At 72.4% G+C, this 56,095-nt stretch carries 50 protein-coding genes (2 of these 50 only partly in view); 28 read left to right on the forward strand and 22 right to left on the reverse strand.

Annotated elements, in window-relative coordinates; all coding sequences use genetic code 11:
- The 7 genes from ACFW9Z_RS28410 to ACFW9Z_RS28440 all read left to right on the forward strand — a co-directional run.
- Positions 1-481, forward strand: partial view of an ABC transporter substrate-binding protein gene (locus ACFW9Z_RS28410; RefSeq protein ID WP_384645435.1) — the end only. 1,175 nt of this gene lie to the left of the window's left edge; only the last 481 of its 1,656 coding nucleotides appear in the window; its start codon lies beyond the left edge, outside the window; the stop codon is at positions 479-481.
- Complete coding sequence (locus ACFW9Z_RS28415; RefSeq protein ID WP_384645436.1) at positions 466-1,467, forward strand: ABC transporter permease; 1,002 nt, start codon at positions 466-468, stop codon at positions 1,465-1,467. The genes ACFW9Z_RS28410 and ACFW9Z_RS28415 overlap by 16 nt, the downstream gene beginning before the upstream one ends.
- A gap of 66 nt (positions 1,468-1,533) precedes the next feature.
- Complete coding sequence (locus tag ACFW9Z_RS28420) at positions 1,534-2,343, forward strand: ABC transporter permease (RefSeq protein ID WP_384645437.1); 810 nt, start codon at positions 1,534-1,536, stop codon at positions 2,341-2,343.
- Complete coding sequence (locus ACFW9Z_RS28425) at positions 2,340-4,037, forward strand: dipeptide ABC transporter ATP-binding protein (protein ID WP_384645438.1); 1,698 nt, start codon at positions 2,340-2,342, stop codon at positions 4,035-4,037. The genes ACFW9Z_RS28420 and ACFW9Z_RS28425 overlap by 4 nt, the downstream gene beginning before the upstream one ends.
- Before the next feature lie 99 nt (positions 4,038-4,136).
- Positions 4,137-5,324, forward strand: a complete 1,188-nt coding sequence (locus ACFW9Z_RS28430) for a cytochrome P450 (RefSeq protein WP_384645439.1) — start codon at positions 4,137-4,139, stop codon at positions 5,322-5,324.
- Between the two features lie 7 nt (positions 5,325-5,331).
- Positions 5,332-5,538, forward strand: coding sequence for a ferredoxin (locus ACFW9Z_RS28435; protein ID WP_384645440.1), 207 nt, complete (start codon positions 5,332-5,334; stop codon positions 5,536-5,538).
- Between the two features lie 18 nt (positions 5,539-5,556).
- Positions 5,557-6,687: an acyltransferase family protein gene (locus ACFW9Z_RS28440; protein WP_384645441.1), complete on the forward strand. Its 1,131-nt coding sequence runs from the start codon at positions 5,557-5,559 to the stop codon at positions 6,685-6,687.
- Positions 6,688-6,818: 131 nt separating this feature from the next.
- Here ACFW9Z_RS28440 and ACFW9Z_RS28445 read toward each other — a convergent pair whose 3' ends face one another.
- From ACFW9Z_RS28445 to ACFW9Z_RS28455, 3 genes are all read right to left on the reverse strand, one after another.
- Positions 6,819-7,847, reverse strand: coding sequence for an aldo/keto reductase (locus ACFW9Z_RS28445; RefSeq protein WP_384645442.1), 1,029 nt, complete (start codon positions 7,845-7,847; stop codon positions 6,819-6,821).
- Positions 7,848-7,858: 11 nt separating this feature from the next.
- A complete protein-coding gene (locus tag ACFW9Z_RS28450) occupies positions 7,859-8,407 on the reverse strand; it encodes a hypothetical protein (protein ID WP_384645443.1) in 549 nt (182 codons plus the stop codon).
- Between the two features lie 156 nt (positions 8,408-8,563).
- A complete protein-coding gene (locus tag ACFW9Z_RS28455) occupies positions 8,564-9,160 on the reverse strand; it encodes a TetR/AcrR family transcriptional regulator (RefSeq protein WP_384645444.1) in 597 nt (198 codons plus the stop codon).
- A 108-nt stretch (positions 9,161-9,268) separates the two neighbouring features.
- Between ACFW9Z_RS28455 and ACFW9Z_RS28460 the strand changes: the two genes are divergently transcribed.
- Together ACFW9Z_RS28460 and ACFW9Z_RS28465 are read left to right on the forward strand one after the other, a co-directional pair.
- Positions 9,269-10,702 carry an MFS transporter gene (locus ACFW9Z_RS28460; RefSeq protein WP_384645445.1) on the forward strand — a complete coding sequence of 478 codons (1,434 nt, stop codon included), beginning with the start codon at positions 9,269-9,271 and terminating at the stop codon, positions 10,700-10,702.
- A gap of 231 nt (positions 10,703-10,933) precedes the next feature.
- Positions 10,934-13,711 carry an ATP-binding protein gene (locus ACFW9Z_RS28465; RefSeq protein ID WP_384645446.1) on the forward strand — a complete coding sequence of 926 codons (2,778 nt, stop codon included), beginning with the start codon at positions 10,934-10,936 and terminating at the stop codon, positions 13,709-13,711.
- Between the two features lie 210 nt (positions 13,712-13,921).
- On the opposite strand, the gene ACFW9Z_RS28470 is transcribed toward ACFW9Z_RS28465, so the two are convergent.
- Complete coding sequence (locus ACFW9Z_RS28470; RefSeq protein ID WP_384645447.1) at positions 13,922-14,695, reverse strand: BTAD domain-containing putative transcriptional regulator; 774 nt, start codon at positions 14,693-14,695, stop codon at positions 13,922-13,924.
- Positions 14,696-14,972: 277 nt separating this feature from the next.
- On the opposite strand from ACFW9Z_RS28470, the gene ACFW9Z_RS28475 reads away from it, so the two are divergent.
- Positions 14,973-15,254: a hypothetical protein gene (locus tag ACFW9Z_RS28475; protein ID WP_384645448.1), complete on the forward strand. Its 282-nt coding sequence runs from the start codon at positions 14,973-14,975 to the stop codon at positions 15,252-15,254.
- A gap of 64 nt (positions 15,255-15,318) precedes the next feature.
- Here the strand turns inward: ACFW9Z_RS28475 and ACFW9Z_RS28480 are convergent, their stop codons facing one another.
- The 3 genes from ACFW9Z_RS28480 to ACFW9Z_RS28490 form a co-directional block, all read right to left on the reverse strand.
- A complete protein-coding gene (locus tag ACFW9Z_RS28480) occupies positions 15,319-15,534 on the reverse strand; it encodes a hypothetical protein (protein WP_384645449.1) in 216 nt (71 codons plus the stop codon).
- A gap of 98 nt (positions 15,535-15,632) precedes the next feature.
- The gene (gene ddaH / locus ACFW9Z_RS28485; protein ID WP_384645450.1) at positions 15,633-16,445 is read right to left on the reverse strand and encodes a dimethylargininase; all 813 of its coding nucleotides are present in this window, start codon (positions 16,443-16,445) and stop codon (positions 15,633-15,635) included.
- Positions 16,446-16,463: 18 nt separating this feature from the next.
- The gene (locus ACFW9Z_RS28490; protein WP_384645451.1) at positions 16,464-17,408 is read right to left on the reverse strand and encodes a methionyl-tRNA formyltransferase; all 945 of its coding nucleotides are present in this window, start codon (positions 17,406-17,408) and stop codon (positions 16,464-16,466) included.
- A 215-nt stretch (positions 17,409-17,623) separates the two neighbouring features.
- Here ACFW9Z_RS28490 and ACFW9Z_RS28495 point away from each other — a divergent pair, with 215 nt between their 5' ends.
- The 3 genes from ACFW9Z_RS28495 to ACFW9Z_RS28505 all read left to right on the forward strand — a co-directional run bounded on the left by ACFW9Z_RS28495 (position 17,624) and on the right by ACFW9Z_RS28505 (position 21,148).
- A complete protein-coding gene (locus ACFW9Z_RS28495; protein WP_384645452.1) occupies positions 17,624-19,228 on the forward strand; it encodes an amidohydrolase in 1,605 nt (534 codons plus the stop codon).
- 191 nt (positions 19,229-19,419) lie between these two features.
- The gene (locus tag ACFW9Z_RS28500) at positions 19,420-19,638 is read left to right on the forward strand and encodes a hypothetical protein (RefSeq protein WP_384645453.1); all 219 of its coding nucleotides are present in this window, start codon (positions 19,420-19,422) and stop codon (positions 19,636-19,638) included.
- A 301-nt stretch (positions 19,639-19,939) separates the two neighbouring features.
- Positions 19,940-21,148, forward strand: coding sequence for an MraY family glycosyltransferase (locus ACFW9Z_RS28505; RefSeq protein ID WP_384645454.1), 1,209 nt, complete (start codon positions 19,940-19,942; stop codon positions 21,146-21,148).
- Positions 21,149-21,178: 30 nt separating this feature from the next.
- Here ACFW9Z_RS28505 and ACFW9Z_RS28510 read toward each other — a convergent pair whose 3' ends face one another.
- Entirely contained in the window at positions 21,179-22,066 is an 888-nt protein-coding gene (locus tag ACFW9Z_RS28510) for a glycosyltransferase family 2 protein (RefSeq protein WP_384645455.1), read from the reverse strand.
- An 84-nt stretch (positions 22,067-22,150) separates the two neighbouring features.
- Here ACFW9Z_RS28510 and ACFW9Z_RS28515 point away from each other — a divergent pair, with 84 nt between their 5' ends.
- The 3 genes from ACFW9Z_RS28515 (at position 22,151) to ACFW9Z_RS28525 (ending at position 26,242) form a co-directional block, all read left to right on the forward strand.
- Positions 22,151-24,352 carry a hypothetical protein gene (locus ACFW9Z_RS28515; protein WP_384645493.1) on the forward strand — a complete coding sequence of 734 codons (2,202 nt, stop codon included), beginning with the start codon at positions 22,151-22,153 and terminating at the stop codon, positions 24,350-24,352.
- Between the two features lie 253 nt (positions 24,353-24,605).
- Positions 24,606-25,556, forward strand: coding sequence for a metallophosphoesterase family protein (locus tag ACFW9Z_RS28520; RefSeq protein ID WP_384645456.1), 951 nt, complete (start codon positions 24,606-24,608; stop codon positions 25,554-25,556).
- Positions 25,553-26,242: a 4'-phosphopantetheinyl transferase gene (locus ACFW9Z_RS28525; protein ID WP_384645457.1), complete on the forward strand. Its 690-nt coding sequence runs from the start codon at positions 25,553-25,555 to the stop codon at positions 26,240-26,242. Before ACFW9Z_RS28520 ends, ACFW9Z_RS28525 begins: the two co-directional genes overlap by 4 nt.
- A 41-nt stretch (positions 26,243-26,283) precedes the next feature.
- Here ACFW9Z_RS28525 and ACFW9Z_RS28530 read toward each other — a convergent pair whose 3' ends face one another.
- Positions 26,284-26,883 (reverse strand): histidine phosphatase family protein, encoded by a 600-nt coding sequence (locus ACFW9Z_RS28530; protein ID WP_384645458.1) that lies wholly within the window; start codon positions 26,881-26,883, stop codon positions 26,284-26,286.
- A gap of 265 nt (positions 26,884-27,148) precedes the next feature.
- Here ACFW9Z_RS28530 and ACFW9Z_RS28535 point away from each other — a divergent pair, with 265 nt between their 5' ends.
- Together ACFW9Z_RS28535 and ACFW9Z_RS28540 are read left to right on the forward strand one after the other, a co-directional pair.
- A complete protein-coding gene (locus ACFW9Z_RS28535) occupies positions 27,149-27,364 on the forward strand; it encodes a CbtB-domain containing protein (protein WP_015612945.1) in 216 nt (71 codons plus the stop codon).
- Between the two features lie 124 nt (positions 27,365-27,488).
- Positions 27,489-28,214, forward strand: coding sequence for a CbtA family protein (locus ACFW9Z_RS28540; RefSeq protein WP_384645495.1), 726 nt, complete (start codon positions 27,489-27,491; stop codon positions 28,212-28,214).
- A gap of 120 nt (positions 28,215-28,334) precedes the next feature.
- Here the strand turns inward: ACFW9Z_RS28540 and ACFW9Z_RS28545 are convergent, their stop codons facing one another.
- Both ACFW9Z_RS28545 and ACFW9Z_RS28550 read right to left on the reverse strand, forming a co-directional pair.
- Positions 28,335-29,003 carry a hypothetical protein gene (locus tag ACFW9Z_RS28545; RefSeq protein ID WP_384645459.1) on the reverse strand — a complete coding sequence of 223 codons (669 nt, stop codon included), beginning with the start codon at positions 29,001-29,003 and terminating at the stop codon, positions 28,335-28,337.
- A gap of 204 nt (positions 29,004-29,207) precedes the next feature.
- Positions 29,208-29,567: a tetratricopeptide repeat protein gene (locus ACFW9Z_RS28550; RefSeq protein ID WP_384645460.1), complete on the reverse strand. Its 360-nt coding sequence runs from the start codon at positions 29,565-29,567 to the stop codon at positions 29,208-29,210.
- A 164-nt stretch (positions 29,568-29,731) separates the two neighbouring features.
- On the opposite strand from ACFW9Z_RS28550, the gene ACFW9Z_RS28555 reads away from it, so the two are divergent.
- The 4 genes from ACFW9Z_RS28555 to ACFW9Z_RS28570 all read left to right on the forward strand — a co-directional run bounded on the left by ACFW9Z_RS28555 (position 29,732) and on the right by ACFW9Z_RS28570 (position 35,626).
- Complete coding sequence (locus ACFW9Z_RS28555; RefSeq protein WP_384645461.1) at positions 29,732-30,697, forward strand: pirin family protein; 966 nt, start codon at positions 29,732-29,734, stop codon at positions 30,695-30,697.
- A 1,047-nt stretch (positions 30,698-31,744) separates the two neighbouring features.
- On the forward strand, positions 31,745-32,932 hold the full coding sequence (locus tag ACFW9Z_RS28560) for a hypothetical protein (RefSeq protein WP_384645462.1): 1,188 nt from the start codon (positions 31,745-31,747) through the stop codon (positions 32,930-32,932).
- A gap of 122 nt (positions 32,933-33,054) precedes the next feature.
- Entirely contained in the window at positions 33,055-34,440 is a 1,386-nt protein-coding gene (locus ACFW9Z_RS28565; protein ID WP_384645463.1) for a cytochrome P450, read from the forward strand.
- A 16-nt stretch (positions 34,441-34,456) separates the two neighbouring features.
- Positions 34,457-35,626, forward strand: a complete 1,170-nt coding sequence (locus ACFW9Z_RS28570; RefSeq protein WP_384645464.1) for a polyprenyl synthetase family protein — start codon at positions 34,457-34,459, stop codon at positions 35,624-35,626.
- Between the two features lie 156 nt (positions 35,627-35,782).
- Here ACFW9Z_RS28570 and ACFW9Z_RS28575 read toward each other — a convergent pair whose 3' ends face one another.
- The gene (locus ACFW9Z_RS28575) at positions 35,783-36,310 is read right to left on the reverse strand and encodes a hypothetical protein (protein WP_384645465.1); all 528 of its coding nucleotides are present in this window, start codon (positions 36,308-36,310) and stop codon (positions 35,783-35,785) included.
- A 137-nt stretch (positions 36,311-36,447) separates the two neighbouring features.
- Positions 36,448-39,801 carry an ATP-binding protein gene (locus ACFW9Z_RS28580; RefSeq protein ID WP_384645466.1) on the reverse strand — a complete coding sequence of 1,118 codons (3,354 nt, stop codon included), beginning with the start codon at positions 39,799-39,801 and terminating at the stop codon, positions 36,448-36,450.
- Positions 39,802-40,224: 423 nt separating this feature from the next.
- Here ACFW9Z_RS28580 and ACFW9Z_RS28585 point away from each other — a divergent pair, with 423 nt between their 5' ends.
- Together ACFW9Z_RS28585 and ACFW9Z_RS28590 are read left to right on the forward strand one after the other, a co-directional pair.
- Positions 40,225-41,850, forward strand: coding sequence for an MFS transporter (locus ACFW9Z_RS28585; protein ID WP_384645467.1), 1,626 nt, complete (start codon positions 40,225-40,227; stop codon positions 41,848-41,850).
- A gap of 167 nt (positions 41,851-42,017) precedes the next feature.
- The gene (locus ACFW9Z_RS28590; RefSeq protein WP_384645468.1) at positions 42,018-43,700 is read left to right on the forward strand and encodes an alpha/beta hydrolase; all 1,683 of its coding nucleotides are present in this window, start codon (positions 42,018-42,020) and stop codon (positions 43,698-43,700) included.
- A gap of 211 nt (positions 43,701-43,911) precedes the next feature.
- On the opposite strand, the gene ACFW9Z_RS28595 is transcribed toward ACFW9Z_RS28590, so the two are convergent.
- Positions 43,912-44,136: a hypothetical protein gene (locus tag ACFW9Z_RS28595; RefSeq protein WP_384645469.1), complete on the reverse strand. Its 225-nt coding sequence runs from the start codon at positions 44,134-44,136 to the stop codon at positions 43,912-43,914.
- Between the two features lie 730 nt (positions 44,137-44,866).
- Between ACFW9Z_RS28595 and ACFW9Z_RS28600 the strand changes: the two genes are divergently transcribed.
- Both ACFW9Z_RS28600 and ACFW9Z_RS28605 read left to right on the forward strand, forming a co-directional pair.
- Entirely contained in the window at positions 44,867-46,486 is a 1,620-nt protein-coding gene (locus tag ACFW9Z_RS28600; RefSeq protein ID WP_384645470.1) for an adenosine deaminase, read from the forward strand.
- A 100-nt stretch (positions 46,487-46,586) separates the two neighbouring features.
- Positions 46,587-47,030 carry a nuclear transport factor 2 family protein gene (locus ACFW9Z_RS28605; protein WP_384645471.1) on the forward strand — a complete coding sequence of 148 codons (444 nt, stop codon included), beginning with the start codon at positions 46,587-46,589 and terminating at the stop codon, positions 47,028-47,030.
- Positions 47,031-47,137: 107 nt separating this feature from the next.
- Here ACFW9Z_RS28605 and ACFW9Z_RS28610 read toward each other — a convergent pair whose 3' ends face one another.
- From ACFW9Z_RS28610 to ACFW9Z_RS28620, 3 genes are read right to left on the reverse strand one after another with little or no spacing between them, the layout of a single operon-like run.
- Positions 47,138-49,315 (reverse strand): iron ABC transporter permease, encoded by a 2,178-nt coding sequence (locus ACFW9Z_RS28610; protein WP_384645472.1) that lies wholly within the window; start codon positions 49,313-49,315, stop codon positions 47,138-47,140.
- A 2-nt stretch (positions 49,316-49,317) separates the two neighbouring features.
- On the reverse strand, positions 49,318-50,292 hold the full coding sequence (locus tag ACFW9Z_RS28615; RefSeq protein ID WP_384645496.1) for an iron-siderophore ABC transporter substrate-binding protein: 975 nt from the start codon (positions 50,290-50,292) through the stop codon (positions 49,318-49,320).
- Between the two features lie 17 nt (positions 50,293-50,309).
- Positions 50,310-51,314, reverse strand: a complete 1,005-nt coding sequence (locus ACFW9Z_RS28620; protein ID WP_384645473.1) for an ABC transporter ATP-binding protein — start codon at positions 51,312-51,314, stop codon at positions 50,310-50,312.
- Between the two features lie 401 nt (positions 51,315-51,715).
- Between ACFW9Z_RS28620 and ACFW9Z_RS28625 the strand changes: the two genes are divergently transcribed.
- Positions 51,716-52,159 carry a subtilase-type protease inhibitor gene (locus ACFW9Z_RS28625; protein WP_384645474.1) on the forward strand — a complete coding sequence of 148 codons (444 nt, stop codon included), beginning with the start codon at positions 51,716-51,718 and terminating at the stop codon, positions 52,157-52,159.
- On the opposite strand, the gene ACFW9Z_RS28630 is transcribed toward ACFW9Z_RS28625, so the two are convergent.
- The 5 genes from ACFW9Z_RS28630 to rpmG all read right to left on the reverse strand — a co-directional run bounded on the left by ACFW9Z_RS28630 (position 52,147) and on the right by rpmG (position 55,811).
- A complete protein-coding gene (locus ACFW9Z_RS28630; RefSeq protein ID WP_384645475.1) occupies positions 52,147-53,784 on the reverse strand; it encodes an MFS transporter in 1,638 nt (545 codons plus the stop codon). The two genes, ACFW9Z_RS28625 and ACFW9Z_RS28630, sit on opposite strands and share 13 nt — an antisense overlap.
- Before the next feature lie 78 nt (positions 53,785-53,862).
- Complete coding sequence (gene rpsR, locus ACFW9Z_RS28635; protein WP_384645476.1) at positions 53,863-54,141, reverse strand: 30S ribosomal protein S18; 279 nt, start codon at positions 54,139-54,141, stop codon at positions 53,863-53,865.
- Positions 54,142-54,189: 48 nt separating this feature from the next.
- Positions 54,190-55,344, reverse strand: coding sequence for a CobW family GTP-binding protein (locus tag ACFW9Z_RS28640; protein ID WP_384645477.1), 1,155 nt, complete (start codon positions 55,342-55,344; stop codon positions 54,190-54,192).
- Positions 55,341-55,595, reverse strand: coding sequence for a type B 50S ribosomal protein L31 (locus ACFW9Z_RS28645; protein WP_384645478.1), 255 nt, complete (start codon positions 55,593-55,595; stop codon positions 55,341-55,343). Before ACFW9Z_RS28645 ends, ACFW9Z_RS28640 begins: the two co-directional genes overlap by 4 nt.
- A 51-nt stretch (positions 55,596-55,646) precedes the next feature.
- A complete protein-coding gene (rpmG, locus tag ACFW9Z_RS28650) occupies positions 55,647-55,811 on the reverse strand; it encodes a 50S ribosomal protein L33 (RefSeq protein WP_003964410.1) in 165 nt (54 codons plus the stop codon).
- A 79-nt stretch (positions 55,812-55,890) separates the two neighbouring features.
- On the opposite strand from rpmG, the gene rpmB reads away from it, so the two are divergent.
- On the forward strand, positions 55,891-56,095 hold the 5' portion of the coding sequence (gene rpmB / locus ACFW9Z_RS28655) for a 50S ribosomal protein L28 (RefSeq protein ID WP_384645479.1). The gene runs 32 nt beyond the window's last position; only the first 205 of its 237 coding nucleotides appear in the window; it begins with the start codon at positions 55,891-55,893; the stop codon falls past the right edge of the window.

Here is a 56,095-nt window from a genome sequence, read left to right on the forward strand (position 1 = left end):
GGTGCGTCACCTGTGGTCCGACCCCTCCATCTCCAACCTCGCCGTGCAGATCCAGGCCGCGGCCAAGGAGCTGGGGATCGAGACGGTCGAGGAGAACGTCGACGGCGGCACCTTCGTCAAGAGACTGCTCGCCGGGGACTACGAACTCATCGACACCAGCTTCTCCGCACCCGGCCCCGACGTCCTGCGCGTCCTGTTCGGCAAGGAGAACATCCCCACCCCGGAACGCGGCATCAGCAACAACATGGCCCGCTACGACAACCCCGAGGCGGAGCGGCTGTTCGAGGCGGCCCAGCGGGCGAAGGACCGCGAGGAGGAGTTCGGGATCTACCAGGACGTACAGCGGCTGATCACCGAGGACGCCGCCGTACTGCCCGTCTACTCACCGCTCTCCTCCCTCGCGGCCCGTTCCGCGGTCCACGGTGTCGCGTTCAACGCCGACGGTTCCGCCGACCTGTACGGCGTATGGCTGACGTCCTGAACACCGAGCGGGCCCGGCCCGGCCCCCCTCAGGGCCGGGCCCGCTCGGGCCGGCTGCCCCGGCTCGTGCTCGTCCGCCTCGCCGGCTCGGCCGGAGTGCTCTGGGGCGCCGTCACCGCCACCTTCTTCCTCGTCCAGCTCATGCCGGGCAGCACCGCCGACGTACTGCTCGCCCGCTCCACCGTCACTCCGGAGATCCGTGCGGAGATCATCGCCCAGTACCGGCTCGACGACCCGCTGATCACGCAGTACGGCGCCTACCTCGGCCGGATCGTACGGGGCGACTTCGGCGACTCCTACGTACTGCGCCTCCCTGTCCGGGACGCCGTCGCCGCGCAGCTCCCCGACACCCTGCTGCTGATCCTGAGCACCCTGCTGGTGACCGCGGTCGCGGCGGTCGTCCTCGCGGTGATCAGCGCCAACCGGCGCACCTGGGTCCAGGCGCTGTTCGCGGCCGCCGAATCGCTGGTGGTGGCCCTGCCACCGTTCTGGCTCGGCCTGCTCCTGCTGACCGTCTTCTCCTTCAACCTCCACTGGTTCCCCACCGTCGGGGCCGACGGTGCGGCGGGACTCGTCCTGCCCACCGTGGCGCTGGCCGCCGCCCCTGCGGCCGTGGTCTCCCAGGTACTGCGCGAAGGACTGCTCAGAGCACTGGAGGAACCCTTCGTGACCACCGCCCGCGCCCGGGGCCTGGGCGAACTCGGCCTGCGGCTGCGCCATGTGCTGCGGCACGGTCTGCTCTCCGCGACCACACTGCTCGGCTGGATCGCCGGATCGTTGATCGGCGGTGCCGTCATCATCGAGATCGTCTTCTCCCGGCAGGGCGTCGGCCGGCTGGTGCTGTCCGCCGTGCAGAACAAGGACATGCCCGTGGTGATCGCCGTCGTCCTGCTCGCGGCGGTCGTGTTCGTCGTCGTCAACATCCTGGTCGACCTCCTCCAGTGGCTGATCGATCCACGGACCCGGGACACCGGGAGGGCCTCATGAGACACCGGACCCGGGACACCGGGAGGACGTCATGAGACACCGCACCCCGGACACCGGGAGGACGCCATGAGACGCCGTCCGTACGGCCTCTGGGCCGGGAGCGCGGTCCTTGCCGTCCTCGCGGTCATGGCCCTCGCCCCCGGCCTGTTCACCGCCACCGACCCCAACGCCGCCGACGTGGAGGCGATCCTGCGGGCCCCCGGCGGCTCCCACTGGCTCGGCACCGACCAGAACGGCCGCGACCTGTACGCCCGGATCGTCCACGGGGCCGGGCCCTCCCTGGCGATCGGCGCCGGGGCGACGGCGGCCGCACTGGTCGCGGGCACCCTGCTCGGCATCGCGGCGGCCCAGTCCGGCCGCGTCGTCGACCAGGTGCTCAGCCGACTGCTCGACGTACTGCTCTCGGTCCCCGGCCTGCTGCTCGTCTTCCTGGTGGTGGCGGTCCTCGGCCCCGGCAGCGGCACCGCCACCGTCGGACTCGCCGTGGTCTCGCTGCCCGGCTTCGCCCGGATGGCCCGCGCGGAGGTGATCGCGCTGCGCGGCCACCCCTACGTCGAGGCCGCGCACGGCTTCGGCTGGTCCCGCCCCCAGGTCGTCGCCCGGCACGTACTGCCCAACGCGCTGGGACCGGTACTGGCCCTGGCCACCGTCTCGCTGGGATCGATGATCGTGGCGAGCTCCAGCCTCAGCTTCGTCGGCCTCGGCCCCCAGCTGCCGACCGCCGAATGGGGCGCGATGCTGGCCGGCAGCCGGGAGTTCCTCGCGTTCGCCTGGTGGCCGGCCGCCTTCCCCGGCGCCGCCATCACCGCGGCCGTGCTCGCCGTCACCGTCGTCGGCCGGCATCTCCAGCGCAGCGTCGACCGGAGGCAGCGATGACCGGCCCCACCCCCCGTACCGGAAAGACCGCACACCCCGGCACCCCGGCGCCGACCGGCACCGGCCGGTCCGGCGAACCGCTCGTCCGGGTCGAAGGACTCACCGTCTCCTTCGGCACCGGCAGCCACCGCACCCGGCCCGTACGCGGTGTCTCGTTCACCGTGCCGCGCGGCCGGATCGTCGCCATCGTCGGGGAGTCCGGCTCGGGCAAGAGCCTCACCGCGCGCAGCCTCGTCGGCCTCGCGGGCGACGGCGCCGACGTGGCGGCCACCACCCTGCGCTTCGACGGAACCGACCTGGACCGGCTGCGCCCGAACGGCTGGCGGGCCCTGCGCGGACGGCGCATCGGGCTGGTCCTCCAGGACGCCCTGGGCTCCCTCGACCCGCTCCGCCGTATCGGGGACGAGGTCGCCGAACCCCTGCGCGAACACCGCACCGTGCCGCCCGCGCGACGGGAGGCCGAAGTGCTCCGGCTGCTCGCCGAATGCGGCGTACCCGAACCGTCCCTCCGGGCCAGGCAGTACGCGCACGAGCTGTCCGGCGGACTGCGGCAGCGGGCCCTCATCGCCTCCGCGCTCGCCGCCGGTCCCGACCTGCTGATCGCCGACGAACCGACGACCGCCCTCGACGCCACCGTGCAGCGTCAGGTCCTCGAACTCCTGCGGGAACGCGCGTCGGCGGGCACCGGAGTCCTGCTCATCAGCCACGACCTGGGCGCCGTGGCCGAGTTCGCCGACGACATCCATGTGATGCGCGACGGACGGTTCGTCGAGCAGGGCCCCGCGGCGGACGTCCTGGAGAACCCCACGCACCCCTACACCAAGACCCTCGTCGCCGCCGTCCCCGGCGGCGGCGGGCGCACCGGCGGGCCCGCCGACGACGCCCGTACGGTCCTGCGGGCCGAGCGGCTGGCCAAACGCTACCGGCTGCCGGGACGCGCCGTCCTGACCGCGGTGGAGAACGTCTCCCTCACGGTCCGGGCGGGCGAGACCCTGGGCATCGTCGGGGAGTCGGGCTCGGGCAAGACCACCGTGGGACGGATGCTCATGGGACTCGTGGCCCCCGACGAGGGACGGGTGGAGCTGGACGGGGCGAACTGGGCGGACCTGCGCGGCCCCGCGCGCCGCGCCGCCCGGCGCCGCGTCCAGATGGTCTACCAGCATCCGCTGGGATCGTTCGATCCGCGCTACACCGCACGGCAGTTGCTCGAAGAGCCCCTGCGAGCGGTCCGCGTCCCGCGCGGGGAACGCGAACAACGCCTCACCGCCCTCCTGGGCCACGTGGGCCTCTCCACCGAGGTGCTCGCGCGGCGCGCCCGCGACCTCTCGGGCGGCCAGCGCCAGCGTCTGGCCATCGCCCGCGCGCTCGCCCCCGGCCCCGACGTCATCGTCTGCGACGAACCCGTCTCCGCCCTGGACGCGGCCGTCCAGGCCCAGGTGCTCGACGTCCTGGTCGAGGTCCAGGAGCGGCTGGGCGTCGCCTATGTGTTCATCTCCCACGACCTCGGGGTCGTCCGCGGGCTCAGCCACCGGGTCCTCGTCATGAAGGACGGCCGCCTGCTGGAGTCCGGCAGCGCCGAGCAGATCTTCGACGCCCCCGAACACCCCTACACCCGGGAGCTCCTGAACGCCGTGCCCCGTATGCGTGCCACCGGAACGGAAGCCGGTTCAAAAGCGCCTCTGAAGCGCCTCTGAACCGGCCTTGCCGGTCTTTTCACCGCTCCCTAACGTCGAGCTGACGCACCGAGTTCACTCCCTTTCGTTTCCCACGACGAACGAAGGAAGAAAACCGCCATGACCGCAGCGCCGCCCTATCCCCAGAAGCGCACCTGCCCTTATCAGCCGCCCCCCGGATACCGGGAGATAGGCGAGCAGGGGCCCGTTCTCAAAGTCACCCTCTTCGACGGCCGGGAAGCCTGGATGGTCACCGGGTACAAGGAATCCCGGGAAATCCTCACCCATCCGAATCTCTCGTCGCTGCGTACCCACCCGGATTTCCCCATCGTGGCCCCGAGATTCCGCTCGCAGATCGCCCGCAGCCTCGCCCTGATCGCCATGGACCCACCCGTCCACGACACCTACCGGCGTTACCTCAACCCGCACTTCAGCCTCAAGCAGGTACGCGCCATGCGCCCCGAGCTGGAGAAGCTGGTCTCCGGGTACGTGGACACGATCATCGACCACGGCCCGCCGGCCGACCTCGTACCGCTGCTGGCCGTGCCCCTGCCCTCGCTGGTCATCTGCCGCCACCTCGGGGTGCCCTACGAGGACCACGACTTCTTCCAGGACGCCAGTGGCAAGGTCATGCTGGGGACCGAGGAGGAGTCGGCGACCGCGGCCCAGGAACTCGTCGACTACATCGACGCCCTGGTCACCGAGCAGATCAGGACCCCGTCCGACGGGCTGCTCGGACAGCTCGTCCGGGAGCGGGTCGTCCCCGGTGACCTCGGCCACGACGAGCTGGTCTCCATCGCCCTGGTCCTCCTCATCGCCGCCCACGAGACCACCTCGTCCTCATTGGCGCTCGGCGTCATCACCCTGCTCGAACACCCCGACCAGCTCGCCCTGCTCCAGCAGGACCCGGACCGGCTGCCGGGCGCCGTCGAGGAGCTTCTGCGCTACATCGCCACCACCGATCTGGTCGCCACCCGGATCGCCAAGGGCGACATCGAGATCGCCGGCCACCTCATCCGCGCGGGGGAGGGCGTCCTGGTCTCCGGGACGCTCGCCAACCGGGACCAGGGCGTGCACCGGGCCCCCGACACGTTCGACATCCTGCGCGAGGACACCCACCACGTGACCTTCGGCTTCGGGATCCACCAGTGCCTCGGCCAGAACCTCGCCCGGCTCGAACTGGAAGTCGCCTTCAGGGAGCTCTTCTCCCGCCTCCCGGACCTTCGCCTGGCCACCCCCGTCGGCGAACTGCCCATCCTCGGCGCGGGCACCGTCCAGCGGGTGCTCTCCCTGCCGGTGGAGTGGTGAGACCGCCGTGCACATCAGTGCCGACCGGGAGTCCTGCATAAGCGGCGGCCGCTGCATGGCCACCACCTCGGAGGTGTTCGACCAGGACGACGAAGGACTGGTCGTGGTCCGCACCCCCGTACCGGCCCCCGACCAGGAGGCGCGCGCCCGCAAGGCCGCTTACCTCTGCCCGGCCGGGGTCATCCGTATCACCGAAGACCCCTCACAGGGCTGATCCAGGAGCACAGCACCCATGTCGAGTCCGTCCGGCAGAACCGTCCGGCTGCCGTCCCTGACCGGAATGCGGTTCCTCGCCGCCTTCCTGGTCTTCCTCTGCCATTCCTTCGTGCTCGGCTACTACGACCGAGCCACCGAGTCGGCCCTGCGCCCGTACGCCTTCGCGATCGGCTGGCTGGGAGTGGAGTTCTTCTTCGTCCTCAGCGCCTTCGTCCTGGCCTGGTCCGCGCGTGAGAGCGACACAGCCGGGCGCTTCCTGCGCCGCCGCGTGGCGAAGGTCTTCCCCAACCACCTCGTGATGTGGGTGGTGGCGGTGCTGCTGGCCCTCTGGGCGGGCTGGGCGGTGGACCTGCCCAAGGCGCTCCCGAGCCTGCTGCTCGTGCACACCTGGTACCCCGAACTCGACGTGATCGTCTCCGTCAACGTCGTGACCTGGTCGCTCGCCTGCGACCTCTTCTTCTACCTGATGTTCCCGCTGCTCCACCCGCTGGTCCGGAGGATCCCGGTCCGCCGGCTGTGGTGGGTGGCCGCGGCGATCGCCGCCACCGTGATGGTCCTGCCCGCGATCGCCTACGCGGGGCTGCCCGGCACCCCGCCGCTGCCGGGGCAGGACATGTCCCTGACCCAGAACTGGTTCCTGGTCTCCTTCCCGCCGGTCAGGCTGCTCGACTTCCTGCTCGGCGTCGTCATGGCGCGCATCGTGCTGACCGGGGGCTGGATCAGGTTCGGGCCCGTGCCCGCCTTCGCCCTGCTGGCAGTCGGCTTCCTGTTCCAGGTGTCGTTCTTCCCCGGCGTGTACAGCCTGACCGCGCTGATCGTGGTGCCGATCGCCCTGCTCATACCCGCCGTGGCGACCGCCGACGTCCGGGGTGCCTTCACCCCCTTCCGCAGCCGCGCACTCCAGTGGCTCGGTACGGTCTCCTACGCCTCCTACCTCGTCCACTTCGTGATCCTCGTCCACGCCCACGCCCTGCTCGGCGGCCGCACCTGGGGAATCGTCCCCGCCACGGGGATCCTCGCCGCGCTCTTCGCCCTGACCACGCTCGCCTCCTGGGCGCTGTACCGGCTGGTGGAGGAGCCAGCCATGCGGCGCTGGGGCACCGGGGGCGACGACCCCGTACGCAAACCGTCGCTGGAGAACGCGTGAGCGGACCCGGACGCCGGAGCACGGCGTACGGAACGTCCGGCGGGCCGTGTGCCGGGTGAGCGGAACAACGGACCGGGGCCGCTCCCACCACATCGGTGGGAGCGGCCCCGGTCCGTTCTTCCGTGTGCTGGTCAGCGGTCCAGATAGCTCATGCTCTGCGCGTTCCAGCGGTCCCCCCGGACCTGGTCCGCGGGGACCGCGGCGGCGATCCGGTCGAGCTGGCCCCGGGTCAGCGGGACATGGACGGCGGAGGCGTTCTCGGCCAGCCTGGCCGGGCTCCTGGTGCCCGGGATGGGGAAGACGTCGGGCCCCTGGTGATGCAGCCAGGCGAGGGCGGCCGCCCCCGCCGTCAGCCCCAGAGCGGCGGCGGTCCCGGCCAGCCGGTCGGCCAGCGGCAGGTTGGCCGCCAGGTTCTCCGGCTGGAACCTGGGCAGGCCGAACCGCCGGAAGTCGCCTTCGCCGAACTGCTCCGCCGACCTGACCCGGCCGGTGAGGAAGCCGCGCCCGAGCGGGGCGTACGGGACGACGGCTATGCCCAGCTCCCGGCAGACGCCCACCGTCTCGCGCTCGATGTCCCGCGACCACAGGGACCACTCGGTCTGCAGGGCCGTCACCGGGGCGACGGCGTGCGCCCGTCTGAGGGTGGCGGGCGCCGCCTCGCTCAGCCCGTAACCGCGGATCTTGCCCGCGGCCACCAGCTCGCCGAGCGCGCCCGCGGTCTCTTCCACGGGCACCTCGGCGCTGATCCTGGTGAGCGTGAACAGGTCGATGTGGTCCACTCCGAGCCGACTCAGCGAGGCCTCGCAGGCCTGGACGACATAGCCGGCGTCCGCCCGGATGCCGGTGCCGACGCCCGGCCCGGGGCGCACCACGCCGAACTTGGTGGAGATCACCGCCTCGTCCCGGCGCCCCGCCACCGCGCGGCCGACGAGTTCCTCGTTCGCGCCGTGGCCGTAGACATCGGCGGTGTCCAGTAGGGTCACACCGAGATCGAGTGCCGTGCGTACGGTCCGGACGGCCTCGGCGGGGTCCACCGGGCCGTAGAACTCCGACATGCCGAGACAGCCGAGCCCCTGCCGTCCCGCGACGAGGGGGCCGAGCGGAGCTGCGGGCACCGGCGCGGGGCGGCCCGGCCGGTCCGTGGTGCGGGTGCTGGTCATGGCCGGTGCCGTCACTTCCGGTAGAGCACGATGGCGGACTCGTAGGCCGTGTGCGACTCCTTGACCAGCGGCCTGAACTGCCGGTAGCCGATGGCGCCGCGCAGCGGTCCGGCGACCACGACGGCGGGGAAGGAGGCGAACTCGCCCGCGGTGAGCCGGGCGTCGTCGACCAGGCCCCCGGCCCGGATCACATGGCCGTCGTCCAGGGTGATCTCCTCGCCGAAGTAGGCGATGAAGTGGTCGTCGCCCGGATTCCGGTAGAGCATCCGTCCGGCGCCTTTGGTACGCCCGATCCGGCTGCCGTCCGCGTCGAAGATCTCCAGTTCGACGGTGGCGAAGTCCTTCTCGGTGGGGCTGGTGCCGGTGGGGTCGGGGTTGTTCGACGTGTAGGACACCACCTTCTCCGTCAGATCGCGCAGGACCAGGGAGCGGCCCGGCCGCTTGAGCGCGCCGACCCGGTCGGAGACGGTACTGGGCGGCGCCGCGATCAGCGGCAGCAGCCGCGAGCGGACCGCGTCGGACAGCGGTGACAGCCGGTCGGACAGAACTTGCAACACCACGATGAGCCCTCCTGGAGCGCGGGGTGCGCCGGGCTGCGCCGGGCGCTGCGGGCACGCTAGGGGAGGCGTCTCAACCGGTTCTAAAGACGGGTTCCGCCGGGACCGGTTCGCAGGACGGTCCGTCAGAAAACGTTTCTCGTGGACGGGTCCGGCCGGTCAGCCGGTCTCGGGGCGGGTCATGATGCCTTCCAGGACCATCTGGACGAAGCGGGGGCTGCCGTCGCGGTCGGGCAGGGCGTTCTCCCGTACCCAGGCGGCCCCGCTCAGCAGGTCGAACAGCTCGTCGGCGGTGAGGTCCTCGCGTACCCGCCCGGTGTCCTGGGCGGCGCGCAGCAGCCGTGCCCCGCTGCTGTGCATGGCGCTGCACGCGGCGTGCGACGGGGTGCCCTCGTCGTACATGCTCCGGGTCAGGATGCCGACCAGCCCGCGGAAGGTGCTGAAGTGCCGTACGGCCCGCCGCATCCACTCCGCCAGGGCGTCCAGCGGTTCCTCCGTGCCGGCCAGGGCCTCGGCCCCGCTGATCAGCTCCGCCAGCCCTTCCCTGGTGGCCGCCTCGACGAGGGACGCCCGGGTGGGGAAGTGCCGGTAGAGCGTGCCGATCGCCACCCCGGCCTGACCGGCGATCTCCTCCAGCGAGGCGTCCGCGCCCTGTGTCTCGAAGGCCTTGCGGGCCGCGGAGAGGATCGCGTCGTAGTTACGGGCGCCGTCGGCCCGCTTGGGGCGCCGGGCGATGTGCGGCTGGGCGTCTGACACGGGTACCGCCTCCACTTGACTACCTGAGGTCGCCTCAGGTTAACTGCCCCCACTTAACCTGAGGTCATCTCAGTATACCGCCCGGGCCGCTGAACCTGGAGGACATCCATGACCACCGACGCCGACACCGTCTCCGACGGCGTTCCCGCATCCAGGACGCCGTCCAGGCCCTGGGCACTCGCCCTGACGGCGATCGTCGGAGCGGAGTTCATGCTCCAGCTCGACGGCACGATCGTGAACGTCGCCCTGCCCGAGCTCCAGCAGGACCTCGGGATCTCCGTCACCAGCGGTTCCTGGGTGCCGAACGCCTTCCTGCTCGCCTTCGGAGGGCTGCTCCTGTTCGCCGGACGCCTCGGTGACGTGCTCGGCCACCGGAAGGTCTTCCTCGGCGGGATCAGCCTCGTGGTGATCGCCTCCCTGATTGCCGGGCTCGCCCCCAACCTGGAGGTCCTGCTCGTCGGCCGGGTGCTCCAGGGAGCCGGGGCCGCCATCGCCGGACCGACCGGACTGGCCCTGCTGGCCGTTGTCTTCGAAGGGGAACGGCGGCAGCGCGCCTTCGGCCTCTACTCCACCGTGACCGGCCTCGGCGCGTCCGCGGGCATGGTCATCGGCGGCCTGCTGACCTGGGCGGGGGACTGGCGCTGGAGCCTGCTGGTCAACGTCCCCGTCGGTCTGGCCATCGTCCTCGTCGGCCTGCGCGTCCTTGGGCTGAAGGACGACAGCACACAGACCCGGTCGCTCGGTCTGCCCAGCGCCCTGCTGGTCACCCTCGCCGTCTCCTCCTGCGTCTACGGACTCGTGCACGCCGCCGAGAAGGGCTGGGGCGAGGCCGTGACGCTCGGTACGCTCGCCGCGTCGGTGGTCCTGTGGACGGTCCTCCTCGTGGTGGACCGGCGTACCGCCGAACCCCTGCTGCCGGGTGCGATCTTCACCGACCGGACGCGGGCCGGGGCCTTCCTGAACCTGTTGTTCCTGGCGGCCGTCCTCACCAGCTTCCTGATCTACCTGGTGCAGTACCTCCAGAACGTCCTCGGCTTCAACGCCCTGGAGAGCGGGCTCGCGATCCTGCCCTTCGGCGTCGCCCTGCTGCTGGCCACACAGGTGCTCACCAAGTTCATCGCCGCCGTCGACCTCAAGGTCCGGGCGGTCGGCGGCCTCGTCGTCGTCCTGGCCGGGGTCGGCTGGCTGACCCTGCTGGACGGCGACAGCTCGTACGTGAGCGGAGTGCTGCCGCAGATCGTCCTCATCGGCCTCGGGGTCGGCGTCGCCATCATCCCGTTCAACCTGGTCATCCTCACCACCGCGCCGCCGGAGCACGCCGGGGTCACCGCGGGTGTCCTGCAGACCGCGCTCACCATCGGCGGAGCCATCGGACTGGCCGTACTCCTCATCCCCTTCACCGACGGCGCGGGCCCCGCCGACACCATCTCCCAGGTGTTCGTCTGGGCGTCGCTGATCACCGCGCTGGCCATCCTGACGGCGCTCGCCTTCTTCTTCGGCCCCGGTGCGAGGAGGAAGGAGTCCCCCGCGGCCGCGGAGTGAGAAGGCGGCCCGGACGGCGCCGGTGGACCCTTCGCGGGCCACCGGCGCCCGGGCGTGAACGGGGCACCGGGTGGCCGTCGCCCCGGGGCCCGGCCGGGAAACCGGCCATGAAGCTTCTGTTACAGAAAGGGACCTTCCCGACGGGCTCTTCTATGCTGCGGGGACCGCGGCTCTCCGTGAGCCTTGTCCCCTGAGCGGGCCATGCAGAAGAACGCGGAAGGGGGCGTAGAAATGGCCGTTACCGTCCATACGGCACCCAGGGACCGCAGTACGGTCCGCCGAGACGAATTCGCCGTACTGGCCCGCCTCGTCACGGAGGCGAGCTGCCACCGGGACGCGGCCGTGGAGCTGACCGGAGACCCGGGAACCGGCAAGACCAGGCTGCTCACCCTGCTGGCCCGCCGGGCCCACGAAGAAGGGGTCCTCGTCCTGCGCGGCCTGAGCGTGGAGGCCGAACAGGCCGCCCCGTTCCGGCCGTTCATCGAAGCGCTCGGATCGCTCCGGAGCCCGGACGGCATCGTGCTGCCCCAGGCCGCCGGGCTCGTCCGTGCCCTGGCCGCGCCTCCCGACGACCCGGGCGCCGAGGCCGACGGCAGCGGCCGGCTCACCCGGCAGTGCCAGTACTTCGCGGAGATACGACGGCTGATCACGGCCTGCGTGGCCCAGGCCCCGCACGGGCTGCTGCTGCTCCTCGACGACTTCCACTGGGCCGACAGCTGCTCCGTACAGCTCATGGAGATGCTGGTGCGCTGGCCCGTGGGAGGAGGCCTCGCCATCGTGGTCGCCCACCGGCCCAGGCAAGCGCCCCTGGCCCTGCGGGTCGCCTTCCAGCACGGCGTCGAACTGGGCAGCGTGGAACAGCTCGCGCTGCCCGCGCTGACCCGGTGCCAGAGCGCGGAACTCCTCGGCGTGCGGGCCGATGCCCCCGGTCTTGAACAACTGTACGAGGAGAGTGCCGGCAACCCGCTCTACCTCACCGAACTCGCGGCGAACAGGCCGCTCCCGGCGGACGGCGCGGCGCCCGGCGACGACGCGGGCATCGCTCCGGCGGGCCGCGCCGAGCTGTCGACCAGGCTCCTCGCCGAGTGCGCCCTCCTCAGCCCTCCCGAACGCCTCGCCGCCCATGCGGCAGCCGTGCTCGGCTCCCCCTTCGACGTGGACTCCGTCGCCACCGTCGCCGGGACCGACCGGGACGAGGTGTGCCGCATGCTGACCATCCTCTGCGGGCGCGACCTGGTCAGGACCGACCCCGGCACCGGCGGACTCACCTTCCGGCACCCGCTGGTACGGCGCTTCCTCTACTACACGCAGTCCGACAGCTGCTGGCGCACCGGAGCGCACCGCCGGGCCCTGCGCCACCTGCGCGCCCTCGGCGCGGCCCCCGTGGAACTCGCCCCGCACATCGTGGGCTCCGGCAACGAGGGCGAAGCCGCCGACGCCGCCGACCTCGTCGCCGCCGTGCGTTCCGCGCTCGCCCTCGGGCACACGGAGCAGGCGGCGGGCTGGCTGAGCTGCGCCCTCGGCCTGCTGCGCGCCCACGGCCCGGCCACGGGCGCGCCGGAAGGCCTGGCCGGTGACCCTCTCCACGGCCACGAACTCTGGCTCCAGGTCGTCCGCGCCCTCGCCGCCGACGGTGACGCCGCCCGGGCCGGGGCGCTGTCCCGCGAGATCCTCGCCGCTCTCACCGCCGTGCCCGCCGCGAACAGCGCGCGCACGGCCGGAGAACTGGCCGTCGTCCAGGGCGCGCTGGGCCACGCCGAGGAGGGGCAGGCGCTGATCGCGGCCGCGGTGGACGGGCTGTGCGGCGACGACCCGGCCCGGCTGGTCGCCCTGCGCTGCCAGTCGCAGCTGGTCCGGATGCTCTCCGGCCCGCTGCCGAACCGCGCCGACATCGACGCGCTGTCCCGCTTCGTGTCACACGCCGACCCGGTCACCGCGGCGGGAATCCGGGCCCTCCAGGCCCTCTCCGCCGTCTTCGCCGATGACCTGGGCACCGCCGAGGACCGGCTCGACGCGGCGGCCGAACTGTTCGACGCGCTCGACCCCGACGAGCCGACGGCCACCAGTTGCGTCGCCTATCTCACCGTCCTGATCTGCGCGGAGTCCGCGATGGGCTGGTACGGGCCCGCGCAGGCGCACGGCAGCCGCGCGCTGGCCGAGGCCCGACTGCGGGGCGAGGTGCACCTGTTGCCCATTCTGCTCAGTGTGCTGGCCTACACCGCCTACCAGGCGGGGCGTACGGCCGAAGGCCTCGACCACGCCCAGCAGGCGGCGCGGGCCGCCCGCGCGGCCGGGCGCCACGACCTCGCCGCCTTCTCGGAGGCCGTCAGCGCGGCCGCCTGGACCTCGCTGGGCCGTACGGCGTCCGAGGGCCCGCGGCAGCCGTCCGCGGTGAACGGGCTGCCGCGCGCCACCGCGGCCGTGCTGCTGCTCGCCGAGGTCGAACTGGCCGCGGGCGACGGTGAGGCGGTGCTGTCCCTGCTGCTGCCCGAGGGAGCCCACCGGATCCCGCAGCCCACCGCCGTGTACGCCGCCCGGGTCTACGAACTGCTCGCCGCCGCCGCGGTGATGACCGGGGGCGACGCGGAACTGTGGGCGGACAGGGCGCAGGAGGCGGCGAACGCGGTCAACCTCGTCGAACAGCAGGGGCACGCCCTGCTCGCCCGGGGCCACGCGCTGCGGGCCCGCTGCCTGCCCGACGAGGCGACCCGTCTGTACGAGCGGGCGCACGCCCTGCTGGGGGAGTCGGCGGTCGGGCTGCGGGCCGGGGAGCTGGCCCGGGCGGGAGCGCGCGGCAGGTCCGGACGCGACGCGGTCGCTCTGGACGAACTCACCCTGCGGGAAAGGGAAGTGGCGGAGCTCGCGGGCAAGGGCCTGAAGACCCGCGACATCGCCGGCCGACTGCTGGTCAGCCCCCGCACCGTCGACGCCCACCTCACCCGGATCTACAGCAAGCTCGGGGTCAACACCAGGGCCGCGCTGGTACGGCTACTGGCCGACGCGAGCTGACGCGGACCGGGAACCGGTGCGGGGGACCGTCCCACCGGCTTCTGGGTCCACCGGCCTCCGGGTCCACCGGCCCCTGGCCCACCGGCTTCCGGGCTCACAGGCCTCGGCCCACCGGCCCCGGCCCACCGGCCCGTGCCGGCCCCGGGCCGGGCAGTGCCCGCGGAAGCCTTCCGCAGGCGCTGCCCCGCACGGGCCCGGCGGACGTCCGGCTCAGCCGGCCGCGGACAGCTCCAGCAGCCGGTCCGAGGAGAGGATCGCCTGGTGGAGCCGCCGTAGCGAACGGTGCGGCTCCAGACCCAGCTCGGACCGGAGGACCCGGCGCGCCGAGCGGTAGACCTGGAGGGCTTCCGCCTGGCGCTCCGACCGGTACAGGACCAGCATCAGCTGCCGGTAGAAGGACTCCCGCAAGGGATATTGCTCCGTCAGCGAATGCAGCAGCCCGATGACTTCCCGGTGCCGCCCCAGTGCCGTCCTCGCCTCGACGGAGAACTCCAGGCATTCCAGCCGTTCCTCCTCCACCCAGGCGGCGAAGGACGAGAGCATCGGCCCCTCGGCGAGACCGTCCAGCACCGGCCCCCGTACCTGGGACAAGGCCCGCTCGAAGGAGTCCAGGGCGGCCTCGTGGTGGCCGGATTCCTGCTGTGCCCGGCCTTCGCGCATGGCGGCCGTGAAGTCGTCGGTGTCGTACCCCGCGCCGTTTCTGCGCAGCACGTACCCGGCCGGTTTCGTCTCGATGACCTGCTGCTCCCCAGCTCCGGCCTCGGCGAGGAACTTCCGCAGCTGGGATATGTAGACATGGACGGCGGCCATGGCCCGCCGGGGCGGACGGCCGCCCCACAACTCGGTGAACAGCTGTTCCTTGGTGACCACCTGCCCGCTACCGAGCAGCAGGGCGGCCAGAGTCAGCTCCCGCTTCGCCGCGGAAAGAGAGAAACACTCTTGCGCGTGACGTACACGCAGGGACCCCAGCAGTTCGTAGCGCATCGATACCTCGTTCAGTTGAGGACCGGGTGTGTGATCAGATGCCACTGTCGCCCGCCCCCTCTGTCCGTGCATCGGGGAAAGTACGTAGGTAGTAGGGAGTTGGCTGAAAAGCGCCTGTCTGACAGTTGACTGGACAGGGAGCACCCCGTTCCGGACGGGAAGAAGGGGAAGCCCCCGTAGTTGCTGTGCGCGTTGAAGTAGGTGAGAGCGGCGCGCGCCCGCCCGGTGCCCGCCCTCGGTCGCGGGCAGCCCCAGCTTGATCTTCCGCCTGGCCCGGATGACACTGCGCAAGCGCACGGCAGGTCTGGTGGGCGCTTCCGTCGCTCTGCTGGTGGCCATCACCAGGGTGTTGGCCACCGCGATGGCGAGATGTCCGAAGACCAGCACCGGCGGCAGCGCGCTGCTCGGCACGCTGGAGGCGGCCTGTTGCTCCCGGGCGGCGGAGAGCCCCGGCCGGTCGAGCACCTCGCTCCCGGGGGTAGCGCTGGGAGACCCGGCCGAGCCCCTTCCGTACGGCGTCGCGATCGGCCCCGGGGGCATCGTGACCTGGCCTCACTGATCAGTCGGATCCGTTCCGCCGCTCAGAGCTCTCCCAGCCGTCGGGCCCGTCCATGAGGTGTTCCTCAGGCCTGGGCCAGAGCATTGGGGACCGCGAGGCGGCCGGCCGCCCTGAACGAGCGGGGAGAGGAGTCGACCTCGTGCACGGTGAGCCCCTGCTCCGACGGTTCGAAGTCCACGATCACCCGGGCGAAGTCGGACGGGCAGCCGGCCTGCCGTGCGTACGTGGCATGGACTCCACGCAGTGGCCGGGGAGGGAACGCCGTGGGTTCAGTGGTCATGGCACCACCGTAACGTCCGGGCGCCACCGTGCCCCCGTGCGCGTACGGCCTCGCACAAGGGCACGGTGGGACAGAGGGAGCCAGAGGGGTACGTACGGTCAGGGCGTCGGCCGGAGTTCCAGCGTGCAGCACTTCACGCTGCCGCCTGCCTTGAGGAGTTCGGAGAGGTCCACGCCGACCGGATGGAAGCCGCGGTCGCGGAGCTGGTCGGCGAGGGCGGTGGCGTTCTGTGGCAGGACCACGTTGTAGCCGTCCGATGTGGCGTTCAGGCCGAACACCGCCGCGTCCTCGGGGGAGGCGATCACGGCGTCCGGGAACAGGCGTTGCAGTACGGCCAGGCTGCCGGGGGAGAAGGCGCCCGGGTAGTAGGCGACCGTCCTGTCGTCGAGCACGGTGAGGGCGGTGTCCAGGTGGTAGTAGTCCGGGTCCACCAGGGTCAGGCCGATCACCGGGCGGCCGAAGAACTCCTGGGCCTCGTCGTGGGAGCGGGGGTCGCTGCGGAAGCCGGTCCCGGCGAGCAGGTGGTCGCCCACGAGGAGATAGTCGCCCTCGCCCTCGTTGACGACGCTCGCGGTACGCAGGTCGGGAAAGCCGTGGTCACGCAGCCAGTCGTGGTACGCCGGACCCTCGGCTATCCGCTCGGCGTCCCGGAACCGCGCCACGAGGGCGCGCCCGTCGACGACCGTGGCGCCGTTGGCGGCGAAGACCATGTCGGGGAGGCCGGGGACGGGATCGATGGTGTCGACGGTGTGCCCGAGGTTCAGGTAGACCTCGCGCAGCCGCTCCCACTGGGCGATGGCCAGCGGAGTGTCAACAGGCTTCTTCGGGTCCATCCACGGGTTGATGGAGTAGACCACGTCGAAGTAGGTGGGCCGGCACATGAGGTAGTGCCGGGCACGTGCGGTACGCATGGGTGTGGGTCCCGATCGTCAGGGGCGGCCGGTGAGATAGCCGCCCATCGAGGTGAAGTACTCGGTCGCGGGAAGTTCCCGGCCGTCCTCGGTCCGTACGCGGGTGATGGCCAGACCGTGGTTGCGGCCGGTTCGGGCATCGGCTCCGGCGACGATCACGACGCCGTCGCCCTCGCGGTAGAAGATCCGGCCCGGGGTGCCGCCGTAGCGGCCCTCGGACACGACAGCGGAGACGACTTCGAGCCGCTGCCCCTTGTGGAAGGTGAAGGCGCTCGGGTACGGAGCGGACTGGGCGCGGATCAGGCGCTCCAGGTCCTCGGCGGGCCAGGCCCAGTCGATACGGATGTCCTCCTCGGCCCGCTTGTGGAAGAAGCTGGCCCTGGAGCGGTCCTGCGGGGTGAACTCGGTCTGCCCCGAGGCGATCAGGCCCAGCGCCTCGGTGGTGACCGGGGCGATGAGGTCGACCGTACGGTGGAAGAGGTCGGTGGAGGTGTCCGTCGGCCCAACGGGGACCGACCGCTGGATAACGATGTCGCCCGCGTCCAGCACCTCGTCCATCAGATGGGCGGTCACCCCCACCTCCGGCTCGCCGTTGATGAGCGCCCAGATCAGCGGCGAGAAGCCCGCGTAGGCGGGCAGTAGCGAGTCGTGGATGTTCAGCGTGCCGTGGACCGGCAGGTTGTAGATCTCCGGAGGGATCCACGTACGCCAGTTGTTGGCGACGATGATGTCCGGGGCCACCTCCTTGAGGCGGTCCAGCAGCGCGTCGTCCGGCCGGTTGCGGATGATCACGGGGATCCCGTGCTTCTCCGCCAGGTCGGCCACCGAGTCGCTCCAGATCTTCTCGTAGGCGTGCTCGCTTCTCGGGTGCGTCACGACCGCCACCACGTCGTGCTCGGAGTCCAGCAGCGCTTGCAGGGTGCGGTGTCCCCAGGTCTGGTAACCGAACATGACGACCCGCATGGAGGTGCCTCCTTGGAAGAGGGGTGGACCGGCGCTTCAGTAAAGCAAGGCTTACCTAAGAGCACAACGGCCCATGATTCACAGGGGTGTTGGCTGCTCGTGGTCGGCCGGAAACACACCCTGACGTCGACAGGGAGGGATCGGCGGGCTAGCTTGGCCCGGCCCGCTCTCCGGCCGCGCGCCGTGGGTCCGACCGCGACGGGGAGGGACCTCCCATGCTCTGTACGAGGCTGACGAACGCCCGCGTCCTCACGCTGGACCCGCACCACCCCGTCGCCCGGGACCTCGGCATCTGGCGGGGGCGGATCGTCGGCGTGGACGAGGCGGTGACCTCCCTGCCGGCCCGCGAGGTGGTCGACCTCCAGGGCGCCACCGTGCTGCCCGGCTTTATCGACAGCCATGTCCACCTGGCCTGGGCCGGGTTGAAGGCCCGTACGCCGAGCGTCGCCCCGTGCGAGCGGATCGAGGACATCCTCGCCGTCGTGGACGCCGCCGCCCGGCGCCCCGCGCCTCCCGGAGCCTGGCTGGATGTCGCCGGGTACGACCAGCGCGCCCTGGGCCGCCATCTGACCGCCGCCGAACTGGACCGGGTCAGCCACGGCCGCAAGGTCCTCCTGATGCACGACTCCGGCCACGCCTGCGTCGTCAGCACCGCCGTCCTGGACCTGCTGCCCGCCGAGGTGGAGCACGAGGAGGGCTTCCTCGCCGAGAGCGCCATGACCGCCGCCCGCCGGCTGCGGCTGCCGTACTCCCAGGAGGAGCTCGCCGACGCGATCGAGCACGCCGCCCGCGCCGCTCTCGCCGAAGGGATCACGGCCTGTGCCGAGGCCGGTATCGGTGGCGGGCTGCTCGGCCACAGCCCCGTCGAGCTCGGCGCCTACCAACTGCTCCGCGACCGGGGCAGGCTGCCCGTACGGGTCCAGCTCATGGCGTCCGGGGACACCCTGCGCCCGCGCGGCACTCACCCCGACGACGGCTTCACCCAGGCCCTGGACCTCGGCCTGCGCACCGGATTCGGCGACGACCGGCTCTCCCTGGGCGCCCTGAAGATCTACACCGACGGCGGCATGATGGCGCGCACGGCCGCGCTCACCTCCCCGTACGAAGGTGACGAAGGAACGGACGGCAACACCGGCCGGTTCCAGGACGACCCCGAACGGCTCGCCCGCCTCATCGTGGACGGCCACCTCGCGGGCTGGCAGCTCGCCGTCCACGCCATCGGGGACCGCGCCGCCGACCTCGCCCTGGACGCCCTGGAACAGGCCCAGAAGCTGAAGCCCCGGCCGGAGGCCCGCCATCGCATCGAACACGCCGGGCTGATCCGCCCCGACCAGCTGCCCCGCTTCGCCGAGCTCGGCGTGAGCGCGGTGATCCAGCCCAATTTCCTGCGGTACTTCGGCGACGACTACGCCACGGTGATGGGGGAGCGGCGGGCCGGCTGGATGTACCGGGGCCGGGGGTTCCTGGACCACGGAGTCACCCTCGTCGGCTCCTCCGACCGGCCCGTCACCGACGGTTCGCCGCTCCGGGCGATCCAGTTCATGGTCGAACGCGCCTCCGTCTCGGGCCGGATCATCGGCGGGGAGGAGGCGATCGGCGTCGATGAGGCCCTGCGCGCCTACACGGTCGCGGGTGCCTACGCCTGCCACTGGGACGACCGGGCGGGCAGCCTCTCCCCGGGCAAGCGCGCCGACTTGGTGGTCCTCGGCGACGACCCGCACCGGGTGGACCCCTCGCGGATCGGCGACATCGAGATCGTGACGACGTACGTGGACGGCAGGGACACCCGGGACGCCCGGGACACCCGGGACACGCCATAGGGAGGCGGTGGGCCCGAGGTCCCGCCCGTACACCCCCGGCCACGGTGGCACCCGGCATGATGGGCGCCATGAACCCCGAGAACGCACCGGACTCCGCATGGGTCACCGTCGTCGCCGTCGAGAACCTGCCGGGCGGCCCCCGGCCCCTGGCTGCCGTACGCACCTGACTGCGCGACCGCGGCATCGACTGGATGCCCTTCCACGCGGATGAGCTCCGCGTGGACCTGGCCTGCGCGCCCGGCGCGGACGGCCACTGGCGTGGTTGGTACGGCATTCATGCCGACGCCGACGCCCTGCGACGGCTCGGCCTCCACCCCGACCAGCCCACCGCGCGGGTCACCGCTCCCTCCCCGCCTCGGTGGTGGCACGAGGCCGCCGAACGCCACGCTCGGGGGCACCCCGCCCGCTGAGCCCCGCACCCCCGTGCCGCCCCGCCGCAACTCGACTTGCACGCAAGGCTTTTGGGCCAAGGCGTGCGGGCGGACCGGTCGTCGCCCCATGCCCTCGTCCACCAGGTGCCAGAACAATGCAGCGCCTTTTTCGTGTTATTCAGGGCGAATGGGGACATTGGCCCCGTAGGTTGGGGAGACCGCCACGCGACTGGCGTCGTACATCACCCCGGCACCGCAACCGGACGAGCGCCGGGCCGCCGCTGTTCCGCCGGTCGCCCGGCGTCCCGTGCCGCTGTTCGAACGAGGAAAGGCAGGGCAGGTGAACGTGGTTGGGATCATCGCCTCCGCTGTGGCCGCGCTGTTCATCACGGTCGTACTCGCCAAGGGCGTCCGCCGCGCGGCGCTCCGCTGCGGGTCCGGCCGCGAGCCGGGCGGGCGCCCCTCGCGGGCCGGGGCGGTGCGGAGACTGGGCGGTGCGACGGTCGTCCTCGGCGTCGGCACCGCTGCCGCCGCCGGTTCGGGGCTCGGCGCGGCGGGCGAATCCGGCCGCGCCGTCGCGGGGCTGCTCGCGGGCGCCGGGACCGTCGCCGTCCTGGGGCTCGTCCACGAACTGCGGCCGCTCCCCGTCCCCCTGCGGCTGGCCGTCCAGACGGGAGCCGCCACCCTCGCCGTCTGCCTCGCCGGTCTGTCGCTCGCGGCGGGCGTCCCGGCCGTGATCGGGATCGTCCTGCTCACCAACGCCTTCGCCCTGCTCGACACCGCCGACGGGGCGCTGGCGACCGTCGGGGCCGTCACCGCCGCCGGGCTGTTCGCCTGTGCCGCCGTCGACGGCCGGTCCGGGCTCGCCCTGCTCCCGGCCGCCCTCCTCGCCGGTCTCCTCGGCTTCCTGCTCCACAACTGGCACCCCGCGCGCATCCGCCCCGGCGCGTCCTGCTCCCTGTTCACGGGGTTCACCCTGGTGGCCTCCGGCGCGCTGCTCCTCACGGCGGCACCCGCGGAGCGCACCGCGTGGGCCGCGCTGCCCGTGCTGGCGACCGTGGCCCTCGCCGACACCGCCCTCGTACTGGTATCCCGCCGCCGCGCCGCGCGCCCCCTCCTCCGGAACTCCGGCGACCACATCACGCACCGCCTGCGCCGGGTCCGCGTCACCGTGCCCGGCACCGCCGTCGTCCTCGGCCTGTGGGCGGCGGTGCCGGTGGTGACCGGGACGCTGGTGTACGCGGAGCTGCTGCACCCCGCGCTCGTCCTCGTACCGCTGGCAGGCAGTGCGGCGGCCGTCCTCGCCCTGCTGAGGATCCCGGCGTACGTTCCCCCGCCCAGGACCGGCACCCGCGGCCCGGCGACCGGAACCAGGCTCCCGTCAGCCCCGTCAGCCCCGTCAGCCCAGCCCGTACCGCCCGTACCCTCCGCCCCCGCAGGCGGTACGCCGACGAGCACCGCCCCCGTCAGAACCGCCACCGCCCGCCCCACCGTGCCGCCGCCCCCCACCGCCCGCCCCACCGTCGGCCTCACCGCAGACCGGGGCTGAGCCGGGCCTGTCCCCCCAGGCCTGGCCGTGTCAGGCCCGCCACCGGCCGAGCGTGGCGCGGGCCGCCGTCCGCGCGTACGGGGACACCATCAGGACCGGCGCCCACGGCCAGGTGTGGCGCAGGCAGTACACCCACCACTGGCGCGGCGGCAGCTCCCGTGCGGAGGTCACCCGGCGCAGCGCCTCCCGCACCCCGATCCCCGGCTCCCGGGAGCCGGGCACGTCCGGCTCCTCCGGGCACACACCCACGGGCGACGGGGCGACGAAGGCGGGGATCCCGGCCCGCCGGGCGCGGAAGCCGTGGTCGTAGTCGCCCATCCGGTGGCGGAAGACCTTGTCGGGGTCCCCGACCAGGTCGTGCACGGCACGGGAGAGCAGCACCACCCGGCCGTCGTACGTGTCGCAGGGCTCGGGGCGCTCCCCGCCGGGCTCCACCAGCGTGAGTGAGCGGCCGCGCCGCCCCGAGTACACCGTGGCCCCGTCCGCGTCCCGGACCGCGCCGACGACGACCGCCCCGACCCCGACCGTGTCCGCCGCGCGCAGGAGTGCGGCGAGGGCGTCCGGGAACAGCTCCACCCCGTCGTCCAGCCACAGCTGGTGCGTCCAGCGGTGGCTCGGCCCGCCCGGCCTGCCGCTGAGCGAGCCGCCCCCGCCTCCGCCGCTGCGGCTGTTGCGGCTCGCGATGCGCATCGCCTGGTTACGGGGGACGTCCGCGCCCACCGACATGACCTCCACGGCCGGATACAGCAGGCGGACGGCCTCCGGAGTACCGTCGGTGCTGCCCCGGTCGACCAGGTGGACGCCCAGCGTGGCGTGGGCCGGAAGCCCGCGTCGGCTCTCCAGGGAGCGCAGCGCCGACAGGGTCCGCGCGCGCCGGTTGTGACTCGTCATCAGCACGGCCAGGTGGATGGAGTGCACGGCGGGCTCCTCGGTACTCGAATCTCATCATTCATGCATAAAAGCTGATAATCCGCATAGGCTGAGTGGGTGAGTGCCGCACCGATGGAGACCCCGTTCCCGCCCGAGCCCGGCCCCCTCGCCCCGCGCTCCACCCGCCGGGTGGTGCGTGGGGTGGCGTTCGTGCTGGCCGCGCTCTCGGTGCTGACGGTCGCGCTCACCTCGACGGTCCGCGCCACCGTTCTGTCGCCGGGCTTCTACCAGTCCGTCCTGGACGAGGAGTCGGCGTACGACCGCCTCTACAGCGAGGTCCTCGTCGACCCGGCGATCGCCCCCGTCACCCGCGACCTCCTGGCCCACCTGCCCGTCCCCGAGGCGCTGATCACGTCCAACGTCAAGGTCGTCCTGCCGCCCGCCACGGTCCGCTCGCTCACCGACCAGCAGATCCACGCGCTCACCGACTATCTGCGCGGCGACACCGACGAGCTGCGGCTGAGCGTGGACATCGAGCCGGTGCTGCGGAACCTGGCCGAGCTGGCGCGCATCTACTTCGGCGACCTGGTCGCCAACCTCCAGGACCAGGACGAACCGGACTTCGCACGCTTCACCGACGACCTCACCGCGGCGCTCGAAGCCCTCAGGGAGGGCCGCGCGCCCGCTCTGCCCCTCCTGCCGCTCACCGAGGAGCAGGCGGACCGCGCCGCCGACGTCCTGCTGGCGCTGGTGCCCGCGGGCGAACGGGCGGCCCTGCGCCCGGACGTGGAAGTGGCCCTGGGCAGGGGCGATGTGGCGTCCGCACTGGCGACGGCGGCGGCGGCCGCACTCGCCGACGGTTCGCGGACGGCGGTGGCCGATCTGCGCACCACGCTCCAGGGCGGTACGTGGGACCTCACCGCGACCCTGGAGGCGGCGGGCAACGACCTCGACGTCCTGGAGCAGGCCCGTGAGCGCGTACAGCGTCTGACCCAGCTCCAGATCCTCGCCACCGTCCTGGCCCTGGTCTCCCTGGCGGCGCTCTGGTCCACCGGCCCCGGCGCCTCCACCCGACGGCTGATGGCGCTGGGCCAGGCGGTGGCCTGCGGCGGAATCCTCGCCGCGGCGGCGGCCCTGCTGACCCGGCCGGTCACCGGAGGCCGGTTCCTCACCACCCGGCCCTCCTGGCCGCCGAGCGTTATCGCCCTCGCCGAGGACCTCCAGCGCAACGCCGTGGACCAGGTGGTGGCCACCGGACTGACCGCCGCCCTCACGGCCCTCGTCGGCGGGGTGCTCCTCACCGCCACCGGCTGGGCCTTCCTGGTGCGCCCGCGCACGCTGCCGACGCCCACCGCCGTACGGGGCGTGGCCGCGGGCGTGACCTGTGCCGCGCTGGCGGGCGCCCTGCTCGTCCCGCCCGTCCTCGGCCCGTCCGCGCCCCGCCGCTGCCAGGGCAGCGCCGAACTCTGCGACCTGCGGTACGACGAGGTCGCCCACCTCACGGCCCACAACGCCATGTCCACCACCGCGGACCGGTTCATCGGCCCCCTCCAGGACCCCGACATCACCACCCAGCTCGACACCGGGGTCCGCGCGCTCCAACTGGACACGTACCACTGGGAGAGCACGCGGGACATCGCCGCCCGGCTCGACAACCCCGAGTTCACGCCCGAGCAGCGCCGGCTGATCTCCGCCGCGATCGACCGCGCCAACCCGCCGCGCGAGGGCCTCTGGCTCTGCCACAGCGTCTGCCGGGCCGGGGCGATCGAACTGGTCCCGGCCCTGGCGGACATCGGCGCCTGGCTGCGCGCCAACCCCACCGAGATCGTGACGCTGATCGTCCAGGACGACATCGGCGCCGAGGAGACCGAGGAGGCGTTCCACCGGGCGGGACTCGACGAACTGCTCCACACCCCGCACGAGGACCCCGAGGAGCCCTGGCCCACGCTCAAGGAGATGATCGACAGCGGCCGGCGGCTCGTGGTGTTCGCCGAGAAGGCGGACGGACCGGCCCCCTGGTACCGCAACTTCTACCGCTACGGGATGGAGACCCCGTTCGCCTTCCGCAGCCCCGACGAGATGAGCTGCGAGCCGAACCGGGGCGGCACCGGCAAGCGCCTCTTCCTCCTCAACCACTTCGTCACCAACGGCGGCGGCAGCCGGCTGGACGCGGGCCGGATCAACGCCCGTGACTGGCTGCTGGAGCGGGCCAGGACCTGCGAGGCCGAGCGCGGCAGCCCGGTCAACTTCGTCGCCGTCGACTACACGACCGTCGGCGACGCACTCGGAGCGGTGGAGGAGCTGAACAACCACCGTGCGCAGGAGGGGCACTGACCGTACGTCAACTGCGGCTATCGGTACGGGAATGGGTGCCGGGCAAGGGGCTGGGTGGAGTGTCGCAGGCTCATGAGAGGCTACGTGTCGAGGGCTCCGTGGACGGCGGACGGAGCCGTACGACCGGCAACGGAACGAACAGAGCCGCACGACCGACGACTGAGCAGAGCAGCCGCAGAGCCGACACAGAGCAGACACACAGAACAAACAAACAGAGCAGACACAGAGCAGACAGAACGGGGAACCAGCGCACATGACCGCTCCGAGCGACCCTGCACCGCCCAGTGGCCCCTCACCCGCCCCCGCCCCGCAGGGAACCGGGCGGCTGCTGGCCGTGAGCGACCTCCATGTGGCGGTCACCGACAACCGGCCCATCGTGGAGTCCCTCCATCCCACCTCCGACGCGGACTGGCTCATCGTCCCGGGCGATGTGGCGGAGCGCCCCGATGACATCCGGTGGGCGCTGAGCCTCCTCGCGGAACGGTTCGCCAAGGTGATCTGGGCACCCGGCAACCACGAGCTGTGGACCCTGGACAAGGACCCGGTCCGGCTGCGCGGACAGGCCCGGTACGAACACCTCGTCGAGCTCTGCCGCGAGCTCGGCGTGATCACCCCCGAGGACCCGTTCCCGCTCTGGCCGGGCCCCGACGGGCCGGTGGCGATCGCCCCGCTGTTCCTCCTGTACGACTACACCTTCCGCGCCCCGGGCACGCACACGAAGGAGGAGTCGCTGGCCGCCGCCCACGCCTCCGGCATCGTCTGCAACGACGAGTACCTGCTGCACCCGGACCCGTACCCGACCCGTGACGACTGGTGCCGGGCCCGGGTCGCGCTGACGGAGCGCCGGCTCGCCGCCCACGACCCGGAGATCCCGCTCGTCCTCGCCGGGCACTGGCCGCTGGTGCGGGAGCCCACGTCGGTCATGTGGTACCCGGAGTTCGCCCAGTGGTGCGGCACCGAACTGACCGCCGACTGGCACCGCCGCTTCAACGTCTCGGCCGTCGTCTACGGGCACCTCCACATCCCCCGTACGACCTGGTACGACGGCGTGCGTTTCGAGGAGGTCTCGATCGGCTACCCGAGGGAGTGGCGTGAGCGGGGCCACCCGCGCGGTCTGCTGCGCCAGATCCTCCCGTACGAGCCCGAGCCCGAGTCCGCGCCCCCGGCCCGTACCGACACCGCCACCTCCGGAGGTTCCCTGTGATCGAGCGGCTGCTGCCCGCGTACGTCTCCTGCGCGGCCACGCGTGAGGTGAGCGTGGCGGACGGGACCCTGTTCCCCGAGGAGGAGGCGCTGGTCGCCCGGAGCGTGCCCAAACGCCGCAACGACTTCGCGACGGCACGGGCCTGTGCGCGGCGGGCCATGGGCGGACTGGGCCTGGAACCCGTCCCCGTACTCCACGGGAAGCGCGGTATGCCGCTGTGGCCCGACGGGATCGTCGGCAGCCTCACGCACTGTGAGGGGTACCGGGCGGCTGCGTTGGCGCGTGCGGCGGATGTGCTGTCCCTGGGGGTCGACGCCGAACCGCACGCCCCGTTGCCCGACGGGGTGGAGGCGCTGGTGGTGCGCCCGGCGGAACGCGAACGGTTCGCGGGGGAGGCGGGCGGCATCCACTGGGACCGGGTGCTGTTCAGCGCGAAGGAGAGCGTCTTCAAGACCTGGTACCCGCTCACGCTGACCGAGCTCGACTTCAGCGAGGCGGACCTGACGTTCCGCCGGGCGGACGACCGGGCGGCCGACGGGACCTTCACGGCACGGCTGCTGCGCACCGATCCGGCCGTGCCGCCCGTCCTGGAGGGGCGCTGGCGGGTGGAGGACGGCATCGTCGCCACGGCGGTGCTGCTGCGGCCGGACTGGCGGGAGGCGGGCGGTCCGGTTCAGGAGCCCTGAGGTGAGGTGAGGTGGGGCCGAGGGCCCGGCGGCCGTGAGGTTCACGGCTCCTGAGGGGCCGTGAGCGGTCGCCCCAGCCGGACGTTCCACCGGCCCGAGCGCCCGCTGAGTTCCGTGAGGACCAGCGGGGCGACGTCCAGCCGCCAGAACGTCTCCGGCGGCAGCGCGAGAGCGTGCACGACCGCCGACCGTACGACGGCGGGCTCGGCGACCGCGAGGACGCTCCCGCCCCCGGGGCCGAGCCCTTCCACCCCGCCCGCCCCGTCCAGCCAGCGGCCCACCCGCTCCACCAGGTCCCGCAGCGACTCGCCCCCGTGCGGGGCGGCCGAGGGCTCACCCATCCAGGCGGCCACGGCCGACGGTTCGGCGGCGCCCACCTCGTCGAGGCGGCGGCCGCTCCAGCGCCCGAGGTCCCAGCCGGTGAGGGCCGGTTCGGGAGCGGCGGCCAGACCGAGCGCGGCGGCGGTCCCGAGGCATCGCTCGGAGGGGCCGCACAGTACATGGCCCGCCTTCGGCACGGCGGGGGCCGCCGCCCGCGCGCTCCGCTCCCCGGCCGGGTCCAGCGGGGCGTCGCCGTCGAAGCGGGCCTCCCGGAGCGCCGCGTTCATCGCCGGTGAGACCAACATCACCCGTACTGTCATGTTCCTGCCTCAAGTCGTTCTGCGAAGGCTCCAACGCCCTTGACGGGCGGGCGGATCGGGGCCCGAAGCTCAGCAGATTGCACCATGGCGGAGCCTGCGTACAGGCGGTATGGTCACGTCGACCTTGACGAGGGTGTGACGGAAGCCCGGTGAGAATCCGGCACGGTCGCGCCACTGTGTACCCGTACCTGTGCGGGAAGTCAGACCCAGCACCTTCGTCCGGCGCACCACGACAGGGACGCGTGTTCCCACAGGAGGTTCTGCCATGGCGCAGTCTGCCGCTCCCGCAACGGGGGCCCCTGCGATCACCCCGATCTCGGCCAAGGCCATCGCCCCATGGGCGGTCTTCGTCGGCATTCTCGCGCTCGTACTGCTCTACTTCGTCGGCGCCGAACAGGGCGCCACCGCGCTCATCTCGGGCGAGGGCGTCCACGAATGGGTCCACGACGGCCGCCACCTGCTCGGTTTCCCCTGCCACTGAGTCACCTGCGCAAGCCAGGCAATTCAGGCAAGCAATGCAAGCAACGCAAGCAAGCTAGGGAAACAAGAGAAACAGGGAACGTCTCGTGAACTCCATATCTGTCAGAGCGCTGCTCGTACGCGGCATGATCGCCGGCCTGATCGCGGGCGCACTGGCCTTCGCCGTCGCCTACTTCCTCGGTGAGTCCCAGGTGGACGCCGCCATCGCGGTCGAAGAGGCGCAGAGTCACGCCCACGGGGGTGGCGAGGACGGCGAGGACCTGGTCAGCCGCACGATGCAGGCCACCGGCGGACTCGCCACCGCACTCCTGGTCTTCGGCGTCGCGGCGGGCGGGATCGCCTCCCTCGTGTACTGCTACGCGCTGGGCCGCATCGGCAACTTCGGCGCGCGGGCCACGGCCGCACTCATCGCGGGAGCGGCCCTGCTCACCGTCTACGTCGTTCCGTTCCTGAAGTACCCGGCGAACCCGCCCGCCGTCGGCGACCCCGACACCATCGGCAAGCGCACCGCCCTGTTCTTCCTGATGGTCGCCCTCAGCGTGCTGCTGGCCGTCGCCGCCGTGATCCTCGGCAAGCGGCTCGCACCCGCCCTGGGCAACTGGAACGCGACCATCGCGGCGGCCGCGGGCTTCCTCCTGGTGGTTGGCCTCGCCTACACCTTCCTGCCCTCGTTCGACGAGGTCGGCGAGGACTTCCCGGCCAGCCTGCTGTGGAAGTTCCGGCTCTCGACGCTCGCCGTCCAGACGACGTTCTGGACCGGCTTCGGGTTGGTCTTCGGCTACCTCACCGAGCGGCTGCTGGTCTCCGCGAACAGCGCGGGCTCGCCCCGGGTGGAGACCCCGGTGGGCTGACCGGCCGCCGCCCGGTGCGGTGCTTGAAGCGGCGCTTGAGCGGCGCTTGACGCGGTGCTTGACGGGAGAACCCGCCGGATGAGGTCCGGCGGGTTCTCCCGTTCCCGGGGCGGGTCGGTCTCAGGGCGGTTCGGGGGAGGGGGCGTCGCGTTCGCGCAGCCCGTCCTCCATGAGGCGGGCGGTGTTCTCGACGATGCGCCCGAGGTCGTCGCGCACCTCGTGCTCCTCGCTCCCGTACGGGCCGTACGCGGTCACCGAGAGCAGGAGGTCGCCGTTCCAGAGGACGAGCGTGCGGCCGGGGCGCCCCTGGTCACCGGCCGGTTTCCCGTACGCGGTCCTGTGGACCGGCTCCGGAGTGCGCCCGTGGGCCCGGTCCAGGTCCTCCTTGACGCGGTACGCACGGCGGGCGGGCCCGATGTCCTCGTACACGGCGGCGGTGGCGCTGAGCTTCCAGAACGACCCGTCCGGGGCCTTGAGACCGGCCAGGCAGGCCGTCTGCCGGTAGCGGGGCCGGGTGCCGTTCCCGCCGATGTCCTCCCGGGCGTCCGGGTCGGCGGAATCGGTGGTGGAGCCGAGGGCGAACCCCTTGGCGAGCGGCGTGTCCGCGAGTGGTCGGCAGGGGGTGCCGGTCCAGCTGTGCACCCCCGGCGCTCGGGCGGTGAGCCTCCCTCCGGCCCCGGGCTCGTCCGTCGCGCCCCCGGAGCAGCCGGCCACGGCCACCGCCGCTGCCGACGCGATCAGCGCGGCCACCCGCGCCCGGCGTAACTCGGCATCCCTGGATCTGCGCATCCCCCGCCCCTTCGTCCCGGAAAGCTCATTATCGGGTGCTCGTACCGGCGGGTAAAGGAGATCGGGGCCGCACCGGCCGGCGTGGCCCCGACCCCCGTACGGGCGGGTCCGGGCCGGAGCCCGGCGGCCGGTGCGGTTCCGGACGGCCCGAGCGGCAGGGGTTTGAACCGCCGGGGCTCGAACGGCGCGGCGGCGGGCGTCGGGTCAGAGCCCGCCGTCCCCCGGCCCGAAGTCGCCTTCGAGCGCGGCGGCCATCCGCAGCTGCGTGGCCGCCTCCGCCCGCCGCCCCTGGCGCTCCAGGGTCCGGCCCAGCATGAGGCGCGCGTAACTCTCCACCGGGTCGGTCTCCAGCACCGCCCGCAGCTCCTCCTCGGCCCGGCCGAGCCGGGCGGAGTGGTAGTAGGCGCGGGCCAGCAGCAAGCGCGGCGCGACCTGCTCCGGCGCCTCCTCGACGAGCCCGCCCAGGATCCGGGCGGCCGTGACGTACTCCTTGGCCTCGAAGAACATCTGCGCCCGGTCCCACCGGTCGGCGGCCGTGCCGAACTCGTAGTAGGTCTCGCTCACGTGTCCTCCTCGTCATCGCGCGGGCCGCCCCTCGGTACGGGGCCACCGGGGGCCTGCCCCGCCTGCGTCCAGCCGTGACAACACCGCATAATGGTTGAACATTCCACTAAAGCTTTGGCGTGGGTACCGACGCTCCACGCCCGTACGGGAATAGGTTGAGCGCCATGAGCAATCTCGATCGCCAGGCCACTCCCTCCGTCTGCGGAGGGCGCGGCTTCGTCGTCGCCGAGCCGGTCCGTGAACTCCTCAACCCCCGCCGCGTCCCGCTCGGTGAGTCCACCGAGGTGCGCCGCCTGCTGCCCAACCTGGGCCGCCGCATGGTCGGTGCCTGGGCCTTCGTCGACCACTACGGGCCCGACGACATCGCGGACGAGCCCGGTATGCAGGTGCCGCCGCACCCGCACATGGGGCTCCAGACCGTCAGCTGGCTCCACGAGGGGGAGGTCCTGCACCGCGACAGCGTGGGCAGTCTCCAGACGGTGCGCCCCCGCGAACTCGGCCTCATGACCTCGGGCCGGGCCATCAGCCACTCCGAGGAGAGCCCGAAGCCGCACGCCCGGTTTCTGCACGGCGCCCAGCTCTGGGTGGCCCTCCCCGACGAGCACCGCCATGTGGAGCCGCACTTCCAGCACCACACGGACCTCCCCACCGTGACCGCCCCGGGCCTGACCGCCACCGTGATCCTGGGCGAACTCGACGGAGCGGCCTCGCCCGGCACCGCCTACACCCCGATCGTCGGCGCCGACCTCACCCTGACCGGGGGCGCCGAGACCCGTCTCCCGCTGGACCCGGACTTCGAGTACGCGGTCCTGTCGATGTCCGGAGAGGCCGAGGTCGACGGCGTGCCCGTACTGCCCGGCTCGATGCTCTACCTGGGCTGCGGCCGCACGGAACTGCCGCTGCGCGCCCTCTCCGACGCGGGCCTGATGCTCCTGGGCGGTGAGCCGTTCGAGGAGGAGATCGTGATGTTCTGGAACTTCATCGCCCGATCCGGTGAGGAGATCGTGCAGGCGCGAAACGACTGGGAGACGGGCTCGCGGTTCGGCGAGGTGCAGGGCTACGACGGTGCCCGCCTGTCCGCCCCGGAACTGCCCACGACCCCGCTGAAGCCGCGTGGGCGAGTGCGCTGACCTGCGGAAACCTATAGACGGTCTGGTCGTGCCGTCACTGGCGTCCGGCCGACCGCCGAGCCGTCCTCGCCGAAGCCGGGAAGTGCCGCATCGGCTGCCTCCGGCGTCGGTCTGTACGAGGAGCTGGCCTGCATCCCCGGCCTGCACGTACCGTCCCTGTACACCTGCGAGTACCTGCCCGGCGGCGGCGTCGCCGCGGTCACCCCTAGGGCCTGTCGTCAAACTGCCGCCTGCCGCGCGACGCCTGGCACGCACGCTCGCAGCGTTGCCGAAATGGCCAAGCAGCTCCGCTACGAGACCATTCCGGCGCCTTGCGATCGCACGCACCATGCGCCGCGCGGCCGCCCTTCGGGCGACGACGGCAGTTTGACGACAGGCCCTAGAAGCGCAATCAGCTCACCGACGTTCACCCAGTACCGCCACCGCCGCGAACGGTGAGGTTCACGGTGCCGTCAGTGCGCTCGATGTGGCCAGTGACGAGGGCGCCGCGTCGCCCACGCGCCGATCGCCATCCTGAATCGAACGAAATCCACCCTGAAGGGTGAAACCCGTACCGATAGCTGGAGTACAGGGCTCACGACACCAGCGGCTCTGCTGGGATGACCTCGAACCGCCCGCATCGGACCGTACAAGCCGGAGAAGGACATGAAGCTCGCGAACATCGGGCGCGGAGGCTCGCGACTGCCGTCGGCACGCGTCAATAGTCGTGGTCCCACAGCCGACAACGGTTCCGCCCGACGAGGCACCACGGTCACCGTCAACCGGGCGTCCACCGCCGGCGCGACACCCCGGTCGCCATCACCCCGCACGGTCGGCACACCCCGGCCGCCCTTCTGACGCCGAGGCACAGCCTGCCGCTGCCGCGGTAGCGGTTGGCCCGAGCGGCTCTCCCCGACAGGCCCGTTCGCGAAGGTGCGAACGGCAGACATCCCGCCGACTTCCGACACGGTTCCGGTGTCGATACCTACGAGGTGTTTCGTGCAGACCCATGCTGTGTCCGGAATCAGCGGCGCGCGCTCCGGTGGGGTGGTCGGTTCGGGAAGTCGGATGAACGCGGTGGACCGTGCGTTCGCGCTGTTCTCCTCGGGCGCCTCTCGGCCCTTGATGGTGGGGCATGTGCTGGACTTTCCCATCGGCTCGTTCTCGCTGGAGGACCTGCGCACACGCGTGGCCGAGCGGGCGGCGAGCCTGGAGACCTTGCGCATCGCCGTGGTGCCGGGGGCCCGCTCGTGGGTGGGAACCGCGGTGCCCGACATCGGGGTGCGTGTCGACGAGGCAGGGGTGGACGGCTCGCTGGGCGAGAAGACTGACGAGGTTCTGCGCCGTCCCCTGCCCGGTGGTCGCGCGCCCCGGTGGGACCTGCGCGTTCTGACGTGCCCGGCCGAAGGGGTGCAGCGGCTCTGTTTCCGTGTCGACCACGCCGTGGTGGACGGCGTCGGTACGGCGCACCTGGTGGCCGCGCTCCTGGCCGACGAACCCGTTCGCGGGCCGCACCCCTACCGTCCGCCCGGGACGGGCCGTAGCTCGACGGCGTGGCTGCGTACGGTGCCGTACAAAAGCTTCGCCCCGCACGAGACCGTTCCCCAAGGGTGTGGTGCGGCCCCGAGCGGACGTGCGTCCCTGGCCTACGCGGACGTCCCGGACCCCTCGCTGCGGGCGCTGGCGTCCCGGTGGGGAGCGACCGTCAACGAGATCTGCCTCACCGCCCTGACGGGTGCGCTCGCGGACGGGCAGCAGAGGCACGGGGGACGGGTGCGCGACCTGAGGGTGATGATGCCCATGTCGGTCCGCGAGGCCGGGGCCGAACTCACTCCGGGGAACGCCGCGCTGTCGGCCGTCGTCCGGCTTCCGTGCACCCTGCCCACCCCCGCCGACCGGCTGCGCTCCCTCACCGCCCAGTCCCGGCGGCACAAGGAGTCCGGGCTGCGCGACAGCGGCTGGCGGAGCGTCCTGCGCATCCCGCCCCGGCTGCTCCAGCGGGTCATGCTCCGGCCCGGCCTCCGGCTCGCCGTCAGCCACATCGCCATCAACGACACCTACCGCGTGCTGGGCGCCCCCCTGACCGCCACGAGCATCCTCGCCCTGAACGCTCCCGGTCTGCTCGGCTACGTCTCCCTGACCCGGACGACGACGACCGCGCGCATCGGCGTCCTCCATGACCAGGCCCACCCGGCGGCGGCCGGACTTCCCGCCGCGTGCGTACGTGCCCTCGGCGAACTTGACGGCCCCCGGTAGACACCGGGCGCACAAGACGCCGTCCCTCGTCCGGCCGTGGTCGCGTAAAGACCTGCCCGTGGTCGCGTAAAAGAAGAGACATGGGCCGTCGAGCCCATCGAAGCCCAGGAGGCTTGACAGATATGACCGAGGAGATCGATCCCGGGGAATGCCCGGCATCGCGGGGGGAACCGCGCGTCGCGCACTCCCGTGCGCTGCGATTCTGGCTCGATCCGGCGAATGCCGCGGTACACCTCGGTCAGGCGGGCCCCGTCGTCAGGACGAAGGCCGGACCGGCGAGCGCCTTCCAGGTCAACGACCCCTCGCTGCTCCGGAAAGTCGGGTGCGGGGAGGACACCTTCCAGTTCTGGAGCACGGACCCGAGCCTCCGGGACTTCGCCGAGAACGGTTTCCCCGGCTCCGAGGGCCAGGCCCACCGGGACCGGCGCGCGCTGATGAAACCGGCGCTCGCGGCACCCCGTCTGACGGCTCTGGGACCGTCCGTACGGGACAGTACCGACCGCCTGATCGTGGGCCTCCCCGCCGACCGCCCCGTCGACATCCCCTTCGAGATGAGCCGCCTGGTGGCCGGGCTCGTCATCGAGACCGTCCTGAACAGCGCCATCTCCCCGGATCTGCTGGCCAGGCTCGCGCGGGCGCGTTCCGTGCTCTCCGCGGGGGTGTTCTGGAAGTACGCGCTGTCGCCGTGGCCCTGGGTACCCAAGCCGCGACGGCGCGCCTTCCGCCGGGCCTTCGCGACGCTGAACGAGGCCGCCCGGGAGGTGTACGTACGCCACCGGCCGGACGCGGACGGAAACGACGTCGTCTCCCTGCTCAAGCGCTCGGGCGACGACCGGCCGGACGCGCCGCTGCACGACCTGCGTGCGCTGCTGTTCGCCGGCATCGAGGCCACGTCCTCGACATTCGCCTGGGCCTGCTACGAGTTGGGCCGCCACCCCGACCACCAGGCGGCCATCCGGGCCGAGGCCGACGCCGTCCTGGGCGCCGACGCCCCGGCCGACGCCATCGGCCCCGGGCTCATGCCCCGTACCGCGGGCTTCGTCAAGGAGGTCACGCGGCTCCACGGCATCCCGCTCCTGGTGCGCCGCGCCCGCCACGCGACGCGGGTGGGCGACCAGCCGGTGCCCGCCGGTGCCCTGGTGACCCTGCCTCTGGGGGCGCTGCGCCGTGACCCCGCGCGGTACGCACGGCCGGAGGAGTTCGACCCGCTGCGCTGGTCGCCCGAGGCCCGGCCCCCGCTCTCCTCCGCAGCCCTGCTCCCGTACGGGATCGGTCCCCGCTACTGCCCCGGCGCCGCGGCCTCCGAGATCATGGTGCCGGTCGCCCTGGCGAGCCTGGTCCGCTCGCGGACGCTCCGTACGGCACCGTCCGGCAGGACCGTCCGCGTCAGCCTGGAGCTCACCCCGATGCCCAAGGGCCTGGCCATGGTCGCCGCGCCCCGTGAGCCGCATCCGCCTGCTGCCGGGCCGGCGCCCCGTGAGCAAGCCGCCCCCGCCCACCGGCCCTGAGCGAAAGCGACCCTCCATGACCGGCGCCCTCCTGCACCCCACCGACGAACTGCCCACCCCCCGGGCGGCTCCCGACGACCTCCAGCAGCACATCGACCGCATCGTTCCGCGCATCGACGATCACATCGACCGGCTCTGTCCCGACAGCCCGGCGGACGCCTGCGCCGCATGGCTTCCGGCCGACTGCCTGACCGGCTCCGAGCGGACGAACGCCACCGGCCTCGGACACCGCCTCCACCACGCACTGAGCGAACCCGTCCGCCACCTGACCAATGCCGCGGGCCGGAGATGGCGGCCCGTCATGATCTGGGAGACCGTCGACCTGCTCGGTGGAGACAGCGAACGCTGTGGGCCGCTGATCGCGGCGATCGAAATGCTGCACACCGGGTCCCTCATCGTCGACGACGTCCAGGACGCCTCGCCCCTGCGCCGCGGCCGACCGGCCGTCCACACAGTGTTCGGTATGCCGACGGCCCTGAACGCCGGGACGGCCGCCTACTTTCTGTGGGACCGGGCCGTCCAGCTCTCCTTCCCCGACGACGCGGGGCGCGGCGGGGAGTTGCGTGCTCTGCTGCTGGCCGCGCTGCGGGCGGGGCACGCCGGACAGGCCCTCGACCTGCACGGGCATCGCGAGGAGATGGACCGGGCGGTGGCCGATGGTGACCGGGACACCGTGCTGGACGTCGTCCGCCTGACGCACCGGCTGAAGTCCGGTGCCCCGACCGCGGCGGGGCTGGAGACGGCAGCAGTGGTCACCGACGCCGGGCCGCAGCTGCGTGCAGCGCTCGCAGCATTCGGCTCGGCCGTGGGCACGGCCTACCAGATCGCCGACGATGTCGCTGACCTGCGAGGGGTGACGCACGCCGGGGAACCGACCAAGCTGACCTCCGAGGACCTGCGGAACAGCAAGGTCACCATGCCCCTGGCCCACGCCGTCGGCCGCATTCCCCGACCGTTCCTGACGCGGCTCTGGCAGGAGACCAAGGAAGGCTCGCTCCATGGCCCGGCATTGAGCCGGGCACGCGCGCAGTTGGAAGCCTGCGGGGCCGTGCAAGCCTGCCACGAGGAGGCCGACCACATCGTCCACGATGCCTGGACCCGGCTCGCACCCCTGCTGCCCCGTGCGGGCCGCCACCTGCTGCACGAACTCGCCCTGCTGATCGTCCGCAGCAAGCAGATCGCCTGAACACCTCCGACCGGTCCGGCCGACGGACCGATCGGAAACCACCGGACCCGGCCCACTACTGCGACCGGCAGGTGGGAGAAGTGCCTCACCGAAACGGTCTTGGCGGCCCGCCATCGATCCCTGTCGTTTCGATGCCGGGTGACGGCCGGCCGTCCGTTACCCGGCCGGGGTGATCGTGCCGGTCAGATGGCCGTATGCCCTGGCGGCTCCCGCGCTCTCGTCCCGCCGGCCGTCGTGCGCCTCGACATCGAGGAGCACCCGCCCTTTCCCGAGACGTCCCATCGAGAGTTGCTCCAGGCATTCATCGAGGCCGCTCCGAACATACCTCAGCCGCTCGACACCGCGATCGGTGCGTTCCGCGCCGCCCTCGGCCTGCCCACTCGGCCTGCGAACGTCTCCTGGGCTCCCCGTGCGCAGCCACTCCCACCGTGCGTCGAAGCCATGCTCCGTACCCTCGCGCACGGCTCCCCCAAGCACCGGCTCCATATCCGTGGAGCCGGTGCGTCGGCAAGTGGTCGCTCTGTTGCCTATCCATTCCGCGACGTCGGTGATGGGGATGGTGTGGGTGAGGCAGTTGGAGGCGAAGAAGTGGCGGAAGCCGTGGACGACCATGCCTTCGGGGATCTCGACGAGGCCGGCCTTCTTCATGCGCTGCCACTGGTTCCCGATCCAGTAGTTGAGCATCGGCTTGTACTGGTTCTGTGTGTTGCTCTTCCGGGTGTCTTGCTGACCCCGGACGGTCGATCAAGCCCCTGAGCTGGGGTGAAACGGTAAATCGAGGGCCCGCGAGGACTGGATGAACGAGACCAGGTTCGGCGAGGTCAAGGGGTACGCGTGCTGTCCGTGCTGCCCGCAGCGTGGTGCCCCGGGTGTCCGTCGGGGCCCGGTTCGCCGCCCCGGGCGAACTCGGCCTCGTACGCCGCCCGGCCGAGGGCCTCCACGGCCCCGGCGGCGATGCGGTCGATGTCGTGCCGTTCGCCCTCGGGCAGCGGCGCGCGGACCGAAGCCCTGGTCGCCGTCGCGGTGCCCAGGAGGCGGGCGGCCGGTCCGGGACGGCCTGCCAGCAGCTCCGCTCCGGCCAGCCCTTCCAGTGCCAGCGCGACCGCCAGCGGGTCGCCGGTGGCCCGGGCCACCGCCAGGCCCTCCCGTTGCAGGCGCAGCGCTTCGTCGGCGTCACCCCGCAGTTCGGCGGTGAATCCGAGCTCGACGAGGATCAGCGGGGGCGTCCGCGGTTCGTACCCCATCCGCCGGTGCAGCGCGAGGACGCGGCGCATATGGGCCTCGGCCGCGTCGAGTTCACCCGCCCTGCGGGCCCCCAGGCCGAGCCCGATCTCGGCGTACTGCTCCCCGAACGCGTCCGACTGCTCGGCCGCGAGCCGCCGCGCCCGCTCGTGGAGCTCCCGGGCGTGCGGCAGGTCCCCGGTCAGCAGTGCCAGTCGGCCGAGGCCGGAGAGCTGGAGGGTGACGTCCCGCCAGAGGCCCAGGGCCTCCGCCATCAGCAGCCCGTCCCGGTACAGCCGTCCGGCGTACGTGTAGTCGCCGACGGCCTCCGCCAGGGTCCGGAGCGGCACCATCGCCTGGAGCTGGCCCCACTGGTCGCCCAGCTCCCGGAAGAGCGCGAGGCTCTCCTCGCCGTACCGCCGCACGGCGTCCAGGTCCCCCCGCAGCTTCGCGTGGTACGTGAGGCTGCCCAGGGCCGCCGCCGTGCCCCACCTGTCACCGAGCGAGCGGAAGGTCTCCAGGGCGCGGGTGGCCAGCTCCTCGCTCGGCGCCAGGTCCCCGATGCCGTACAAGGTGGACGCCAGGAACCACTGGGACCTGGCCCGGCCGCCCGGGTCGTCCACCGTCGCGTACGGCCGGAGCGCCGCCTCGTACGCCGTCCGCGGATCGGCGCTGCCGTGGATCGCCAGCCGGACACCGCCCAGCCAGGCAGTGGCCCTGGCCACCGACAGGGCGCGGGCGGCAGCCCCCTCGGGCGTCGCCGGCCGGGTGCCGTCGGCGGTGGACAGGGCGAGGGACAGGGACCGCTCGGCCTCATGCCCGCGTCCGCGCAGCCGCCAGTACCAGGCCAGCGCGTTCACCAGCCGCAGCGCCCCGTCCGCCTCTCCTTCCTGTACGGCGCTGTCGAGCGCCGCCCGCAGGTTGGCGGTCTCGGCGTCCAGGCGGCGCAGCCACCGCCGCTGCCCGTGGCCCCGCAGATACGGGTCGGCGCGCTCGGCGAGCTCCGTGCAGTAGACCCGGTGGAGCCGTCTCGTTGCCTCGAACTCGCCGCTCTCCCGCAGGCGTTCGGTGCCGTACGCCGCCACCGACTCGAGCAGCCGGTAGCGGGGGCCGTCCGCCGTTTCGGTCATCACGACCAGCGAGCAGTCCACCAGCCGGGCCAGCAGGTCCACCACCGGCGTGCGGCCGGGCCCTTGGGCCGCGCAGACCGCCTCGGCCGCTTCCAGGGTGGCACCGTCGGCGTGCACGGACAGGCGCCGCAGCACCGCGCGTTCCTCGTCGCCGAGGAGGCCCCAGCTCCAGTCGATCACCGCCCGCAGGGTCCGCTGCCGTTCCGGAGCGCCGCGCGAGCCCACCGTGAGCAGCGGGAACCGGTCGTCCAGACGGGCCGCCAACTCGGCCACCCCCAGGGCCCGGACCCGGGTCGCGGCCATTTCCAGGGCCAGCGGGATACCGTCGAGGCGACGGCAGATCGAGACGACCGCCTCGACGTTGTCCCGGTCGAGGACGAAGCGGGGGGCCGCCGCCGTGGCACGCGCCACGAACAACTCCACCGCGCCGAAACGGAGTACGGCCGAGGGGGTGAGGTCGGCCGTGGGCCCGGGGTGCCGCAGCGGCTCCACCTCCTGGAGGTGCTCACCGGTGATCCCCAGCGGTTTCCTGCTGGTCGCCAGGATGCGCAATCTCGGTGCCGCTCGCAGCAGTTGACCGGCCAGCTCGGCCGCCTCCTCGATCACATGCTCGCAGTTGTCGAACACCAGCAGCGCCGGTTCGTCGCCCAGCGCGTGCGCGAGCCGGTCGGCGGGCACGAGCGGTGCGCCCCCGGCCGGGTTCGGGCCGGAGTCGTCGCGTACGCCGAGAACCGCGTCGACCACCTCGTGCACCCCGGCGGCGGAGGCGCCCGCCCGGTCCCGGGGCGGGGCGAGCGCGGCGAACTCGGCCAGCCGCACCCCGCCCGGGAAGCGGTCGGCGACCTGGGCGGCCGTCGCCAGGGCGAGCCGGGTCTTGCCGACACCGCCCGGACCCGTGAGCGTCACCAGCCGGTTGGCGGCCAGCAGTGTGCGGAGCTCGCCGATCGCCCCGGACCGGCCGACGAGTTCGGTCAGCGGGGCCGGTAGGCCGGGGGCCGGGCGAACGGCCCCGGACGCGGGGGAGGGCGCGGGGGAGGGGGAGAGTGACGGGGCGGGGGGTGGGTTCGTGGTCGTGGTCAGGGAGGGGTCCTGGGCGAGGATCGCCTGGTGCAGCGCGGTGAGTCCGGGGCCGGGGTCCACCCCCAGTTCCTCCGCCAGCCGCCCGCGCAGATCCGCGTAACTGCTCAGCGCCGCCCCCTGTCGGCCCGCGAGATACAGGGCCCTGACCTGCGCGGCGCGCAGCCGCTCGCGCAGCGGGTGCAGCGCGACCAGATCGCTCAGCTCATCGGCGACCGGGGCGTGCTCCCCCAACTCCAGCCGGACTTCCGCCTGTTCCTCCAGCGCGGTCAGCCGCTGCTCCTCCAGCCGGTCCCGCGCGGCGCGGGCGAACCCGGCGTCGGGGAAATCGGCGAACGCCGGACCGCGCCACACGGCCAGCGCGTCCGCGAGCAGCGCCGCCCGCTCCCGCAGGTCGCCGGTGGACCGTGCCCGGGCCGTCAGCCGGTGGAACCGGCCGGAGTCCACCTCGTCCCCGGCCGCGCGCAGCCGGTACCCCGAGGCGAGGGAGACCACGAGCCCGCGCCCTCCGGGCTCGGCGCCCTCCAGCGTACGGCGCAGCTGCCACACCTTGGTCTGGAGAACCCCCGTGGGATTGCGGGGCGGCTTGGAGCCCCACAGCTCGTCGATCAGCCGGTCCGCCGACACCGGGTGCCCCTGCTGGGCGAGGAGAAGGGCCAGCAGCGCGCGGACCTTGAGCTCCGGCACCCTGACCGGCCGCCCGTCCGCCGTCCACACCACCAATGGACCGAGCACCCCGAAACGCATGTGATCACGCTATCCCGGGGCAGCGGCGACCGGCATGCCGGTCCCGGCTCCGCGCCCTTCCCCGCCCCGTCGCCACTGTCCCGCGCCCCGGGCCCGCCGTCGCCTTCCCGCCCGTCCACCTGTCCCGCGTCCACCCGGCCCGTTCATCGGCCTGCTGACCGCCGGTCGTCGGCCACCGGCCGCCAGCCGCCGACCGCCGGTTGTCAGCCACTGACCACCAGCCGCCGGTCTCAGCCGCCCTGCCGGGACCGGTTGAGACCGGCCGGGAGAGATCCAGGAGAGATCCAGGAGAGGCCCGGGAGGAACCCGGGAGAAGTCCGGGAGCGCTCGGGCGCACAGTGGCCGCAGGACGAGCCGAGAAGCCGATCCGGCGAGCCCCGTACGGCCGCCGCTCCCCACCCACGTACGACGGAAGGAACTCCCATGTCCTCGAAGGCCGTCGCGGCCTCCGCGCCGAAGGCGGGCGCCCGGGAATGGGCCGGGCTGGCCGTGCTGGCCCTGCCCACGCTGCTGATCTCCCTCGACCAGAGCGTCCTCTTCCTGGCCCTGCCGCACCTGGCCGAGGCCCTGCGGCCCACCGGCACCCAGACGCTGTGGATGATGGACATCTACGGCTTCATGATCGCCGGCTTCCTCATCACCATGGGCACCCTCGGCGACCGGGTGGGCCGCCGCAGGCTTCTGATGATCGGGGCGGTCTGCGTCGGTCTCACCTCCCTGCTCGCCGCCTACTCCACGAGCGCCGAGGCGCTGATCGCCGCCCGGGCGCTGCTGGGCATCTCCGCGGCGACGCTGATGCCGTCCACCCTGGCCCTGATCAGCAACATGTTCCACGACCCGCAGGAGCGCGGCCGGGCCATCGCGGTGTGGGCCAGCTGCTTCATGGCGGGCACCGCGCTCGGCCCCGTCGTCGGCGGCGTACTCCTGGAGTACTTCTGGTGGGGGTCCGTCTTTCTGCTGGGCGTGCCGATCATGGTGATCCTGCTGGTCCTGGCGCCGGTCCTGCTGCCCGAGTACCGGGATTCCGGAGCGGGGAAGGTGGACCTGCTCAGCGTGGCCCTCTCGCTGGGCGCGATCCTGCCCGTCGTCTACGGGCTCAAGGAGCTCGCCAAGTACGGCTGGTCGCCCGGGTCGGCCGCGGCGGTCCTGGTGGGGCTCGCGGTGGGCGCGGCGTTCGTGGTGCGGCAGCGCGGGCTGGAGAGCCCGCTGCTCGATCTGCGTCTGTTCCGTAGCGCCTTGTTCAGCTTCGCGCTGGTGGTCCTGCTGGTCTCGATGGTCGCCATGGGCGGGTTCTACCTCTTCGTCACCGGCTACTTCCAGATGGTCGAAGGGCTCTCCCCGATGGAGGCGGGCCTGTGGATGGTGCCCTCCGCCCTCGCCTCCATCGTCTCCGCACAGCTCGCCCCGACCCTCGTGAAGCGGCTGCCGCTCGGGGTCGTCATCGGTCTGGGCCTGGGCATCGGCGCGGTCGGCTATGTGCTGATCGCCTTCGTCGGGCCGGTCGGCGGACTGCCGCTGCTGGTGGCCGGATTCATCGTCGTGTTCTTCGGCAGCGGTCCCGCCGGGGCGCTCGGCACCAACCTGGTGGTCAGCTCCGCCCCGCCGGAGAGGGGCGGATCGGCGGCGGCGCTCTCCTCGATCAGCGGTGACCTGGGTGTGGCCCTCGGCATCGCCGCCCTGGGCAGTCTCGGCAGTGCCGTCTACCGCAGCGGGGTGGAGGTTCCCGACGGACTGCCGGCGGAAGCCGCCCGGGCCACCGGGGACAGCCTGGAGAGCACCGTCGCCGCTGCCCAGCACCTCTCCCCGGAGCTGGGCGGACAGGCGCTGGCCGCGGCCCGTGACGCGTACACCGGTGGGCTGAACGCCGTCGCCGTCGTCTGCGCCCTGGTCGCCGCCACCACCGCCGTCATCGCGATGACCGCCCTGCGCGGCGTCGGCGCTCCCCGGGGCGGGCCCGTACCGGACGCACCTGATGAGACGTCAGCCCGTACCGCCAACGCCGACGCCGACGGGGGTGGGGACGGCATATCCCTCGTGCCGGAGCGGTGAACGGGTACGGGGCGGGATTCCCCGTACCCCTACAACTCGGGTAGCACGCATGCCCGTTGCCTCATCCCCAAGGTGGAGAAAAGTGCGGCCGGGTGAGGGTTCCGTACATACGGCCGGTTCCTGAATGATCCTCCCTGTCCCAACATGCCACCGGAAGGACCGATAACGTGCGCAGACGACGTCTCGCGCCCCTGCTGGCCGTGGCTCTTACGGCAACGCTGGCTCCGGCAGTCGCCACCTCGACGGCGACAGCCGCTCCGGCCGCCCCCTCCGCTCCGACCGCCTCCGCCGCCGCTGCTTCCGCCGCCTCCCTCGCCGGTACGGGCGCGCTGGAGCGGTACGTGAAGCAGAAGCCGAAGTGGAAGCGGTGCGAAGCCTCCGCCCCGGCGGCGTTCCAGTGCGCCACCATCAAGGTCCCGCTGGACTACCGGGCTCCCGGGGGCAAGCGGATCGACCTGGCCATATCCCGGATCAAGAGCACCGCGCCCGGCAAACGGCACGGCGTCCTGCTCTCCAACCCCGGCGGCCCCGGGGGCCAGGGCATCTACCTGCCGTTGGCGTTGCAGGAGGAACTCCCCAAGTCCGCGCGGCAGAAGTACGACCTCATCGGCTTCGACCCGCGCGGTGTCGGCCGGAGCAGCCCGGTCACCTGCGGCCTGACGCCGGACGAGGAGCAGTGGCTGCGCCCGTACAAGGCGGAGACGTTCACCAAGGACGTCGCCTGGGCGCGCAAGGTCGCGGAGAAGTGCCGCAAGAAGGCGGGTGCCACGCTCCCGCACATCACCACGCGCAACACCGCCCGCGACATGGACCTGCTCCGGGCGGTCCTCGGCGAGAAGAAGATCTCGTACGTGGGGTACTCGTACGGCACCTACCTGGGCGCCGTCTACACCCAGCTCTTCCCGGGCCGGGCCGACCGGTTCGTACTGGACAGCGCGGTCGATCCGGCCCGCGCCTGGCGGGGCATGATCCAGTGGTGGGCGGAGGGCGCCGAGCCCGCGTTCGACCGGTGGACCGGGTGGGCCGCCGCGCGCTCGAAGACGTACGGGCTCGGCGACACGCCCAAGAAGGTCGACCGGACCTTCTGGGAGCTGGTCGCGCAGGCCGACGAGAAGCCCATCGAGCTGGACGGGTGGCTCCTCACCGGTGACGACATCCGCATGGGGATGCGGGCGGCCTTCTTCAGCCCGAAGGCCGCCTCCGAGACGCTCGTCGAGCTGAAGAAGGCCGCCGAGGGCCGGCCCGCCTCCGCGAAGAAGCTCACGGCCTTCACCGGGCCCGCCGGGGCCGGGGCGGCGCGCAAGGCCGCCGAGGTGCCGGCCGACAACGGGACGGCGAGCTTCTGGACCGTGGTGTGCGGCGACAACTCGGCCGCCTGGCCGCGTGATCCGGAGCGCTACCGGCAGGACGCCATCGCGGACAAGGGCCGGTACCCGCTCTTCGGTGACTTCGCGTCCAGCATCAAGCCGTGCGCGTTCTGGGGCACGTCCGTGGAGCCGGTGACCGAGGTGAAGAACAAGGTCGGCTCCCTGATCGTCCAGAACGAGTGGGACTCGCAGACCCCGCTGCCCAGCGGCCAGGCCCTGCACGCCTCCCTGAAGGGCTCGAAGATGGTCACCGTCCTCGGTGGCGAGGGTCATGGCATCTACCCGAGCGGCAACCCGTGCACGGACGGTACGGTCAACCGCTACCTGCTCACCGGCAAGCTCCCGGCGAAGGACGTCAACTGCCGGGCGACCGACGCCTCGAACGCGGAGGCGCGGAAGAACCAGCAGCAGCGGGGCGAGGTCCCCGGATCTCCGCTCCCGGAGCGTTCCCCGGACCGGTTCGGAGTCCCGTCGCACCACTGACGGCCTTGTGAACCAGGAGGCTTGACCCAGGTACTTGACCCAGGGGATTGGCCAAGGGGGTCTGCCCCAGGGGACTTGATCCAGGGGGCTTGATCCAGGGCACTTGATCCAGGGGGCTTGATCCAGGGAAGAAAGGGGCGGGGCCTCGGTGAGAGGTCCCGCCCCTGCGTCTCGGTCTCAACCGGCGCCGACGTCGTGGTGGAGCCCGGTCTCAGTCCAGCAGATCGCGCGGGCCCACCGGGTACGCCTCCAGGCCGGGCGCCGCCAGCAGATCGGCGATCAGCTCCGGGGACCCGCCGACGTACGTGCTCACCAGGTCCACGTCCCCGCCGACGCACCACGCACGGTCCTCGGGCCACCACAGGTCCGGCAGCTCCGCGAACTCGTCCAGCTCCACCGGGGACACGGCGTCCTCCAGCGCCCCCGAGAGCAGCACCTCCTCGCGGCCCGGCGTGGAGAAGACGGGGAAGCGGCCGAAGTCCCACCGCCCGTAGCCGTGCCACAGGCCGAACCAGCAGCTTCCGGCGGTGGCGGTGTGCCGGGCCAGGACGGGGATCAGCGCGCGGGCGACCTCCGGCGGGGTCGGGCCCTCCCCGGCGGGCTCGTCCCAGACGCCGGGCAGCCCGTGGTCCGGGCAGCCCGTGGTCCGGGCCGCTCCGGTGGCCCATGTCCGTGCCGATCAGCTCGTGCCAGCGGGTGTGCGGGCCCACCGGGCGCCCGTACGCCGCGCCCACGTCCGCCCAGCGCACCGGCCGTTCGTCCAGCGCCGCCGGGTGCAGGAGGCGCGCGTAGGCGGCGAAGCCGGGGCCCGAGACCCCCGCCACCCTGCCGAAACCGCCCTCGGCCTCGGTGCGTTGGGTCAGCCACCGCGCCGGACCGAGCCCGTCAGTGTGCACGCGCAGGCGGCCGTAGCGGTCGGGGGCCGCGTCACGGTCCACCCGGGGGAGTCGTCCATGGCTGAGGTCCACCCGTCCGGTCGGGCCGCCGGTCCGGCGGCACCCTTGCAGTTGATCTTCATGGTAGCCAGGCCGGTGCCGAAGGACCGGAGGGCGCGGTGGCCGTGGTCGCCCCCGCCGACCGGCGCTCCCCACTCGATCGGGTGGATCTTGCTGCCCCTCCATGCGATTCGGGCGGGGAAGTGCCTTCGCCGACGCGATCATTCGGCGGTGATCTCATCGATTCGGACGGCACACCGTCCCAAGTCCCTGGTCCCCGCAGGGATCGGCGCACTCGCTTTACTCACTCTCCTCCCCGCTCTCCCGGCTGCCGCCGCCCCCACTCGGCAGGACCCGCCCGTCCAAGCAGCGGCCCAGGCGTCGCACCGCCTCACCACCCCGGCCGAGCTCCGGACCTCTGCCCGTCTCGACGCACTCCAGGGCAACCCGGAGCGGCTGAAGGCGTTCTTCACCGCGCTGCCCAAGGGCGGCGACCTCCACAACCACCTGTCGGGCGCGGTCGCCACCGAGTATCTGATCGAGCTCGCGGCCGAGAACGGGCTGTGCATCGACGCGACGGACACCGCCGTGCGCCCGCCCTGCGGTCCCGGCACGCGCCCGGCCGCCGAGGCCCGCACGGACGCGGAGTTCCACCAGCGCATCGTCCGCGCCTGGTCCATGCAGGACTTCCCGGCCGACCAGTCCGGCCACGACCACTTCTTCGACACCTTCGGCAAGTTCGGCGAGGCGACCCGTGACCGCGGAAAGCTGCTCGCCAACGTCGCCAACAGCGTGGTGGAGCAGAACCAGTTCTATCTGGAGACCCTGGTCACCCCCGCGTCGGACAGCGCGAGGAAGCTCGCCGAGACGGTCGGTTACGACGCCGATCTCGCCGCCTTCCACCGGAAGCTGGTGGCCGGTGGAAAGCTCGACGGGGTCGTCGACGAGGCCGTCCGCGAGGCCGACGCCGCCGATGCCCAGTTCCGGCAGACCGCGCACTGCGACACCGGCCGTCCCGACCCGGGCTGCCGGCTCTCCGTACGGTGGATCTCCCAGGTCTCCCGGGGCAGTTCACCGGAGCGGGTGTTCACGCAGATGGCCGTCGGCATGCGGCTCGCCGAGCGCGACCGGCGGTTCGTCGCGGTCAACCTCGTCCAGCCGGAGGACGGGGAGAGCGCCCTGCGCAACTACAGCCTCCAGATGCGGATGCTCCAGTACCTGCGCACGCAGTACCCGGACGCCCGACTCACTCTGCACGCGGGGGAGTTGACGCCCGGCCTGGTCAAGCCGGAGGACCTGACCTTCCACATCCGTGAGGCGGTCTTCGTCGCCGGGGCCGAACGCATCGGCCACGGTGTCGACCTGGTCCACGAGGACGACTGGCAGCAGCTCGCCCGGACGATGGCCCGGCGCGGCGTCGCCGTCGAGGTCCCGTTCAGCAGCAACAAGCAGATCCTGGGGGTGGCGGGAGACGACCACCCGTTCAACGCCTACCGCCACTTCGGCGTCCCGGTGGTCCTGGCCACCGACGACCCGGGTGTCTCGCGGATCGACATCAGCCATGAGTACCAGTACGCCCGCGCCACCTATGGCCTGAGCTACACCGAGCTGAAGGACCTGGCGCGCGCCTCGCTGGAGTACGCGTTCCTCGACGGCTCCAGTCTGTGGGCCGCCGGATCCGCCCGTACCGGCTACCGCCCGGTGCCCGCCTGTGCCGGAGCCCGGCCGGGCACCGTGGCGCCCGCCCCGGCCTGCGCCCGCCACCTGGCAGACCACCCGAAGGCCGCGGTCCAGTGGCGTCAGGAGGAGGCGTACGCGGCCTTCGAGCGGCGGTACGGCGGATCACGCTGACCCGGCGCGGCCGATGACCTTGCGGGCCGCAGTTCATGGACACCCCTGGGCCCCCGGGCCATGAACTGCGGCCCGCCCGGCGCCCGGTTACGCTCGGAAAATGGGAGACAGCGGAGACCGGGCCGGGCCGCCCCCGGAAGGCCCCGAGGACGCGGCGGACACCGCGCCGCACGCGCTGCTCGCCTCCGCAGTGGACGACTGGGCCGCCGCGATCGTCGCGAACGACGTAGAGCGGATCGCCGCCTTCATGGCGGACGAGTGGGTGATCGTCTCCGAGTCCGGCATCACGGACCGCGACGCCTTCCTGGCCTTCGTCACATCCGGCGAACTGACCCACTCGGCGATGCGGGCCATCACCCCGCCGAGGATCCGCGTCCACGGGGACACCGCCGTGGTCACCGCCCGCATCACGAACACCGCCCACTACGGCGGCCGCCGCTACGACGCCGACGAATGGACCACGGACGTCTTCGTACGGCGGGACGGCCAGTGGCGGTGCGTGCTGAGCCACATCACCCCCGCCGCCCCTCCCGAGGGCTCATGATCACCCCCGCCACCCTTCCCGAAGGTTCATGATCACCCCCGCCGCCTCCCCGAGGGTTCATCAGCCCCGCGCCACTCAGAACGGAGCAGCGCCGCGAGCCGTCACCCTCACCCCTCGCTCCGCGACCGCCAGAGCAGCCAGATGAAGTACGGAGCGCCGATCACCGCCGTGAGCAGGCCCACCGGGATCTGCGCCGGGGCGATGACCGTCCGGCCGACCGTGTCGGAGACGACCACCAGCAGCGCACCGAGCAGCGCGCTCACCGGAAGCACCCGCACATGCCGCCGCCCTACCAGGGCGCGTGCCGCGTGCGGGGCGACGAGGCCGACGAAGCCGATCACGCCGACCGCCGCCACGGCGCCCGCCGTCAGGACGACGGCGATGCTCAGCAGACCGAGCCGGGTCGCACCGGTCCGGAGGCCGAGCAGGGCGGGCGTCTCGTCGTCCAGCCCGATCAGATCGAGGTCGCGGCGCAGCACGGCCAGCACCGGCAGGGTCAGTGCGAGCGCCACCAGGACCGGGATCAGCTCCGGGAACGTACGTCCGTAGGTCGAGCCGCCCAGCCAGGCCAGCGCTTTCGTCGCGTTGTACGGGTCGGTGAGGACGATCACCAGGCTCACGAACGCGCCCGCGCCCGCCTGGACCCCGATACCGATCAGCACCAGCCGGTTCTGCTCCATCCCCCGGCGGGCGGCGAGACCGAAGACCAGCCCGGCGGCCGCCGCCGCACCGGCCAGCGCGGAGCCGCCGATCAGCCAGAAGCTCGCCATCGGTACGACGGTGAGCACGGTGACCGCCCCGACCCCCGCCCCGCTGACGACTCCGAGGACCCCCGGCTCCGCGAGCGGATTGCGTGACACCGCCTGGACGACGGCGCCCGCCACGGCCAGCGCCGCACCCGCCAGCAGGGCGGCGGCCACCCGGGGGACGCGGGTGTCGAGGACGTACGTCACGAACCGCCCGGACCGCCCGCCGAGCCAGGTCGCCACATCGCCCAGGAGCAGCGTGGCATCGCCGAGCAGGGTCGCCGCCACCACCGCGCCCACGAGCCCCACGCCCGTCGCCACCAGGGTGAGGACGAAGGCGCGTCGGCTGCGCAGCCGCGCGAACGCCGTCGAGCCGCTGTCCGAGCCCAGGTCGCGCGACCGGTAGGCCAGGAAGACCAGCACGAGCGCGCCGAAGCAGGTCGTGACGATGCCGGTGGGCACCTCGGCCCCCGCCTGCGCGCCGAACACCGCGCGCAGCGCCACGTCCGCGCCGAGCACCACGATCACGCCCGCCAGCGCCGACGCCGGGATGAACACGCGGTGGCGGACCAGGGCCGGGACCCACGTGCTCAGCAGCCGGACGACGGCCGGGGCGCACAGGCCGACGAAGCCGACCGGCCCCGCCACCGTCACGGCCACCGCCGCCAGCAGCACGGCGAGGATTACCACGATGGAGCGGGTCAGCCGGGGGTTCACCCCCACGACCGCCGCACCGTCGTCCCCGAGGACGAGGATGTCCAGCCTCCGGCCCATCAGCATCAGCCCGAGGAAGGCCACGAGGGCGACGGGGGCGAGCCGGTCGATGGACTGCATGCCGATCTGGGCGAGCGAACCGTTGCCCCAGGCGAAAAGACCCGTCGTCTGCTGGGAGCGCAGGAGCAGCAGCATCCCGCTGAGCCCGGTCAGGGCGAGGGTGAGCGCGGAGCCCGCCAGTACCAGCCGGATCGGACCGGCCCCCGCCCGCGACAGCCCGAGGACGACGCCCGCCGCGAGCAGCCCGCCGAGGAACGCCGTACCGCCGGCCGGGAGCGCGGGCAGCGTGATCCCGAACGCGGCGACGGCGACGACCGCGAGGTAGGCGCCCGAGTTGACGGCGAGCGTGTCCGGGGAGGCCAGCATGTTGCGCGACACGGACTGCAGGGCGGCGCCCGCCGCGCCGAGCGCGCAGCCGACGAGGAGCCCCGCCGCGAGCCGGGGCAGCCGGGAGTCCAGGATCACGGCGGCGCTCTGCTCGTCGGCGGTCCGGTCGGACGCGGCGCCCGTGAGCAGTTGCCAGAGCGTGTGCAGGTCGACGGCGGCCGTGCCCTGGCCCACGTGGACGACCGCGAGGGCGCCGAGGGCCAGCAGCGCGGCGAACGCGAGGAGGTACGTCCGGCCGTGCCGGGCCGGGCGGCGGCCGGGCACGGCCGGGGACGGCGCCCCGGCCGTGCCTGCCGGTTCTGCGGGACCTGCCGCGTCTGCCGCGCCCGCCGCCGTCTCCACGGGGGCGGGCGGAGCGGGTGTGGTGCGGGTGTTCATCGTCAGGCGGTCAGCGCGCCGACGAGCGCGTCGATGTAGTCGCGCATGGCCGCCGGGCCGCCGAACATCCAGATGCCGTCGGGCAGCCGGTGGACCTGCTCGTTCTTCACGAACGGCAGCGACTTCCACACCGCGTTGTCCTTGAGCCCGTCGGCGAACGGGTCGCCGCCGTCGGAGTCGTTGGCGATGTACGCGAACCGCGCGTCGCCGATCTTCGTCAGCCCCTCGACATCGGTGGCCGCGAGACCGTAGGCCTTGTCGCCCTTCAGCTTCCACGGGTCGGCCAGGCCGAGTTCGGCGTTCACGTCGGAGAGCAGCGAGCCCTTGACGTACGGGCGTACCGAGACCTGGTTGCCCTCCTGCCAGCCGTCGGCGAAGGCGACCTCCTTGCCGCCGAGCCCGGCCGCCGCGAGCTTCTTCTTGCCGTCGGTGATCGCCTTGCGGAACGAGGCGATCTCCGTCTTCGCCTTCTCCTCGGTGCCGGTGGCCTCCGCGATGAGGCTGACGTTGTCGACCATCTGGTCGATCTGCCGGCTCGCGTCGGCCGAGCGCACCACGACGACCGGTGCGGCCTTGGACAGCTGGGCGATGGCCGAGTCGGAGAGGTCGGTGGTGGCCACGATGAGGTCGGGCTTCAGACCGGCCACGGTGGCGACGCTGGGCTCGCCCCGGGTGCCTATGTCCTTGACGCCCTTGGTGAGCGGCGCGGACGTGTCGTACGCCGTGTAGCCCTTGACGTCGGCCACGCCGACCGGCTGCACACCGAGCGTGACGAGCGTCTCGACGACGTTCCATTCGGTGCCGACGACTCGCTTGGCCGGACCGTCCAGCGTGACCTTCTTGCCGCGGGAGTCGGTGACCGTCACCGAGGTCTCCTTGGCGGACTCCTCCTTCGGGGCCTCGCTGGTGCCGCAGCCGGAGAGGACGAGCGCGGCCGTGGCGGCGAGGGCGGGCCAGGCCAGGTACTGGTTCTTCATGTTCTTCATGAGGGTGTTCAGGGCCTTTCGGTACGGAGGTGGTGGCGGCCCACCGCGCGGGTGCGCGGGATGCCGGTGGAGGGGTCCGGTTCGACGTCGATCCGGATGCCGTAGGTCCGGGTCAGCCGCTCGGAGTCGTATACCTCCGCGGGGGTGCCGGCGGCGGCGATCCGCCCCGACGAGAGCAGGACGACCCGGTCCGCCACGGCGGCGGCCTGGTCCAGGTCGTGCAGGACGACCCCGACGGTCACACCGTGGGCGTCGGCGAGATCGCGTACGAGATCGAGGATCTCCACCTGGTAGCGGAGGTCGAGGTAGGTCGTCGGCTCGTCGAGCAGCAGCACATCGGTGTCCTGCGCGAGGCAGCAGGCGAACCAGACGCGCTGCAACTGGCCGCCGGAGAGGCTCTCGACGCCGCGCTCGGCCAGGTCGGTGAGGTGGGTGACGGCGAGCGCGTGGTCGATCCGCCGGGCGCCGTCGGGGTCGCCGCCGCGCAGCCGCCCCCGGTAGGGGTGGCGGCCGAACCCCACGACGTCCCGCACGCTGAGCCCGGCCGGGGCGTTGCGGCTCTGGGCGAGCAGGGTGATGCGCCGGGCGAAGTCGTTGCGCGACAGGGCGAGGGCGTCGACCGGCTCGGTGTCGTCGGGCGCCGATACGGTCACGGTGCCGGTGCGCGCCCGGTGCAGCCGGGCCACGGCACGCAGCAGGGTGGACTTGCCGCTGCCGTTCGGCCCGATCAGGGCGGTGACACGACCGCGCTCCAGCCGGAGGTCGGCCCCGTGGACGACATCGGCCCGGTCGTACGCGACGGTCAGGTCACGGGCGTCGAGACCGATGAGGCCGGAGGGGCCGGAGGGTCCAGAGGGGCCGGTGAAGCTGGAGGGGCCGGAGGGGTCGGCGATGCCGGAGGAAGTGACGATGCCGGACGTGCCTGCGCGGCTGTCGGAGCCCGCGGCGGAGTCGGGCGGCGCGGTGTCCCGGAGCGGCGGGGTGTCTTCTCGGTCGTGGGCAGGAGCGATCACGACGGTGAGGTTAGCCTAACCTTAATTTTGTCCGACAGTCGGTATACGGAATCCCCTGTTCCGGGCGCTGCGGCCGGTGCTCGCGACCCTCTCTCGACGCTCCTCACCCCGCTCGGATGGGCGTCGATGCGCCCGGATGGCGTTGGTTTCCAGTCGAAGCGGCCGCTGGAGGTTTCCGGTCGCTCCGGAATTACCGCAGGTCAGACGGTCGTTCTCCATTGAACCGTCGACGGCTGTCCATATGCTGGACGAGTCCCGAAGGCCGTGTGAGCTGCCCGAACGACCATCCGGTCGGTTCGAACGAACGTCTGCGGCCGGAAGCGGGCTGTGGATGTGCGCCTACTTTCCGCATGCGTAAGACTCCTGACCGCAATCAACCCCCGACCGAGGAGTTTTCACTCATGCGACACAACCGTCACGCAATCTTCGCGACCATCGCCGCGAGCGCACTGGCCTTCGGTGGCCTCGCCGCCACCTCCGCCCACGCGGCCCCGGCGAAGGCGGCGAGCCTGTACGCGCCCTCCGCGCTCGTCCTCACCGTGGCCCAGGGCGAGGACCCGCTCACCGCGACGGTCAAGCGGGCGGTCACGCTCACCTGCGCCCCGAACGCCGAGGGCACCCACCCGGCCCCGGAAGCCGCGTGCGCCGAACTGGAGTCGGTCGGCGGCCAGTTCACCGCGCTGGCCCGGACCTCGCCGGACCGGATGTGTACCCGGCAGTGGGACCCGGTCGTGATCACCGCCCACGGTGTCTGGCACGGCAAGCGCGTCACGTTCTCGACGACGTACGGCAACGCCTGCGAACTGGCCGGCAGCATGGACGACAGCGCCGTCTACTCGTTCTGAGCCTGTTCGGCACTCTTGGGGGAATCCTGCGTCACCCGGGTCCCCGGGTGACGCAGCGCGAACAGGAACGCGATGGCCAGGGCGATCGCCATCCCGTAGAACACCCACTGGTTGGCCTGGGCGAAGTCCAACCGGATCGCCTGCATCGAGTCCTTCACCGCATCGGCCACCGGTCCGGTCCCGGAGGGGCCGCGGGTATCCGCCTGGCCGGTCACCGCCTGCGCCACCGACTCCGCGGCATCGCCCGCCGCGCCCTCCGGAACCCCCTTGTCCCGAAGGGTGGCTGTCACGTTGGTGACCGTCCGGTGCGTCAGCACCGTGCCGAACACGGCGAGTCCGATGCTCGCCGCGAAGTTCCGCACGGTCTGGGTGATCCCGGTGACCTCCCCGTACGACGCACCGATCGCCCGGTTCACGGCGTCGGTGGAGGCCGGCGCCAGCAGCAGCCCGATCCCAGCGCCGGCCATGGCCGCGTACAGCCACTGGTCGTGCATGGAGAGCGTCGTCAGCTTCTGTGCCCACAGGAAGAATCCGACCGCGCCGAGCGCGGTGCCCAGCTTCAGCGCCGGACGGGCACCGCGCTTGTCCAGGATGCGGCCGCCCCACTGGGAGGCGATGCCGAAGCCGATGAAGAAGTAGAGGAGGTAGAGCGCCGCCTGGTTCGGCGAGGCGCTGAGCGAGGCCTGCGCGTACACGGAGGCGAAGAAGAACACCGGCACGAACGCCAGCATGGAGAAGAACAGCACGGCGGTGTCGATCTGGAAGGCCCGGTCCCGGAACACCTGGAGCTTGATGAGCGGGACCCGCGCGCGCAGTTCGAACCAGCAGAAGAACGCCAGCACCAGCAGCCCGACCACGATGCACGCCCAGGTGACGACGGAGCTCCAGCCCCAGGTGGACGCCTGTTGCAGGCCCAGCACCGTCAGGCCCATGCCGACCGCGACGAGCACGGCACCGGGGAGGTCCAGGGGCTCGCGCCGGGACCGGTCGGGGATGCGGGCCAGCAGCGTCAGCACGATGGCGATGACGGCGATGGGCACGTTGACCCAGAAGATCGCGCGCCAGGTCCACGCGGTGAGCCAGCCGCCGAGCAGCGGCCCCACCGCGGTGAGGGCCCCGGAGAGCCCGAAGAACAGCGCGAGCGCCCGCCCGCGCCGCTCCACCGGGAACACCGCGATGACCACGGCCAGCGCGGCCGGGAACATCAGGGCCGCCCCGACGCCCTGCACGGCACGGAAACCGATCAGCCAGGCCTGCGCGAAGTCCCCGGCGGGCACGGCACCGCACATCGCGGAGGCGATGACGAAGACGAGGGTGCCGATCAGCATCACGCGGCGGCGCCCGTAGATGTCGGACAACCGCCCGCCCAGCGCGAAGAACGCGGCCAGGGTGAGCAGATAGGCGTTGACCACCCACTGCATCTGTGTGGCGGTGAGACCCAGCTCGTGAATGATCTCCGGGGCGGCGATCGCCACGATCGTCTGGTCGATGAAGGTCATCGACACGGCGAACACCATGGCCGCGAGAGCGAGGCTCTGATTCGGCGGACCGCCTCGGCGGCCGCTCGCCGCCGGGCCTGATGACACCGGCTCCGGGCCGTCCCTCCTGGAGGTATCTCTGCCCATGGATTCATGGTGCTCGGCCTGCCGCGATGCTGCATCCTGAGCGGGCCCCGCCCCCGCCGCAGTGCCCCCGAGGCGGGCCTACTTGCCGGAACCGGAACCGGAACCGGAACCAGAGCTGGAGCCCGAGCCCGAGTACGGCAGCAGTGCCATCTCGCGGGCGTTCTTGATGGCCGCGGCGAGCTGCCGCTGCTGCTGGGCGCTCACCCGGCTCACCCTGCGACTGCGGATCTTGCCCCGGTCGGAGATGGACTTCCGCAGCAGATCGGTGTCCTTGTAGTCGATGTACGTGATCCTCGCCGCGTCCAGCGGGTTGGGGCGGGCCTTGAGCGGCTTACGGGGGTCCTGCTTGCGTGCCATCGGGGTTCCTCGCAGGGGTAGTTGGGGGTACGGGAATGACGTCCCGGTTCAGACCGGGTCGAGGAGCGCGTCGAAGGAGGCGGGCAGGCTCTTCCACGCCTCCCGGCCCGCCCGGTACTCCTCGTCGGTGAGCAGGCACGACTCCAGCAGTCCGGTCAGCCCGTCCCGGTCGAGGCCGGGGGAGACGAAGACCAGGTGCTGGCAGCAGTCGCCGTGCTCGGGGTGCCAGTCCAGCGCGGCGGCGGCCCGCCGGTAGGGAGGCACCATGGCCCAGGCCGCGTCCGGGAGGGAGGCGAGCCAGGGGCCGGTGTTCTCCACGCAGAGGGCGCCGCCCGCCGCGTCCCAGGAGAGCAGGGTGTCGGGCCGGTCCGCGAGCCAGAACCGCCCCCGGCTGCGGGCCGCCGCACAGCACAGGTCCTCCAGCGCGTGGTAGAGGCGCTCGGGGTGGAAGGGGCGGTGGCGGCGCCAGACGAGCGTGGAGACCCCGGCCTCGTCCGCCTCCTGGGGCAGCAGCGCACAGGCCGGATGCTGGCCCGCGGCAGCCGCCTCCACATCGAATCCGGCGACCGCGAGGTCCGTCAACTCCACCGCATCGACGGCCACCTGACGTGCCGTCGGGTTCATCTGCCCGATCAGCGCCCGGTCCTCGTCGTCGGCCGCCGGGCTGTCGGCCAGGGCGAGGACGGGGGCGTACTCCACCTGCCGGGCCCAGGTGTCGCCGATGGTCCGCTGATCGGCCGGGGCCGCCGCGAGGCCCGCCTCCGCCAGGTCGTCGCCGTTGGTGAGGCAGGCCAGGACGAGGGTGGGATCGATCGCGGTGATCACATTGGTCACCTCGAAGCCGTCCCCGTGCGCCGCGATGACCTCGGCCATCGACTTCGGCTCGACGGAGTCCCAGAGCTCCAGGACGGCGAGCCGGGTCAGCCCGCCGTCCGCCAGCCGTCGCAGCTCGGGGACCAGGTCTTCCCGCAGCGCGCAGCACGCGCAGTCGTTGACGAGGGGGGTCTCACCGGCGGACAGCTCACCGGTGGCGTCCCGCAGGGTGCGGCGTACGGTCCCGTCGGTCGCCGTCGACAGGTCGTGGTGGAGCGCCACACTGTGCGGAACCTTCGACAGCAGCCCCTCCACCACCTCGCGGCGGGCCTCCGAATGCAGCCCGCAGACGATGACGACGGGCAGTTTCCGCCCTTGTTCCCCCGTCACCGGGCCGCACCGCGTCCGTAGCGGCGCTCGAAGCGCTCGACGCGGCCCGCGGTGTCCAGGACACGTGCGGTGCCGGTGTAGAAGGGGTGGCTCGCGGAGGAGATCTCCACGTCGACGACCGGGTAGGTGCGGCCGTCCTCCCACTCGACGGTCTTCTCGCTGGTGAGGGTGGAGCGGGTGAGGAAGGCGAAGTCGGCGGCCTTGTCGCAGAAGACGACGGGGCCGTAGGCGGGGTGGATTCCGGGCTTCATGAGGGGGTCCTAGCGGGTCGGGGGTTTGCTGCGAGGCGGGCCGGGAAGGCCTCAGCGCTCCTCGCGGAAGTCGACATGGCGGCGGGCGACCGGGTCGTACTTGCGCAGCACCATGCGGTCGGGGTCGTTCCGGCGGTTCTTGCGGGTGACGTAGGTGTAGCCGGTCCCCGCGGTGGAGCGGAGCTTGATGACCGGGCGTACTTCGTTGCGAGCCATGGGCGCTACTATATGGCAATGGTTTCCATTTTCAATAATGGATCCACTGAGTGCATCGAATGAGAGGCAGGTAACTTCCATGTCCGCCCACTGCCAGTTGACCGGCGCGAAGCCGGGATTCGGCAATGCCATCTCCCACTCCCACCGCCGCACTTCGCGCCGGTTCGACCCGAATGTCCAGCGCAAGCGGTACTGGCTCCCCAGTGAGGGGCGGCATGTACGGCTGACCCTCAGTGCCCGGGGGATCAAGACGATCGACGTGATCGGCGTCGAGGCCGCCGTCG

Origin of the sequence: Streptomyces sp. NPDC059452, from assembly GCF_042750035.1 — a bacterium.
GTDB lineage: Bacteria > Actinomycetota > Actinomycetes > Streptomycetales > Streptomycetaceae > Streptomyces.

Coding starts and splice junctions, on each gene's coding strand:
- ACFW9Z_RS28415 (WP_384645436.1), top strand. CDS start 466: ATGGCTGACGTCCTGAACACCGAGCGGGCCCGGCCCGGCCCCCCTCAG.
- ACFW9Z_RS28420 (WP_384645437.1), top strand. CDS start 1,534: ATGAGACGCCGTCCGTACGGCCTCTGGGCCGGGAGCGCGGTCCTTGCC.
- ACFW9Z_RS28425 (WP_384645438.1), top strand. CDS start 2,340: ATGACCGGCCCCACCCCCCGTACCGGAAAGACCGCACACCCCGGCACC.
- ACFW9Z_RS28430 (WP_384645439.1), top strand. CDS start 4,137: ATGACCGCAGCGCCGCCCTATCCCCAGAAGCGCACCTGCCCTTATCAG.
- ACFW9Z_RS28440 (WP_384645441.1), top strand. CDS start 5,557: ATGTCGAGTCCGTCCGGCAGAACCGTCCGGCTGCCGTCCCTGACCGGA.
- ACFW9Z_RS28445 (WP_384645442.1), bottom strand. CDS start 7,847: ATGACCAGCACCCGCACCACGGACCGGCCGGGCCGCCCCGCGCCGGTG.
- ACFW9Z_RS28460 (WP_384645445.1), top strand. CDS start 9,269: ATGACCACCGACGCCGACACCGTCTCCGACGGCGTTCCCGCATCCAGG.
- ACFW9Z_RS28465 (WP_384645446.1), top strand. CDS start 10,934: ATGGCCGTTACCGTCCATACGGCACCCAGGGACCGCAGTACGGTCCGC.
- ACFW9Z_RS28470 (WP_384645447.1), bottom strand. CDS start 14,695: ATGCGCTACGAACTGCTGGGGTCCCTGCGTGTACGTCACGCGCAAGAG.
- ACFW9Z_RS28475 (WP_384645448.1), top strand. CDS start 14,973: ATGACACTGCGCAAGCGCACGGCAGGTCTGGTGGGCGCTTCCGTCGCT.
- ACFW9Z_RS28480 (WP_384645449.1), bottom strand. CDS start 15,534: ATGACCACTGAACCCACGGCGTTCCCTCCCCGGCCACTGCGTGGAGTC.
- ddaH (WP_384645450.1), bottom strand. CDS start 16,445: ATGCGTACCGCACGTGCCCGGCACTACCTCATGTGCCGGCCCACCTAC.
- ACFW9Z_RS28490 (WP_384645451.1), bottom strand. CDS start 17,408: ATGCGGGTCGTCATGTTCGGTTACCAGACCTGGGGACACCGCACCCTG.
- ACFW9Z_RS28495 (WP_384645452.1), top strand. CDS start 17,624: ATGCTCTGTACGAGGCTGACGAACGCCCGCGTCCTCACGCTGGACCCG.
- ACFW9Z_RS28500 (WP_384645453.1), top strand. CDS start 19,420: ATGCCCTTCCACGCGGATGAGCTCCGCGTGGACCTGGCCTGCGCGCCC.
- ACFW9Z_RS28515 (WP_384645493.1), top strand. CDS start 22,151: ATGGAGACCCCGTTCCCGCCCGAGCCCGGCCCCCTCGCCCCGCGCTCC.
- ACFW9Z_RS28520 (WP_384645456.1), top strand. CDS start 24,606: ATGACCGCTCCGAGCGACCCTGCACCGCCCAGTGGCCCCTCACCCGCC.
- ACFW9Z_RS28530 (WP_384645458.1), bottom strand. CDS start 26,883: ATGACAGTACGGGTGATGTTGGTCTCACCGGCGATGAACGCGGCGCTC.
- ACFW9Z_RS28535 (WP_015612945.1), top strand. CDS start 27,149: ATGGCGCAGTCTGCCGCTCCCGCAACGGGGGCCCCTGCGATCACCCCG.
- ACFW9Z_RS28540 (WP_384645495.1), top strand. CDS start 27,489: ATGATCGCCGGCCTGATCGCGGGCGCACTGGCCTTCGCCGTCGCCTAC.
- ACFW9Z_RS28545 (WP_384645459.1), bottom strand. CDS start 29,003: ATGCGCAGATCCAGGGATGCCGAGTTACGCCGGGCGCGGGTGGCCGCG.
- ACFW9Z_RS28555 (WP_384645461.1), top strand. CDS start 29,732: ATGAGCAATCTCGATCGCCAGGCCACTCCCTCCGTCTGCGGAGGGCGC.
- ACFW9Z_RS28560 (WP_384645462.1), top strand. CDS start 31,745: ATGAACGCGGTGGACCGTGCGTTCGCGCTGTTCTCCTCGGGCGCCTCT.
- ACFW9Z_RS28565 (WP_384645463.1), top strand. CDS start 33,055: ATGACCGAGGAGATCGATCCCGGGGAATGCCCGGCATCGCGGGGGGAA.
- ACFW9Z_RS28570 (WP_384645464.1), top strand. CDS start 34,457: ATGACCGGCGCCCTCCTGCACCCCACCGACGAACTGCCCACCCCCCGG.
- ACFW9Z_RS28575 (WP_384645465.1), bottom strand. CDS start 36,310: ATGCTCAACTACTGGATCGGGAACCAGTGGCAGCGCATGAAGAAGGCC.
- ACFW9Z_RS28580 (WP_384645466.1), bottom strand. CDS start 39,801: ATGCGTTTCGGGGTGCTCGGTCCATTGGTGGTGTGGACGGCGGACGGG.
- ACFW9Z_RS28585 (WP_384645467.1), top strand. CDS start 40,225: ATGTCCTCGAAGGCCGTCGCGGCCTCCGCGCCGAAGGCGGGCGCCCGG.
- ACFW9Z_RS28605 (WP_384645471.1), top strand. CDS start 46,587: ATGGGAGACAGCGGAGACCGGGCCGGGCCGCCCCCGGAAGGCCCCGAG.
- ACFW9Z_RS28610 (WP_384645472.1), bottom strand. CDS start 49,315: ATGAACACCCGCACCACACCCGCTCCGCCCGCCCCCGTGGAGACGGCG.
- ACFW9Z_RS28615 (WP_384645496.1), bottom strand. CDS start 50,292: ATGAAGAACCAGTACCTGGCCTGGCCCGCCCTCGCCGCCACGGCCGCG.
- ACFW9Z_RS28625 (WP_384645474.1), top strand. CDS start 51,716: ATGCGACACAACCGTCACGCAATCTTCGCGACCATCGCCGCGAGCGCA.
- ACFW9Z_RS28630 (WP_384645475.1), bottom strand. CDS start 53,784: ATGGGCAGAGATACCTCCAGGAGGGACGGCCCGGAGCCGGTGTCATCA.
- rpsR (WP_384645476.1), bottom strand. CDS start 54,141: ATGGCACGCAAGCAGGACCCCCGTAAGCCGCTCAAGGCCCGCCCCAAC.
- ACFW9Z_RS28645 (WP_384645478.1), bottom strand. CDS start 55,595: ATGAAGCCCGGAATCCACCCCGCCTACGGCCCCGTCGTCTTCTGCGAC.
- rpmG (WP_003964410.1), bottom strand. CDS start 55,811: ATGGCTCGCAACGAAGTACGCCCGGTCATCAAGCTCCGCTCCACCGCG.